Genomic DNA, 56,011 nt, shown 5'->3' on the forward strand with positions numbered 1-56,011 from the left:
CCGGTGCGACACCCGGCTCCGTCGATCTCAGACCCGGGTACCACGGCGATGAGCCCCTGGTCCGATGAGCGGATGCACGGGCCTGCGTAGCGTCGAAGCATGACGACTTCGACCACCACCCCCGACCAGACCACCTCCACCCAGACCACCGCGGTCATCCCCCTCGACGAGGCGGAGACCACCGGATCCGGCCCCACCGCCTCGGGCGCCACCGGTCACGCCGGCACGACGGGCGGCTACGCCGGTGCGACCGGCGGCTACGCCGGTGCCGGGCCGGCCACCGGGAACGGTGCGCCCGCCTTCCCCGGCCAGCCCGTCGCGGCGCAGCCGGCATCCGTTCTGCCCGCCCAGGCGCGCACCAACGTGCTGGGCATCATCACCCTCGTGCTCGGCGTGCTCGGCTTCGGCCTCGTGCCGGTGATCACCGGGCACATCGCCCTGAACCAGATCAAGCGCACCGGCGAGGACGGACGCGGACTCACGCTCGCCGGCCTCATCCTGGGCTATGTGACACTGGCCGGCTGGCTGCTCGTGGCGTTCTTCTGGGTCGCGGTCGCCGGCCTCGCCGTGATCGGTGCGGCCGCCGGCAGCGGCTACGGGTACGGGTACGGCTACTAGGCCGTCGGGTTCGGGCCGAGCCCGCGCCGCCTTAGACCGGGGCGGGGGAGCTGAGTCGGGTCAGACTCCTCCGCCCCCACCTCCTCCACCGCCGCCACCCGACGATCCACCGCCGCCCGAGAAGCCGCTCGAGCTGCTCGACGAGCTGCCCGAGTAGGCCGAGGCCGACGTGGAGCTGAGCGACGACAGGCTCGACGCGAACAGCGCCGCGTTGAAGGTGCTGCTGCCGCCGTACCAGTCGGGCTGGCTGCCGAGGCTCTCGTAGTAGGTGCCGAGCACCTTGGCCCACTCGGTCTCGAGGTTCAGCAGCACCGCGTAGGGCAGCAGCTTCTCGTAGAGCTTCACGACCTGGCCCCAGTCGGGCGCGTCGACGCCGGTGCGCAGGGCGCCCTCGGGGCTCTGCAGCACGCGGAACCGCTCCTCCTCGGCCCACTTCAGGTACATCTCGATGCCGGCGACGTAGTCGCGCAGCTCGGCGCCCTTCTGCGTGAGGGGCGTGCGGAACGCGACGATCCCGGTGAACACCATCAGCACGAACAGCAGCGCGACCAGCAGGAATGGCAGGCCGCCCCCGAGCCCCGCCTCGCCCGTGACGATGCCGGCCACGAAGCCCACCGCCGCGAGCACGATCGCTGCGATCAGCAGCAGCGAGCCGATGCCGGTCACGCTCCGGCCGAGATAGCCCTCGGTGCGGGCGCGCTTGCGGGTCTTCTGGAGCAGGGCGTAGATCGCCTTGGCGAGCTCCGCGTCCTTCTTCTTCAGCTCGCGCCAGCTGCCGGGCGCGAGACCCGGCCCGAACAGGGCAGCCGCCAGCTCGCGCTCGTGCGGGTTCAGGGGGTCGGCCGACTTCAGCTGCAGCCAGTACTGCGTCGACGGGCCGAACAGGCCCGGCTCACTCTGCTCGACGATCTGCAGCACCCGCCGCACGGCGTAGTCGACGAACGACGCGGCCGCGGCCCGGTTCGTGCGCTTGGTGACGACGGAGGCGATCAGCAGGTCCTCGCCGCGCGGCGGCGTGTACTCGGGCACGATCACCGGTCGGCCCTTCGCGTCACGGAGGCGCGTCAGCCGGTGCACCAGGGCGGCGATGGCCGTGGCGATCGCGAGCACCACCGCGACGAGCTGGATCCACCCCGACGGCGCCGAGAGGTAGCCGGTCTCGCGCTCGGTGAAGGTGTGGGGCGCGAAGGCGACGCCGATCGTGACGTTCTCACCGGCGGTGAGGTTCTGGGTGTCGGTGGTGAAGACGGCGGCGCCCTCGGCGATGGCCTCGTCGATCCCGACGGCGCCGCCGCTCCCGCTGCCGGTGTCACTACCCGTGTCGGTGCCGAACTCGGCGGTCGGGTCGCCCTGCGCCTCGACGATCTCGCACTGGGCCGTCGAGCCCTCCACCCCGACGAAGCAGCCGGTGTCGCCGGTCAGCGCGTCGACCAGCTCGGGGGCGACGACGGTCGTGGTGCGGTGCTCGGCGAAGGGCTGCTTCCACAGAGTGCCGTTGGTGTCCCAGTAGAACTCGTCGTCGTCGGTGTTCGCGAAGTAGGCCGTGACGTCGCGCTGGGTGTACGTGAGCACGTACGTCTGCTCGCCGTGCACGTAGTCGTCGCCGGCGATGGTGACAACGAGGTTCTCGTCGTCGTCCTCGGTCTCGTACTCGCGCGGGGTGCCGTCGCCGTCCGTCACCGAGACCAGCTCGAGGTCGGTCGGATGCCCCTGGTACACCCGCGGGATCGCCCGCTGGATGCCCCGGTTCTGATCGCTCTCGGGGAACTGCGCCACGAACGTCTCGGTGGTGCGCAGGGTCGAGTGGCCGGCGTCGTCCATGCCGAGGTCGTAGCGGGCGTCGAAGGAGTCGAACGTGAAGTCGTTGACGTCGCGGGGCACGGCGGCGAGCGCGGGCGCTTCCGCGGCGTCCGCCGGGGTGGCCGCCAGGATGGGGGCGGCGAGCGCCGCCACGGGCTGTGCTGCGGACAGGGAGGCGGCGGCCGCGGGGGTGGCCGCCAGGGCGGGGGCCGTGACGAGCAGGAGGGCGGCGAGCATCCGGAACCGGGCGAGCGTGCGCATGCGCCCAGCCTACCCGGGGCGAGCAATCCTCAGCGGGCGGATTCTCTGCAGGAGGAGGGCCGGTCAGGGCACCAGCGAACCGGCCAGCGGCGAACCCGACGCCGTGCTGAAGAAGCACTGGAAGACGCGGTCGCCGGCATCCCACCCCTCGGCCGTCGCGGGGTACGAGGCCTGCCAGCGCAGGTCGGCCACGTCGGGGGCGGCTGCGGTGTTCACCGCGGTGGGCGCGGTGCAGAGCAGGTTGAGCCGCGACGCCAGCGCAGCCTCGCCCGGGTAGGGCGTGCCGGCGGCCTCGGGGAAGAGCCCGCGCAGGGTGAGCTGCGCCGGATGCTCGGCGGCGCAGTCGACCACGGTGAACGTCTCGGCCCAGGGCGAGGCGTAGGCGCCGAGGCACTCTCCGCCGAAGAGCTCGGTGAACGGATGCTCGCCGGGCGCCGCCGGAGCGGTGGGCGCGGGCGGCAGCGCACCGACGGTCGGGTCGGGCCGAACATCCGGCACCCCGCTCGCGCTCGGCGCGGCCGTCTCGCTCGCGACCGCCGTCTCGCTCGGCACAGCCGTCGCGGCTTCGCCCGCTCCCACGCCGGCGCCGCTCGTCGCGCCTTCGCCCTCGTCGCCCGCCCCGCCTCCCTGCCCGCCGCCCTGCCCGGCCCGCAGCCCGAGCACGAACAGCACCACGACCACCACCGCCGCGAGCAGCACCCCACCCAGCACCATCAGGCGGGTGCGGCGGCTGCTCGTCGGCGCCATCGGCTACTCCAGCCCGAGGTCGCTCAGGCCGATCGCGTAGTGGTACGGGTAGCCGGCCTCTTCGATGCGCTCGCCGGCACCGGTATTGCGGTCGACGACCACGGCGACGCCCGCGATGATCGCGCCGGCCTTCTCAAGGGCCGTGATGGCGGCGAGGGGAGATCCGCCGGTGGTCGAGGTGTCCTCGAGCACGATCACGCGCTTGCCGGCGACGTCGGGGCCCTCGACCTGGCGGCCGCGGCCGTGGTCCTTCGGCTCCTTGCGCACGACGAAGGCGTCGTACTCGAGGCCGCGCAGGGCGCCCTGATGCAGCACGGCCGAGGCGATCGGGTCGGCGCCCATCGTCAGCCCGCCGACGGCGGCCACGTCGTGAATCGGCGCGATCAGGTCGAGCATCACCTGCCCGATCAGCGGCGCGACGCGGTGGTCGAGCGACACCTTGCGCAGGTCGACGTAGTAGCTCGCCTTCTTGCCGCTGGTGAGGGTGAAGTCGCCGTGGAACACGGCATCGGCCTTGATGTACTCGATGAGTCTGCTGCGCGCGTCGGTCACCCGCCCAGCCTACCGAGCGGGCCGCCGGCCGCGCGCCCGCCGGCCGGCCCGTGCGCTTGCCGCCGAGGCTTCGCGCACGCGAGGCGGGTGCCGAGGCCTAGACGGGGTCGGCGCCCGGCTGGGGTGCGCGGGCGCCCTCGAGGAGGGTGCGGAGGGAGAGGGGCGGGTGGCCCGTGAGGCGTTCGACGTCGGGCGTGGTACGGGCGAGTTCGCCGGTCGCGATCGCGGTGTAGGTGCTGACCCAGGCGTCGAGCTGCCACGGCGGCGCCCCGTAGGAGGCGCGGGAGGCGTAGGCCTCGTCGATCGTCTCGTCGTGGAAGACCACGGGTCCGCGTCCGCCGAGCTCCGAGACGAGGCCGGCGACCTCGGCGAGGGTCAGCGCCTCGGGGCCGGTGAGCTCGTAGACCGCATCGACGTGGGGCGAGATCGGCCCGTCCCGCAGCACGTCGCGAAGCACCGCCACCGCCGAGTCGGCCACGTCGGCCCGCGCCACCGCCGCGACCCGCCCGTCCCGCGCCGGCCCGCGGATGACACCGTCCTCCCCCGCCAGGTACGGCAGGAAGTCGGCGTAGAAGTTGTCGCGCAGCGCGGTGAAGCCGAGGCCCGACGCGCGCAGCAGCTCCTCGGTGGCGAAGTGGTCCCGCCCGAGGGTGAACACCGCGTCGGGCGCGGCCCCGAAGAACGAGGTGTAGACGAGGTGACGAACTCCGGATGCCCGTGCCGCCTCGATGAACGCGGCGTGCTCCGCGACCCGGTCCGCGCTCTCGGCGGCCGAGACCATGAAGGCCAGCTCGACCCCCTCGAGCGCACGCCGCACCGCGTCCGTGTCGCGGTAGGACGCCTCGGCGACCTCGACCGGCGCGCCGCCCTCGAAGCGCGGTGCCCGGGAGGCGTCGCGCACGACGAGGCGCAGCGGGATGCCCGCGGCGTGCAGCTGCTCGGCGACGCGTCCGCCGACGGCACCGGTCGCGCCCGTGACGGCGACGGGAGTGGAAGAGGTCATGCCCTAATCCTCCGCCCCGGGAGCCCGCCCGGGCGACAGCGCGGCCGTGGGGCGCAGAGACTCGAGCGAGCGCAGCTCCTCGAGCGCGGCGTCTCGGCGCCAGCGCGCGGCCGCCCGGCGCCACCAGCCCGCCGCGTCGAGTTCGCGCTGCGCGTCGCGCAGGCGCACCTCGGCGGCGATCAGCAGCGCCTCGTGCTCGAGGGCCGCCCTCTCGGCGGCGCTCGGCTCGTAGAGGGTGCCGCCGTGGTCCTCGGTGGCTACGGCGATCCAGGCGGCCGCGACGAGCGTGACCACGCTGGTCAGCCGGAACCAGAGCAGCAGAGCGATGAACACCACGAAGGTGGAGAGGAGGGGGTTGCGGCTCGCACCACCGAGCAGAGTGCTGCCGAGGAGCTGCAGGCCGAGCAGGGCGGCTCCGCCGAGGAGGGTGCCGCCGAGCATCCGTCGCAGTGTCAGTCGGGCGTCGGCCAGGAAGCGGAAGAGCACGCCGAGGGCCGCCGCGTCGATGAGGTAGACGACCAGCAGGCTGACCGCCGTGACGAGGGGGCGCGACCAGTCGCGGAAGCCCATGCCGAGGAAGGAGGTGAACCAGTCCAGCGCCGAGGTGCTCACGACGCTGAGGAACGCCGCCGCGAACAGCACGAGCCCGATCACGAGGGAGACGACGAGGTCGCGCGCCTTGAGCAGGAGGTAGGAGCGGGAGTCGCGGGGCATGCCGAAGATGGTGCGCACGGCGATGCGGGAGTAAGTGATCCAGCCGATGGCCGTCCAGATCAGCACGGGCAGGGCGAGCACGCCGGTGATGGTGAGGAGCGACGTGCTCGAGGTGGCGATCATCGAGAGGTCGGCGGGCGAGATGATGCCCTTCTCGCCGATCAGGCGGGGCACGTAGGTGTTGATCAGGACGACGAGGGCGTCCATCGTCTCGGGCGACTGCACCAGCCAGATGCCGGCGCCCGCGAAGACGAGGTAGACCGCGGCGAACACCGCGAACAGGGCCTGGTAGCTCATGCCCGAGGAGAGCAGGAAGCCGTTGCCCGCGAGGAAGCGGCGCCAGACCCGGGTGGGGAAGAGCGCGAGGGTCTGCTGGGTGACACTGGTGACGCGCTCGAGGGGCTGCTCGAAGCGCTGCTCGAGGCGGGTGCGGAGGGTCTCGTCGTCGCCCCGGCCCGCCATGCCGCCAGCCTACGCGCCGCCGGCCTGGTCACCGGCGGGCGGTAGCGTGGAGGCATGCGTGTTGCGACCTGGAACGTGAACTCGATCCGAGCCCGAGTGGGCCGCGTCGTCGACTGGCTGGTGCGGGAGGACGTCGACGTGCTCGCCATGCAGGAGATCAAGTGCAAGGAGTCGCAGTTCCCGTTCGAGGCCTTCCAGGAGGCGGGCTACGACGTCGTGCTGCACGGCCTGAACCAGTGGAACGGCGTCGCCTTCGCGAGCCGTCTGCCGATGGAGGACGTGGCGAACACCTTCACCGGCATGCCCGGCTTCGGCAAGGAGCTCGCCGACGGTTCGCTGCCACAGGAGGCGCGGGCGCTCGGCGTGACGGTCGACGGAGTGCGCCTGTGGAGCCTCTACGTGCCCAACGGCCGCGCCCTCGGCGACCCGCACTACGAGTACAAGCTGACCTGGCTCCGCGAGCTGGCCACGCAGACGGCCGCCTGGATGTCGGCGCACCCGACGCAGCCGCTCGCCCTGATGGGCGACTGGAACATCGCGCCCCTCGACAGCGACGTGTGGGACATCGGCGTCTTCGCCGAGTCGACCCACGTCTCCGTGCCCGAGCGCGCCGCCTTCGCCGAGTTCGAGCGCATCGGCCTCGCCGACGTCGTGCGCCCGCTGGTGCCCACCGGCTACACCTACTGGGACTACAAGCAGCTGCGCTTCCCGCGCAACGAGGGCATGCGCATCGACTTCGTGATGGGCTCGCAACCGTTCGCCGACCTGGTGACGGATGCGCGGATCGACCGCAACGAGCGGAAGGGCGATGCGCCCTCCGACCACGTGCCCGTCGTGGTCGACCTCGACCTCGACCTCTCGGCCGAGCTGGCGACCGATGACGACGACCGGCCGATGATCTTCGGCTGAAATCGCGACATAGAGTGAGCCCATGAGTTCACCCACGGTCGGCGCCGGGTCGCCGCTTGTGCCCGGGCAGCCGTGGCCCGACGCACCGCCGCCCCCGAGCCGGCTGCGGCGGTGGCTCACCGACGGTCTGCAGGACACGGCGGGCCGGCATCCGGGGCCCGGGGCGTCCAAGCCCGAGAAGACCCACTCGTGGTGGCGCGTGATGTGCCTCACCGGCGTCGACTACTTCTCGACGCTCGGCTACCAGCCCGCGATCGCCGCGCTGGCCGCCGGGCTGCTCAGCCCGATCGCCACCATCGTGCTGGTGCTGGTGACCCTGCTCGGCGCTCTGCCGGTCTACCGGCGGGTGGCCCGCGAGAGCTTCAAGGGCGAGGGCTCGATCGCCATGCTCGAACGGCTGCTGCCCTGGTGGGGCGGCAAGCTCGTGGTGCTGGTGCTGCTCGGCTTCGCCGCCACCGACTTCATGATCACGATCACCCTCTCGGCGGCGGATGCCTCGGCGCACGCCATCGAGAACCCCTTCGCCCCCTCGTGGTTCGAGGGCAACGAGGTGCTGCTCACCCTCGTGCTGGTGCTCGCCCTGGCCGTGGTGTTCCTCCGTGGCTTCAAGGAGGCGATCAACATCGCCGTGGTGCTGGTGGCGGCGTTCCTGCTGCTGAACGCCGTGGTGATCGTGGTGTCGCTCGTGCACGTCGCCGAGAACACGGTCGTGATCGGCAACTGGTGGACGGCGCTCACCGCACAGCACGGCAACCCGCTCGTCATGGTGGGCATCGCGCTGATCGCGTTCCCGAAGCTGGCTCTCGGGCTCTCGGGCTTCGAGACCGGCGTGGCCGTGATGCCGCAGATCGACGGCGCCCCAGGTGACACGCCCCAGAAGCCCGTCGCGCGCATCCGCGGGGCGAAGCGGCTGCTCACGACGGCGGCCATCACCATGTCGGCGTTCCTCATCACCTCGTCGATCGTGACGACCCTGCTCATCCCGCAGAAGGACTTCGAGTCGGGCGGGCCGGCCAACGGTCGGGCCCTCGCGTACCTCGCGCACCAGTTCCTGGGCGACGGGTTCGGCACCGCCTACGACATCGCGACGATCGCGATCCTCTGGTTCGCGGGTGCCTCGGCCCTCGCCGGCCTGCTGAACCTCGTGCCCCGCTACCTGCCGCGCTACGGCATGGCCCCGCACTGGGCCGCGGCGGTGCGCCCGCTCGTGCTCGTGTTCGCGGCGATCGCCGTCGTCATCACGCTCGTCTTCCAGGCCGACGTCGACGCGCAGGCCGGCGCCTACGCCACGGGCGTGCTGGTGCTGATCACCTCGGCCTCGGTTGCCGTGACGCTCTCGGCGGCGCGCAAGAAGCAGCGCGCGGCGGCCATCGGCTTCGGCGCGATCGCGGTCGTCTTCCTCTACACGACCGTCGCCAACATCATCGAGCGGCCCGACGGCGTGCGCATCGCGGGCCTGTTCATCCTCGGCATCATCGTGGTCTCCATCGTCTCGCGCGTGCACCGCTCGTTCCAGCTGCGGGCCACCTCGGTGACCCTGGACGCGATGGCGCTCGACTTCGTGCTGAGCGACGCCGACGAGTACGACTCGATCCGCATCATCGCGAACGAACCCGACGACGGCTCGGCCGAGGAGTACCGCCAGAAGATCAGCGAGGAGCGGCGCGACAGCGGCATCCCGATGCGCTCGCCGGTGATCTTCCTCGAGGTCTACCCCTCCGACTCCTCCGACTTCGAGGAAGACCTGCTGGTGCGCGGCGAGGCCGTGCACGGCTACCGGGTGCTCCGCGTGACGAGCGGCAACATCCCCAACACGATCGCCACGGTGCTGCTCGAGATCCGCGACCTCACGGGCGTCGTGCCCGGCATCTACTTCGAGTGGACCGAGGGCAGCCCCATCTCCAACATGTTCAAGTACCTCGTCACGGGCACGGGCGAGGTCGCTCCGGTGACCCGCGAGGTGCTGCGCCGGGCCGAGCACGACCGGCGCCATCGACCCGAGGTGCACGTCAGCTGAGGCCGGGTGGGGGTTCCGGATGCTCGGGGGGCGGGCTCGCGCATCCGGAAGCTTTAAGGCACGCCGGGTGTTGAATGGAGCATGTCCACGAAGACTCTGACCATTGACAACCACGACGAGACGGTGGCCGACGGCATCGTCCTGATCGACTTCTGGGCCGACTGGTGCGGCCCGTGCAAGCAGTTCGCGCCCGTCTTCGAGAAGGCGTCCGAGGCGAACGGCGACATCACCTTCGCGAAGGTCGACACGGAAGACCAGCAGCAGCTGGCCGCGAGCTACGGCATCACCTCGATCCCGACGCTGGTCGGCTACCGCGACGGCATCCCCATCTTCGCGCAGCCCGGCGCCCTGCCCGGCCAGGTGCTCGACGACGTGATCGCCCAGGTGCGCGCGCTCGACATGGAGGCCGTGAAGAAGGACTACGCCGAGGCCGTCGCCAAGCAGCAGGCTGGCGAGCAGCCGGTCGGCGAGCAGCCGGTCGGCGAGTAGCCGCACAGCTGGAACGACGAAGGGCCCCTACCTCGCGGTGGGGGCCCTTCGTGTGTTCAGGGTGCGCGTGGTCCGAGACCGGCGCGGTGCCGTGAGACCTACGCGGCCTGCTGCTCGGCGTCGACGGCGTCGAGCGACGCGGCGAAGGCGTTGATGAACTCCTCGAGCTGGGCGACGATCTCGGCGTCGTCCTTCGGGTGGGTCTCGGCGAAGCGCACGACCGAGTTGGGCACCGACAGCGTGGGCTCGACGACCTTGGCGCCGGCGATGCCGAGCGCCTTGCGGGCCTCGTCCTGGGCCCAGACGCCGCCGTACTGGCCGAAGGCGGTGCCGATCACGGCGACGGGCTTGCCGACGATGGCGCCGGTGCCGAAGGGGCGCGACGACCAGTCGATGGCGTTCTTGAGGTTCGCGGGCATGGTGCCGTTGTGCTCGGGGGTGACGACGAGCACGGCGTCGGCGGCGCCGACGGCCTCGCGGAACGCGACGACCGAGGCGGGGAGCTCGCCCTCGACGTCGATGTCCTCGTTGTAGAGCGGGAGGTCGCGGTGCTGGTCGGAGATGGCCAGGTCGATGCCCTCGGGGGCGAGATCGATGGCGGCTTCAGCCAGCTGACGATTGGTGGAGGCGGCACGAAGGCTGCCGACGAGGACGAGGACGGACTTCTGGGTCATGGTGTCTCCTGCGGTGAGTAGGGCGGGCCGGTGCCCGCGGACAAGTGGTTCAACCGGACTCTGGTCCGTTTATTCCCGGATGCCCCGTGCTACAGTCCGGGCATGGATCAGATCGGCGCACCGCCCGGTCCGCTGACCCCGACGGTGGGGCTCCGTGCACCCGAGCGATCGGATGCGGCCCGCAACCGGGAGCTGCTGCTCACGACGGCCCGCCGGCTGATCGACGGCGACGGCATCGAGTCGCTGACGATGGACGGGCTGGCCGCCGCGTGCGGCGTGGGCAAGGGCACGATCTTCCGCCGCTTCGGCTCTCGGGCCGGCCTGTTCCAGGCGCTGCTCGACGAGTCGGAGAAGCAGTTCCAGGCGGGGTTCCTGAGCGGCCCGCCGCCGCTCGGCCCCGGCGCGCCGCCGATCGAGCGGCTCGTCGCGTTCGGCCGGGCACAGCTCGCGACGGCGGCCCGCCAGGTGCCGCTGCTGCGTGCCGCCGAGCGGCCGGCGGCCGAGCGCCACGCGGTGCCGGCGCGGCGGCTGGCCTCGACGCACATCCGCGGGCTGCTCACGCAGGCCGGGGTCGAGGGCGACCTGCCGGCGCTGGCCTTCGATCTGCTCGCGATCCTCGACGCGGTGGTCTGGCTTCCCGACGGCGACCTCGAGCGCATGCTGCCCCGGCTCGCGGACTCGTGGGAGCACATCGTGCGCCGCCTGGCCTGAGCTCCGCCGCCGCCACCGCCACCGCCACCGCCACCGCCACCGATTGTCATGCCGCGCCTTTCGCGAGCGCGCCTCCCACTGGCCGGCCGCCCCAGGCAGCGCCGCGGGCAGCCCCCACCACCCGCGTCCGCTGCGCGGGTGCAGACTGGCCCCATGGCCTCTACCGCCTCCTCCGCCCCCACCTCGACCCTCGACGGATGGGTGCGCACCCCCTTCACGGCGGCCGGCGCGACCCACGACTGCTACCAGAAGGGTGCCGGGCCGGGCGTCGTGCTCATCCCCGAGCTCCCCGGCATGACGCCCGAGGTGCTCGGCCTCGCCCAGCACCTCGTCGACGAGGGGTTCACCGTGGTGGTGCCGTCACCGTTCGGGGTGCCGGAACGCGCATCCTCACCCGGCTACGTGCTGAGCACCGTCGCGCGGATCTGCGTCAGCGCAGAGTTCCGGGCCTTCGCGGTCGACGCCAAGCGCCCGATCACGGCCTGGCTGCGCGCAGTCGCGGCGGATCTCGCCGGCCGCACCCCCGCATCCGGAGTCGGCATGATCGGCATGTGCTTCACCGGCGGCTTCGCCCTCGCCGCGGCGGTCGACGACAGCGTGCTCGCCTCGGTCGTGAGCCAGCCGGCCGCGCCGTTCCCGCTCGGTCGGGCGCGCCAAGCCGACCCGTCGATGTCTCGAGACGAGCTGGACCGCGTCGCCGAGCGCTCGCGTGAGACCCCGTTCTGCGCGATCGGCCTGCGCTTCTCGGAGGACCGCAACGCCCCCCGCGCCCGCTTCGACACCCTGAGCGCCGCGCTCGGCGACCGCTTCGAGGTGATCGAGCTCGACTCCTCACCCGGCAACCCGGGAGGCTTCTCGACGACCGCGCACTCGGTGCTGACGAGTGAGGTGCGCGAGGTCGCCGGGCACCCGGCGCTCGAGGCCAGGGAGCGCGTGGTGCGCTTCCTGCGCGACCAGCTGACGTAGTCGATGCCCGTCGCGGCATGGTGGACTGGGAGGCATGCGCAATCGGGTCGTGTTCACCACCGGGGTCTCGGGATCGGGCAAGTCGACGATCGGCGTGCTGCTCGCCGACCGGCTCGGCTGGGCCTTCGTCGACGCCGACGACCTGCACCCGGCGGCGAACGTCGAGAAGATGGCGGCCGGCATCCCGCTCACCGACGACGACCGCTGGCCGTGGCTGCGGGCGGTCGGGGCGGCCGCGGCCTCCCGCATCGAGCACGCGGATGCGGCCGGCACCGCGGGCGCCTCGGGCGAGTCCGCCGGCGTCGTCGTCGCGTGCTCGGCACTGCGCCGCGTCTACCGCGACGTCCTGCGCGAGGCCGATCCGGGGGCGGTGTTCGTGCAGCTCGTCGGGTCGGCCGCGCTGATCGGCGACCGGCTGCGCGCCCGGCAGCACCACTTCATGCCCGCGACACTGCTCGGCTCGCAGCTGGCGACGCTCGAGCCGCTCGGCGCCGACGAGGCGGGCCTCGCAGTCGTGGTCTCGGCGGGGCCGGAGACGGTGGTGGCCGAGATCATCTCGGGGCTTGCGCTGACGTAACTAAACGAGCATCAGCTCTTTCTGATAGAATCTCAGTATGCAGACAGACGCTCAGCTCAGGAGATCGCCGACGATCTCCGGGTCGCTCTGGGCGCAGCGATCAGCGGGATGGCGGGTCTCACCGACGAGGCACTGCTCGAGGTCATGGCCGACTTCGAGGCGATCGGGCGGCTGGCCTCGGCCGGGCAGGTGTACACCGCCGGTGAGGTCGCGCTGCGGTCACGCACCGAGCTCGGCGACGAGGGCCTCAGCCGGTCGCAGAACTTCACCACCCCCGTCGCGCTCATCGCGAAGGTCACCGGCGCGTCGGCTCGGGCGTGCAAGGCGCGCCTCGAGCTCGGACGCAAACTTCGGGGTGCGGTGCTGCTGGGTGGTGGCGAAGGGCCGGCACCGTTCCCGGTGGTCGCCCGCGTGCTCGATGAAGGCGTGCTCGGCGTCGAGGCAGCGGCGACGATCGTGAAGCAGTGCACTGTGCTCGCCGACCGCGGATGCTCACCCGACGTCGTGAGCCTCGCCGAGCAGACCCTCGTCGACCAGACCATCTCGTGCCGGCTCACCGCCGATGAGACGTCCAGAGCTGCCATTCACCTGCGCGAGGTGCTCGACCCCGACGGTGCCGAACCGCGCGACGAGGTGCTGCAGATGCAGCGGTCGCTCACGATCGTGCTGGCCCCGGATGGGATGTACCGGGGGAAGTTCGCGCTCACGCCCGAGCAGGGCGGAGTGTGGTTCTCGAGCATCCAGGCGCTGCAGAGCCCCCGCATCACGGGCCCCCGGTTCGTCGATGGAGACGAATACGTGACCGCCGATGGCCGCACTCAGGCGCAGAAGAACGCCGACACCGTCACCGAGCTCATCGCCCGCGCCGCCGGAGCCGAGGACATGCCCCGCATCAACGGAGCCTCCACCGTGAATGTGCACATGACCCTCGACGACCTCCTGGCGGGGCGGGGTGTCGGGTGGATCGACGGCATCGACCAGCCCGTGCCTGCCTCCACCGTGGCTCAGCTGCGGTGCTCATCGCCGGTCGCGGCGACCCTTTTCGGCGACAAGGGCGAGGTCCTGTTCCACGGCAAGACCAAGCGCCTCTTCACGGCGGCGCAGAACCGGGCACTAGCGGCCCGTGACGGCGGCTGCGTCTGGCCCAGCTGCGACCGGCCACCCTCATACTGCGAGACACATCATGCAAACGAATGGGTCTCGGACGATCATCCGCCCGGTCGAACCGACATCGACAACGGCGTTCTGCTCTGCCACTTCCACCACTCCCACCTGCACAAATCACCATGGAAACTGACCATGCACGACGGGGTGCCCCACCTCATCCCACCCAGATGGGTAGACACGGAACAGACACCGATACCGACCACCCGTCGACGCACCATCCAACGACCCGCCGCATAGCCAGCCACCGCATCCGAGGGCAAGCGCGAAGCGCGCGGCAGCACACCCAGCTGCCGCGCGCTCACGCGCTTGCCCGAGATGGACATGGCTGGGTTGGAAAGAGAACTGCTACCGGGATTCGACCGGCAAGCGGCTGCGCGACACCCGCGGCAACACGACCCACAGCGCCAGCACGATCACCAGCACCACCGAGCCGATGACGATCCCCGCCGCGCGCCCGAGCACGAAGTCGAAGATCAGCAGCGCCGTGCCCGCGAGCGTGATCGCGACGCCGATCATCGTGAACTGCAGGATGCGGTCGGTCAGGTGCACGACTCGGTCTTTGGCGCGCATCCGGAACAGGGCGCGGTGCAGGCTCACCGGGGCGAGCCCGAAGACGGTGGTGAGGATGGAGGCGACGACCAGGCAGAGGTAGACGATGCGCTGGTAGTCGTCGAGGTCCTCGAAGCGGGACTGGAAGGCGGCCGCGAGCAGGAAACCCGTGAGGATCTGCGTGCCGGTCTGGATGACCCGCAGCTCCTGCAGCATCTCGTTCCAGTTGCGATCGAGGCGCTCGTTCTCGCTCTCGTCGCGCCCGTCACCCGGGCTCGCGTCGACATCGGTCATGGAACGTATCTACCACGCTCCGCCGGGGGCGTCATGGGCCACTCGCGCATGACCCCGTCAGAGCGCACGCCCGACCGGCACCAGTTCGACGTCGCGCAACCGGCCGTCGTCGGCCACCGCGGTCATCATCGTGCAGACGGGCTGCCGCCGCCGGTCGGTCGGCGAGCCGGGGTTCAGCAGGCGCATCCCGCCGGGCGCGGTGCTGTCCCACGGGATATGGCTGTGCCCGAACACCAGCACGTCCGTCTCGGGGAACGCCTGTTCCATCCGCACCTCGCGCCGATCCCGCGAGCCGGTCTCGTGGATCATCGCGAACCGCAGCCCCTCGAGCTCCACCCGCGCGACCTCCGGCAGCCGCGCCCGCAGTCCCGCCCCGTCGTTGTTCCCCCACACCCCGATCAGCCGCGCGGCGCGCCCCGAGAGCAGGTCGAGGGTCGCCTCGTCGACCCAGTCCCCCGCGTGGAACACCAGGTCGGCCTCGTCGACCGCCCGCCAGACCCGCTCGGGCAGCACCTTGGCGCGCTTGGGCAGATGGGTGTCGGCGAGCAGCAAGAGTCGCGTGGGCATGGGTCCATCGTGGCCCGGGTCGGACGCTGCCCGTAGGCTCGGGGGCAGGTTCGACGGCGGGAGGTCGGGTGGATCCGCTCGAGCAGGCGGCGGGGCAGCTCTACGGAGAGGCCCCCTCGGGGTTCATCGCCGCGCGCAATGCCCGGGCCGCCGAGGCCAAGGCGGCGGGTGAGCGCGAGCTGGCGGCGGGCATCCGTTCACTGGCGAAGCCCTCGGTCGCGGCCTGGGCCGTGAACGCGCTCGTGCGGCACCGGCCGGGCGACGTGCAGCCCCTGCTCGAGCTGGGCGAGCGGATGCGCGACGCCACCGACTCGGGCGACCGCGACGCCGTGCGGCAGCTCGGCCGCGAACGCCAGCAGCTGCTCGCGACGGCCGCGTCGTCGGCGCGGGCGCTCGGCGACGAGCTCGGCGTGGCCGTCTCGGACGCAGCGGCCGTCGAGGTGCAGCAGACGCTGCAGGCGGCTGTCGTCGACCCGGCGGCGACCGCGGCCGTGCGGAGCGGGCTGCTCGTTCGGACGTTCTCGAGCACCGGGGTCGACCCGGTGGAGCTCGACGGCGCGGTGGCGCTGGCCGGTGCGGGGGCGGTCGAGCCCGTCGCGGTACCGTCGGCCGCGACTCGGCCACGGGCAGTCGGGACCCGGGAGGCCGAGAAGAAGTCGAGCGATGCGCAGGCGGCTCCGAAGGAATCGCGCGAGGAGGCCCGCGAGCGCGCCGCCGCCGAGCGCGCGTCACGGGCCCTCGCCGCCGCCAAGCGCGAGGCGGAGGAGGCGCGACAGGACGCCGAAGACGCCCAGGCGGAGCTCGCGACGACGGAGCTGCGCATCCGCGAGAATCGGGCGCGGCACGAGCAGCTCGCCGAGGAGCAGCAGGAGCTGCGCGAACGTCTCGACGCGGTGCAGGGCGAGCTCACCGACACCAATGTCACGGCCGCCCGCCTCCGCAAGGAGCGTTCCTCCGCCGTGCGGGCAGCCGAAGCGGCCGAGCGCCTGGCGTCTCGCGCCCGCACCCGCCTCGCCTCGCTCACCGCCGACGACGACCTGGACGACTGACTACGCGCGCGCCATCTGACACAACGTGTGTGGCGACCCGACGCGACCTGACACAACATGTGGCAAGTCGACGCGACCCGACACAACTTGTGGCAAGTCGGCGCGACCCGACGCAACTTGTGTCAGGTGAGCACGCTCAGGCCAGCAGCGCCGCGACCGCCACGAGCAGCGGCACCGAGCCGATCGTCGTGACGAGCACCGTGTCCCGTGCCAGCACGACGCCCCGCTGATACCGCGCCGCGAAGTTGTAGATGTTCTGCGCCGTGGGCAGCGACGCCAGCGCCACGACCTCGAACACCTGGTGCGCCGGCAGGTGGAACGCGAACTGCGCCAGGAGATATGCCGTCAGTGGCATGACCACGAGCTTCACGGCGCTGGCGACCATGATCGCCGCCCGTCCCGAGCCCGGAGCGAGCGGCTTCTGCCCCACGAGCGACATCCCGAACGCGATCAGCACCAGCGGAACCGCCGCCCCGCCGATCAGCTCGAACGGCGCCAGCACCGGCGCCGGCAGCTCGACCCCGAACAGGGCGAGCAGCAGTCCGATGAGTGACGCGATGATCATCGGGTTGCGCACCGGCTGCGAGAGGATGGACCCGACCGAGGCCCTGCCCCGCGTCGCGATGTCCAGCACGGTCAGCGTCACGGGTGCCAGCACGATCAGCTGCAGGAGCAGCAGCGGTGCCACGAGCTGGGCGCTCCCGAGCACGTAGATCGCCACCGGCAGCCCGATGTTGTTCGCGTTGACGTACCCCGACGACGCCATCCCCACGGCCGTCTCGGCGACCGGCTGCCGGAACCAGATCCGCGAGGCGATCAGGTACACCGAGGCCGACACCACCACGCTGATCAGCGTCACCAGCAGCGGCGCCGAGAACACGGTGGCCGGATGCGACCGCGACAGCACGGTGAACAGCAGGGCGGGGGTCGCCACGAAGAAGGCGATCCGGTTGAGCACGAGCCGAGCATCCTGAGGCAGGATGCCCAGCCGCTGCACCCCGTAGCCCACCGCGATGACGAACCCGATGATGCCGAACCCGGTCAGGACCCCCAGCATGCCCGGCCGCCTCAGCGCGCGATCGCGTCGGCCATCGCCCGGGCGAGGAACGGCTCGAGCGTGAACGCGAAGGTGCGGGTGAGGTGGTCGACGTCGCGGTAGACGTTCGCGCCGCCGACGACGGCGGGGCACTCCTCGGCGGTGCAGTAGGTGTCACTGAAGTCGAGGAGCGTGACGTCCTGGCCGGCGGCGACGGCGCTGGATGCGGCCATCGCGATCGGGTCGAAGGCCGCGAGACCGTCCTCCCGGGGGGTCGTGCAGAGCGAGGCGTCCTCGGTGCGGAGGCACTTGTTCGGGTCGTCGTCCCACGAGGGGTTGTCGACCACGGTGACGACGGGCGTGCCGGCGTCGAGCACGGGCGTCCAGGCCTCGCCGTAGCCGGCGGCCGCGACCGTCTCGTCGTCGGAGGTGCCCGGCACGTTCCGGTCGGTGAGCGCGGCCGTGAAGATCGCGTCGAAGGGCTCGTGCGAGCTCAGTGCCGCTGTGAGGGAGGAGCGCCACGAGTCGCACGATGCCGCGAACGCGTCACGGCCGGCCAGGGGGGTCGTCGTCCACGGGCATCCGCCCTTCAGGTACGTCGTGAGGTGCCAGCCGTTCGACTCGGCCATCTGGATGAACGGGTCCATCAGGGCGTAGGCGTGGCTGTCGCCGATCAGCGCGATCTGCGGCGCGTCGGCGTCGTCACTGCCGAACCGGCAGTCGCGCACGGTGGCGTCGTTGAGGGTCGAGAGGCAGTCGGGATGCTCGGGCCGGTCGGCGTTGCCGAAGCCGGGGCTCGGGATGATCAGGCCGTCGAGCTCGGGGTTCGCGCAGACCGGCTCGATCGCCGTGAGGCCGTCGGTGGGGCCGGATGCGGCACCGAAGCACTCCGGCGGATCCGCCAGCGTCTGCGCGAGCTGCGTGGCCTCGGCGTCGTACTTCGGCTGCTGCACCGCCCAGGCGCCGGTGACGAAGAGCGTGGACACGGCCATCGCCGCCACCACGCCGATCAGCGTCGTGCGCGGGCGGCGGGTGGTGAAGAACCGCCAGCCGCGGGCCGGGTCCTCGATGAACCGCTTGGTGAGCCAGGCCAGCACGAAGCAGAACAGGAACAGCGCGATGCGGTTGTAGATGCTGAGGCCCCAGCCCGGGATGTACGGGGCGATCACGATCAGCGGCCAGTGCCAGAGGTAGAGCGAGTACGAGATGTCGCCGATGAAACTGACCGGGCGCCAGCTCAGCACGCGGCCGGCGTCCCACGGCTTCTCGCGGTGGTGCGCCACGATGATCGCCGCGGTGCCGAGCACGGGCAGCGCCGCCATGTAGCCCGGGAAGGGCGTCGCCGCCGTGAAGAGGTAACCGCAGCCGAGCACCACGGCGATGCCGCCCCAGCCCAGGATGTTCGACTGCCACGCCCGCGTCGGCCGCAGTCTCGGCAGCAGGGCGAGGGCACCGCCCACCGCGAACTCCCACACCCGCGTGTAGGTGACGAAGTAGGCGGCCGCGGGGTCGGTGGCCGTCACGAAGACCGAGAGCGCGAAACTGCCGAGGCCGACGATCGCGAGCACGGCCATCAGGCCGACCCACTTGCGCCGCTTCAGCACCTTCACCGCGAAGACCGAGGCGCCGAGCATCAGCACGGGCCAGAACAGGTAGAACTGCTCCTCGAGCGAGAGCGACCAGTAGTGCTGCACGAGGCTCGCCTCGTTCGCCGCCGCCAAGTAGTCCACAGAGTTGAGGGCCAGTACCCAGTTCTCCACATAGAACGTCGAGGCGAGGATCTCGCGCACGTTCTCGGTCAGACTCGACAGCGGCATGACGAACAGCGTCGCGAGGCTCGCGAAGACGAGCACCGTGATGGCGGCCGGAAGGAGGCGACGGGCCCGCTTGGCGTAGAACGACGGCAGGGCGATGCGATCGGTGCGCTCGAGCTGACGGGCGAGCTGCTGCGTGATGAGGAAGCCTGAGATCACGAAGAAGACGTCGACGCCGATGTAGCCGCCGGTGAGGCGGCCGGGCCAGAAGTGGTAGACCACCACGAGCAGCACGGCGATGGCGCGCAGGCCCTGGATGTGCGGGAGGAAGTGGTCGGGTCGCTCGGCCGCGGCGCGGTGTCTCGCCGGGGGCGCGGCCGTGTGCTTCTCCATCGGGTCTCATGGTACCCGGGGCGTCACGGGGTTCCTGAGCGCGCCGCGGGTGGGGCGACACGGCGTCGTTTCGTGCCTTCGGTGGTTCCTTGCGCGCATCCGCGGCTCTGGCGCAGCTAATCGCCGCCGCCGTCAAAGAAGAGCGGATGCCCTGCGCCTAGGCTCGGGAGAACGACCGATTGGAGGTTCCACCATGTCCGCACGCCCCGTCTCAGCCGTCAGCGCCGACCACCGCACAGCCGAGTCCATCATCGGAGAACCCGAGGTCGTCGAGGACGCCTCCGTCACCACCGACCTCGCTCAGCTGCCCGCCTGGCTGGACCTCAAGGCCGCCGTCGCCGCCCTGCAGCCGCTGCAGGTGAAGGACGGATCGGTTCCCGACCCGGTCGACCACTCCGCCGCCCGCTCGCACGTCGAGACGATCGTCGACGCCGTCGCCGAGCTCGCCCCGCACTTCCCGCACGACGCCGCCTACCTCGATGCCGTGCGCGAGGACTTCGCGCGCTGGGCCGCCTCCGGCTTCGCCGTGCCCGACTTCCTGGCCTCGCTGGTCGCCTTCGCGCCCGCCTCGCACCGGGCCGACGGGGTGCGCCATCTCGTGGTCTTCCCGATGTACACGCAGAACGGCAGCACCGACCGGCACGTCGAGGCGGTGCTGATCGAGGTGCTCTGGCCGTCGTTCATCGCCGAGCTCGAGGCCGGCGAGTACTCGAACGCGCTGTTCCTGCCCATCCGCTTCCTCGACTTCACGGCGGGGTACGACACGAACTCGGCCGTTCTCTTCCCGGAGTCGGTGGCCACGTCGAGCATCCCGGCGTACACCTGGGGCGGCATCTTCGCCGACCGGGAGGCCGCACGGTTCCGCCGCGTGGTGCGGGCGGCGGCCGAGGTCACCCGGCTCGAGCTGCCCGCCGACGCGGCGCGCCTGCTCGACGACCAGGAGCTCACCGAGCGCACCTTCGTGATGTGGGACCTGATCCACGACCGCACGCACATGCGCGGCGACCTGCCGTTCGACCCGTTCATGATCAAGCAGCGGATGCCCTTCTTCCTGTACTCGCTGGAGGAGCTGCGGTGCGACCTCACCGCGTTCCGCGAGGCCGTGAAGATCGAGCGGCGGCTGGCTTCGTCGACCGTCGCCCTGTCGGACGGGGACGCGACGCTGCTCGAGCACGCGAAGCTCGTGCAGTACGCGGTGCTGTTCGACCGCATCTTCCGCTTCGCCATCACCGGCTCGCGCGTGCGCAACTACGACGGGCTCGGCGGGCAGCTGCTGTTCGCCTGGCTGCACCAGCGCGGCGTATTGCATTGGACAGACACCCGCCTCACCATCGACTGGCCCGAGGTCGCCGACGCGGTCACCGCGCTCGGCGACGCGATCGACGAGCTCTACTGGCGCTCGATCGACCGGCCGAAGACGGCCCACTGGCTGGCGGCCTACGAACTGATCACCGCGACCGTCACCCCGAACCCGGCCTCGGTCTGGGCCGAGGGGCCGAAGGCGCTGCCGCTCGACGGGCCGCCGCGCGGGCTCACCGACGCCGTGCTCGACGACGAGTTCCCCCTCTCGATGTTCTACGAGGCTCTCGAGAAGAAGATGCGCGACGTCATCTCCTCGACGGCCGGCCTCACGGGCCGGGACCGGTGACCGCGGCGGGCGGGCCCGGGGTGGCCGGGCGCCGCGTGGTCGTGACGGGCGCGACGAGCGAGTCGGGCGTCGCGGTCTGCGCGGCGCTCGTCGCCGCCGGCGCCGGCGTGGTGGCCGTGGGCTCGAACGCCGAGCGCGTGGCGGCGGTGGCCGGCCGCGTACCGGGCGTGGCCACCGAGGTCTGCGACCTCAGCGACAGCGCCGCGGTCGACGCGTTCGCCCTCCGCCTGCTCGCGACGGAGGCGATCGCGGGTGACACCCCGGTGGCCGCCGGCGGGGTGAGCGAGGCCGGTGGGGCCCGCGGGGTCGACGGGCTGATCCACCTCGTGGGCGGCTGGGTCGGCGGCGCGGGCATCCCGGGGCAGAGCGACGAGGGCTGGGCGGCGATGGAGCGGTCGTTCCGCACCCTGCGCAACACCCTGCGCTCGTTCTACCCGGCACTCGCGGAGTCGCCGGCCGGGCGCACCGCCTTCGTGTCCTCGGTGTCGGTCGCCGCGCCCACCGCATCCGGCGCCGACTACACCGCGGCGAAGGCCGCTTCCGAGTCGTGGATGCGCTCGGTCGCCCAGGGCTTCGCGAAGAGCGCCCCCGACGCCGCGGCGGTCATCTTCGCCGTGCGATCGCTGGTCGACGAGCGGATGCGCGCCGCATCGCCCGAGAAGACCTTCGCCGGGGCGACCGACGTGGGCACCCTCGCCGAGGCGGTCGTCGAGCTGTGGAACGCCCCCGCGGCCGAACTGAACGGGGCACGGCTGGTGCTGCAGTAGCAGCAGCCGTGCATCCGCTCGGCTCGTTCTTCGGGTGGAGCTACTTCTTCTTGACGTTGGTCACGGCGTCGGCCGAGTGGTCGGCCTTGTCGCTCTTGGCCTTCTTGTCGGCGCGCTTCTCTTTGAGGGATCGGGCGGCCGGTTTGGCCACCGCCTTGCGCTGGGTCTTCTCGGCCATGTTCGTTACCTCCATCGCGGGCCACGGGCGGCTCGGTACCCGAAGGGTAGTGCCCCGGGCGGCCCGCCCAGCCCGCCCAGGCGTATTGCCAGCAACCGCCCCGTCGCTCTCATGGGGCTGAGTCGCGCCGAACTGCTGCCGTAGCGGCTGAGTCGCGCCAGAATGCGACGCATTGGCGCGACTCACCGCACGCGCTACTCGCGCGGCTCCAGGACTACTGGGCCGCGTAGCCGCCGTCGACGAGGTGGTAGCTGCCCGAGACGAACGACGCGGCGTCGCTGACGAGGAAGGTCACGAGGGCCGCGACCTCCTCTGAGGTGCCCAGGCGGCCGAGCGCGTGCTTCGCGGCGAGCGCCTGCTGCGCCTCGGCCGAGAGATTCGCGTCGACGAGCGGCGTGTGGATGAACCCGGGGCCGACCGCGTTGACGCGCACGTTCTGCGCGCCGTACTCCAGGGCTGCGTTCTTCGTCAGGCCGACCAGGCCGTGCTTCGCGGTGACGTAGGCCGACGACATCGGGATGCCCACCGAACCGAGCACCGACGCCATGTTCACGACCGCGCCACCGCCGTTCTTCGCCATCGCGGGCAGCTGCGCCTTGAGGCCGTAGAAGACAGCGTTGAGGTTGATCTCGATCACCTTGCGCCAGCTGTCGAGCGAGTAGTCGCCGATGGTGGCGGCTTCCCCGCCGATGCCGGCGTTGTTCACCGCGATGCCGAGCGGAGCGAGCTTCTCGGCGGCCACGACGCTCGCCTCGGCGAACTCGGGGTCGCTGACGTCGCCCACCAGAACCTCGGCGGTGCCGCCCGCAGCGCGGATCTCGTCGACGACCTTCTGGGCCGGCTCCTCGCGCACGTCGCTGACGAGCACCGCGGCTCCGTTCTTCGCGAGTTCGAGCGCGACCGCACGCCCGATGCCCGAGCCGGCTCCCGTCACGATCGCGGATCGTCCGGCGACGTCATATGCAGCCATGATTCTCTTCTTCCTCTGTCTGTGGTGTCGTTATATCCAACGTTTGTCGGATAATTCTATTCCCTTAGGCTTCGAACGGAGGATCCATGGATGCACGTCACAGACGCAGCCGCGCCAAGCTGGCGGATGCGGTGCTGCGCCTGGCCTCGGAGCGGCCGATCGACGAGGTCACGGCGTCCGAGATCGCTGCCGCGGCCGGGGTGAACCGCTCGACGTTCTACGCCCACGCCGCCTCGCCGCTCGCGCTGCTGGAGAGCGTGCTGCGCGATGAGCTCGACGCCCTGCGCGACCGGTATCTCGCCTCGATCCCCGATTCCTCGGTGCCGCGCGCTGCCGCCGCGGAGGCCGTGACCGCGGTGACGCTCGCGGTGCTGGAGAACATCGAGTCGCACGCGGCGATCTACGAGCGCGGGCTGCTGGCCGACGCCGGGGGCGGTCACCGCGGCGAGACGAGTCTGCGGCCGATGCTCGCGGCGCACTTCGAGGAGTCGAGCCGGCAGCTGCTCGCCCAGCACGCGCTCTTCCCCAGCGACGAGGAGGAGGCCGCCGACCCGCTGCTCGCCGCCATGGTCGGCCCCTTCGTCGCCAACGGCAGCGTGGGCGCGATCGCGGCCTGGCTCGCGCAGCCCGAGCCGCGCGACGCGGAGGCCTTCCTCCGCAGCTACCGCCGCCTCGTCCCGCCGTGGTTCCCCCTCGCCCCCCCACTGAGCGCCGCCGGATCGCGTAAAGGCTCCTGCACCTCCTGCTCGTCGTACCCTGCTCTCCACATCCGCCGCGCGAGGGATGGGCGCGGTGCCGCCGCTCGCTAGCGTGGAGGCATGAGTTCAGCATCCGACGACTGGCAGCGGCCCCGCCCCGGCGCGGCCGGCTACCGGCGCGACGCGATCGCTGCAGCGGCGCTGGCTGGGGCGACCTTCCTCAGCTGGCTGCTGTTCTCGAGCGCCATGACCGCCCAGTCGCACGCGCCCTGGTGGGGCGGCGCGATCTTCTCGGTGCTCGTCGCGGGCTCGCTGGCGTTCCGGCGGCGGTGGCCCGAGATTGTGGCGCTCGTGGTCGCCGTCACCTTCGTGGTGGGGCAGTACTCGGGCATCTGGGAGCAGCTGTTCAACAACATCTGCCTGTTCATCGCGCTGTACACGGTGGGCGCCTGGGGGCGCAACCGAACGCTGGCCACGGCGCTGCGCATCCTGATCAGCGTCGGCATGCTGCTCTGGCTGGCCGGCGTGCTGATCTTCCAGGCGCTGAACCCCGACATCGCTCCCGAGGTCTCGCGCGACGGGCCGCTGTCGCAGTTCGCCGCGATCGGGTTGATCCAGATCGTCACGAACCTGCTGTACTTCGGCGGCGCCTACGTCTTCGGCAACGCCGCCTGGGCCTCGGCCCGGCAGCGCGAGGCCCTCGAACAGCGCACCCTCGAGCTCGAGCGTGAGCGCGAGGTCAGCAGCCGCCAGGCGGTCGAGCTCGAGCGCTCGCGCATCGCCCGCGAGCTGCACGACGTCGTGGCGCACCACGTCTCGGTGATGGGGCTGCAGGCGGGGGCCGCGCGCCGCGTGCTCGAACGCGGCCCGGCGGGTGCCGCCGTCGACCCTAGGGCGGTGCAGGCGCTGTCGGTGATCGAGGAGAACGGCCGTGAGGCGGTCGACGAACTGCAGCGGATGCTCGGTGCCCTCCGCGAGCGCGGCGACGACCCCTCGACCACCGCCTCCACCCGCGGCATCGCGCAGCTCGACGAGCTCGTCGACGAGGCCCGCGCGGCGGGGCTGCCCGTGACCTTCTCCACCGTCGGAGCCGAGCGACCCGTGCCCACGGCCATCGGTCTCACCGTCTACCGCCTGGCTCAGGAGTCGCTCACCAACGTGCGGAAGCACGCCGGCCCCCGCGCCACGGCCGACGTGCGCCTGCGGTTCCTGGCCGACGCGGTCGAGCTGGAGGTCAGCGACACGGGAGCCGGTGCCGGGGCGTCGTCGCCGGGCGGGCCCGCCGGAGGCACAGGGGGTGCCCACCTCGGTCAGATCGGCATGCGCGAGCGCGTGGCAGCCGCCGGTGGTGAGCTCGAGCTCGGCCCGAAGCCCCGCGGCGGCTACCGGGTGCGCGCCCGTCTGCCGCTCAGCCCCAGCGCGCCCGGCCCTGCCGCCGGCACCGAGGCCCGCGCCGGCTCCGAGGCCCCCGCCGGCTTCGAGGCCCCCGCCGGAACCGGCGCCACCGCGGGCACCGGCGCCCCTGCGGGCACCGGCGCCACCGCCGGTGCCGACACGCCGAAGGAGACCGCATGACCACCCCGATCCGCGTGCTGCTCGCCGACGACCAGGATCTGGTGCGCGTCGGCCTCCGCATCATCCTCGAGTCCGAGGACGGCATCGAGGTCGTCGGCGAGGCCCGCAACGGCCGCGAGGCCGTGGCCCTCGGCCTCGAGCTCGCCCCCGACGTCATCTGCATGGACGTGCAGATGCCCGAGCTGGACGGGTTGGAGGCCACGAGGCAGCTGATCGCCCACGGCACGGCGGCAGGCATCCTGATCCTCACCACCTTCGACCGCGACGACTACCTGTTCGCCGCCCTCGAGGCCGGTGCCAGCGGGTTCGTGCTGAAGAACTCCTCGCCCGAGAGCCTCGTCGACGCGGTGCAGGTGGTGGCGCGCGGCGACGCCCTCCTCTCGCCTGACGTCACCCGCCGCGTGATCGAGAGCTTCGCCCGCCGCCGCGGAGCGCCCACGCCCGCGCCGGCGGGCGCCGGACACGCAGCACGCACCGGAGAGACAAAGCCCGCCGAAGAAACAGCGACCACGCCGACCCTCACTCCCGCCCCCGAGCTCGACGCCCTCACCGACCGCGAGCGCGAGGTGCTCGGCCTCCTCGCCGCCGGCCGCTCGAACGCCGAGATCGCCCGCGAGCTCTACCTCGGCGAGGCCACCGTGAAGACCCACGTCTCCAAGATCCTGCAGAAGCTGGGCCTCCGCGACCGCATCCAGGCCGTCGTCTTCGCCTACGAGACGGGGGTCGCGGTACCCGGCCGGCCCTGACAACAGCGGCGCAGAACGGAAAACAGTGCGCAAACTGCAACTCCGGCGTACGTTCTGTCTCGCCGCCGGCGTCGCTCGCATCCGCATCCGCATCCGCCCGCAGAACGTCCGGCCTGACGGAGGTGAACTGTGGCTGCGAAGACAGATGCTGCGGGAGGAACGCCCGCATCGAAGGCCGTGAGGAGCCTGGTCCCGGCCAGGATGGACCGCCTGCCCTGGACGAGGTTCCACTGGATGGTCGTGTTCGGCCTGGGGGTCTCGTGGATCCTCGACGGCCTCGAGATCCAGATCATCGCCTCGAACGGCTTCCAGGAGACGCTCGGCATGGACTCCTCGCAGGTGGGCCTGGCCGGCACCATCTACCTCGTGGGCCAGGTGGTCGGAGCGCTCGTGTTCGGGCGATTGAGTGACAAATGGGGCCGCAAGAAGCTCTTCATCATCACCCTCGCGATCTACCTCGTCGGATCGGCGCTCGCCGGCCTGAGCCCGAACATGGAGTTCCTGTTCGCGATGCGCTTCGTCGCCGGTCTCGGCATCGGCGGCGAGTACGCGGCGATCAACTCGGCGATCGACGAGCTCATCCCGAGCCACTACCGCGGCCGCGTCGACATCGCGATCAACGGCACCTACTGGGGCGGTGCCGCCCTCGGTTCGGTGGCCAACCTGTTCTTCCTGAACCCCGACAACTTCGCCGAGAACATCGGCTGGCGGCTGGCGTTCTTCATCGGCCCGGTGGTCGGTCTGATCATGATCTACATGCGCCGGCACATCCCCGAGAGCCCGCGCTGGCTGATGACCCACGGCAAGGAGGACGTCGCCGAGAAGACCGTCGACGACATCGAGGCCCAGGTCGAGAAGTCGACGGGCAAGAAGCTCGACCCGGTGCCCGAGGACCAGTCCATCGAGGTCACGCCGCTCGACCGCATCCCGTTCAAGAAGATCGCCAGCGTGCTCATCCGCGACTACCCGAACCGCACGGTCGTGGGCCTGACCATGATGATCACGCAGTCGTTCCTCTACAACGCGATCTTCTTCACCTACGCCCTGGCGCTGCAGAACTTCTACGGCGTCGAGAACGACGCGGTGCAGTACTTCTTCTTCCCGTTCGCCATCGGCAACCTGCTCGGCCCGCTCGTGCTCGGGCACCTGTTCGACACCTGGGGCCGGCGCAAGATGATCCTGCTCACCTACGGGCTGGCCGGCATCATCCTGACGATCTCGGGTTTCCTGTTCCAGGCCGACGTGCTGAACGCCACCACGCAGACGATCTTCTGGTGCGTGTCGTTCTTCTTCGCCAGTGCCGGAGCCTCGTCGGCCTACCTGACCGTCAGCGAGCTGTTCCCGCTCGAGATGCGCTCGCAGGTGATCTCGTACTTCTTCTCGATCGGCCAGATCGTCGGCGCCGTCGCCCCCGTGCTCTTCGGCACCCTGATCGGTGACGGCTCCGACCGCGGCCCCATCTCGATCGGCTACATCGGAGCCGGCATCGTGATGATCGCCGGCGGCATCGTGGCCTTCGTCTTCGGGGTGAACGCCGAACGCAAACCGCTCGAGGCGATCACGAGTCCGCTCTCCGCCGTCAACCCCGGCAAGGTGAAGGTCGAGGGCGAGCGCACGACCCGCGAGCGCGCCGCCCGAAAGTAGCGCGCGACGACACGAGGGCGGGGTGGGTTCAGGATGCCCGCCCCGCCCTCCGCCGTGCGGCGGACCCCTCCGCGCCGAGACCCGTCTCGCGGCTGATCCGCCGCCGCGCATCCGCTCGTTAGCGTGAGAGCAGCGCGGCACCTCGCGGCGCGGGAGCGGAGGGCAGCATGCTCGAGATCGAGAACGTGAGCCGGTCGTTCGGCCAGAACCGTGTGCTCGACGGCGTGAGCTTCACGGTCGGCGACGGGCGCATGACCGGCTTCGTCGGCGGCAACGGAGCCGGCAAGACCACGACGATGCGCATCATCCTCGGGGTGCTCGCGAGCGACACGGGCACCATCACCCTCGACGGCACGCGGCTCACGCCCGCCGATCGCGCCCTGTTCGGCTACATGCCCGAGGAGCGCGGCCTCTACCCCAAGATGAAGGTCGCCGAGCAGATCGTGTACCTCGGAAGGCTGCACGGCATGACATCCGCCGCGGCCGCCGCCAGCACCGCCGACCTGCTCGACCGCCTCGGCCTCGGCGACCGCGCGAACGCCACCGTCGAGAGCCTCTCGCTCGGCAACCAGCAGCGCGCCCAGATCGCCGCCGCCCTCGTGCACGACCCCAGCGTGCTCGTGCTCGACGAGCCCTTCTCGGGCCTCGACCCGATGGCCGTCGAGACCGTGCAGACCGTGCTCACCGAGCACGCGGCGACCGGGGTGCCCGTGCTGTTCTCCTCGCACCAGCTCGACATCGTGGAGCGCATCTGCGACGACCTCGTGGTGATCGCGAACGGCACCATCCGCGCGCAGGGTTCTCGGGAGGAGCTGCGGTCGCAGCACTCCGAGGCCCGCTACGAGATCGACCTGACGCACGACGCCGGCTGGGTGCGCGAGATGCCGGGCGTGCGCGTGGTCGAGCTCGACGGCGACTACGCCGTGTTCGAGGTCGAGCGCGGGGGGCAGGGCCAGGATGCGGCCCAGGCCGTGCTGCGGCGCGCCCTCGAGACCGGCCCGGTGCGCCGCTTCGCCCCCGTTCTGCCCACCCTGTCCCAGATCTTCAAGGAGGTCGTGCGATGAGCGCCGACGCCCGCACCGCTCGCCCCGCCCGCACCTCGCGCCCCACCCGCCCCGCCGCCCTCTCGGCCGTGCAGGGCACCCGCCTCGTCGCCGCCCGCGAGATCTCGATGCGGCTGCGCAGCAAGGCGTTCCTGATCTCCACGGGCATCCTGCTCGTCGTCGTGCTCGGCTCGATCGTCGCGAGCGGCATCTTCGCAGCGAACGCCGGAGCGCCGAAGGTCGCCGTCGTGCCACAGACCGCCCCACTCGTGTCCGGCCTCGACGACCGCCTCGACATCACCCAGGCCGCCACGGTCGCGGATGCCGAGCAGCTCGTGCGCGACGGCGACGTCGAGGCGGCGATCGTGCTGCCCGGCACGGTCGAGGGAGCGACCCCGGCGCCCACGGCGACCGGCACCACCGGCACGCCCGGAGGCCCCGAGGCCGCCTACGAGGTGCTCGCCCTGAGCGACACCCCCACCAGCGTGGTCTCGCTGCTCAGCCTCGCACCCCCCGTGCAGCTCCTCGAACCGGGCGATTCCGACGGCTTCCTCGCCTACGTCGTCGGCATCGCGTTCGGCATCGTGTTCTTCATGGCCGCCGTCACCTTCGGCTCGACGATCGCGCAGAGCGTCGTCGAGGAGAAGCAGACCCGGGTCGTCGAGATCCTGCTCTCGACGATCAACGCCCGCGAACTGCTGGCCGGCAAGGTGATCGGCAACAGCGTGCTCGCCTTCGGCCAGACCGCCCTGATCGGTCTCGCGGCCGTGCTCGGACTCGCGATAACCGGCCAGTCGGGGCTGCTCGGCCTCCTCGGCCCCGCGATCGCGTGGTTCGTGGTTTTCTTCGTCTTCGGCTTCGTGCTGATCGCCGCGATGTACTCGGCGAGCGCCGCGCTCGTCTCCCGCCAGGAGGACGTCGGTTCGGTCACCTCGCCCGTCACCACTCTGGTGATGCTGCCGTACTTCCTCGTCATCTTCTTCAACTCGAACGAGGCGGTCATGGCCGTGATGTCGTACGTGCCCTTCTCGGCACCGATCGGCATGCCGCTGCGGCTGTTCCTCGGCGACGCCGAGTGGTGGGAGCCGCTCGTCTCGCTCGTCATCCTGCTGGCCACCACCGCGGTCGTCGTGGTGATCGGCTCGCGCATCTACGCGAACTCGCTGCTCCGCACGGGCCCCCGCGTGAAGCTCGCCGACGCCCTCAAGGGCTGACGCCGGGGCCGGTGGGCGGCGACGCCAGGCGCGCCTCCCGCGCCTCCACCGCCGCCAGCACCAGCTCCTCCTCGCCGAGGAGCGGAGCGAAGCCCAGCAGCTCGCGCGCCCGGGCGTTCGAGGTGCGGTAGCTCGGAGCGCTGACGGGGAGCGTCACGTCGACGGTGCGCAGGCCCGCCGCCACCGCCAGGCGCCGGGCGAACGCGCCGAGGTCGGTCGGCGCATCCGGACCGAGCCCGATCACCTCGTGCCCCGTCGTCGACGCTTCAAGCGCCAGCACCACCCCGCGGGCGAGGTCGGCCGTGGCCAGGATGCCCATCTGCACCGGCTCGCCGTCGGCGCGCGAAGCCACCAGGAGCGTGGAGTCGTCACCGGCGAACGGCTCGAGCGCATCGGCGACCTCGTGATGACCGGCTGCGCGCTCCCTCGTGAGGCGCCGGCTGGCGAAGAACCGCGGGCCCGAGAAGAACGAGTCGGGGTCGAGCAGCTCCGCCGGATCCTGCGTGTGCGAGAACCGCAGCACCACCGTCGCCCAGCCGCTCGCCCGGCCAGCGAAAGCGGTGATCTCCTCGGCCAGCACCTTGCTCAAGCCGTACCAGGTGGTGGGGCGCCGCGGATGGTGCTCGTCGAGGGGCTGATACACCGGCGCGTTCTCGGGATACACCTCCCCGGTGCTGGCGAGCACGAATCGGCGGACGGACGACCGGTCCAGCGCCCGGACGAGACGCTGCGTCGCGGTCGCGTTCGCGTCGTACACGCGCGACGCGTCCTCCGGTCGCCATGACATGAACGCCCCGAGATGGGCGACCGCCTCGAGGCCGGCCAGACGCGGATCCTGCGGGGGCAGCTCGGCGAGGTCGCCGACTAGGTAGTCGACCCCGGGCACGGGGGTCGCGGGTGCCACGAGGTCGAGGCCGAGCACGTGATGCCCGCGTTCGACGAGCAGCGCAGCCACAGCCCGTCCGACACGACCCGAGGCCCCCGTCACGGCGATCCTGCTCATCATGCCTCCGATCGCAGCGGCAGCTTCGCGGTCTCCCGGGCGCGAAGCACCACCACGAGGCTGATGGCCGCAGCCGCCATCACGTAGAAGGCGGGCGCGAACGAGTTGCCGGTCGCGCCGATCAGGAAGGTGGCGAGCAGGGGCGTGATGCCGCCGAACACCGCCACCGAGAGGTTGTAGGCGATCGCCATCGAGCCGTAGCGGATGTTCGTGGGGAACAATTCGGCCATGGCCGCGCTCGACGCGCCGTCGTAGGCGGCCATGAATATGCCGAGCAGAATCATCGCGACCGTCGCTCCGAGGAAGTTGCCCCCGCTCATCAGCATGAGTGCCGGGTAGGTGAGCAGGATGAAGCCCACGCAGCCAGCGATCATCACCGGCTTCCGGCCGATGCGGTCGCTGAGGAGCCCCATGAACGGCACGAGCACGGCGATCACGAGCAGACCGATCACGGTCGCCGCGTAGCTCAGCGGCTGAGAGAACCCGAGGGTGGTCTGCAGGTACGACGGCATGAACGTCTGCAGGATCCAGTGGCCCACCGCCTTGATCACGACGAAGCCCACACAGAACAGCAGCGCGCGCCACGAGGTGCGCAACGACGTGCGCAGGGGCGACTTGGCCACCTCGCCCTTCTGCTTCACGGCCTGGAACTCCGGGGTGTCCTCGAGTTTCAGCCGCAGGTAGACCCCGACCAGGCCGAGCGGCAGGGCGAGCAGGAACAGCACACGCCAGCCCCACTCGTTCAATGCGTCGGATCCGAGGGTGGCGGTGAAGAGCAGCACGAGCCCCGCCCCCACCACGAACGCGGCGAAGCCGAACACGTCGACGAAGCTCGTCACGAAGCCACGTCGGTTCGAGGGCGCGTACTCGGCGAGCAGAGTGGTGGCACCCGAGCTCTCGCCGCCGGCGGCGAAGCCCTGCACGAGTCGCACGAGCACCAGCAGGAGCGGCGCCCAGATGCCGATCATGCCGTAGGTCGGCAGGATGCCCATCACCACGGTCGCTCCCGAGGTGACGAGGATGACCGTCGCCAGAGTGGACTTGCGGCCGACTCGATCTCCGAGCGAGCCCCAGAACAGGCCCCCCAGCGGGCGCATCACGAAGCCGGCGCCGAACACCGCGAAGGCGGAGAGAAGAGCCGCTTGAGGATCGCCCTGCTGGAAGAAGTTGAGGCTGATCACCGTCGCGAGCGTGCCGTAGAGGCCGAAGTCGAACCACTCGACGAAGTGGCCGGTGCCGGCGGCGAGGATGACCTTGCGGACCCGGCGAGCCCGAGAGGCGTCGTCGAGCGGTGCCGGGTCGGCGACCGCGACCGGGCTTGAGGAATCTGTCATGCGTGTCTCCCACGTCATTGTCGGGGTTGGAGCGGCTGATCACCACTGATTGCGAGCACGTTACCACTGAGCGGTATATAAGCACCACTGGGTGATACAGTCGCTCTCACCATGCAGAAGCGAACCATCTCTAGCGACATCGTCGTCGTGGGCGGAGGACTGGCCGGTGTATCGGCCGCCGTCGCCGCGGCACGGCTGGGCGCATCCGTCTCCCTGATCAGCAACAGGCCCGTCCTCGGCGGCAACTCCTCGAGCGAGGTGCGCGTGTGGGTGGTCGGCGCCACCGCACACGGACACCAGCGCTTCGCCCGCGAGACGGGCATCATGGGTGAGCTCTTCCTCGAGAACCAGTACCGCAACCCCGAGGGCAACCCCTACTACTGGGATCAGGTGGTGCTCGATCTCGTGCGCGCGGAACCGAACCTCACCCTGCACCTGAACACCGACGTGCGTGAGATCCGGATGCACGAACCCGCCGGCACCGAGGAGCCCGCCGCCATCGCGTCCGTCACAGGCTGGACCATGGGCAGCGAGATCGAGACCACCTTCGAGGCCCCGATCTTCCTCGACTGCACCGGCGACGGACTCGTGGGCCACCTCGCCGGTGCGCCGTACCGCATCGGCCGTGAAGCCCGCCACGAGCACGGCGAGAGCTGGGCGCCCGAGGAGGCAGACGGCGAGCTGCTCGGCAATTCGATCTTCTTCTACACGAAGGACACCGGGCGGCCGTCGAAGTACGTCGCGCCCAGCATCGCGAAGGACATCGCGGCCACACCGATCCTGCGCAACCGAGTCATCCGCACGGGTGACAACGGCTGCGACTACTGGTGGATCGAATGGGGCGGCGAGCTCGACACCGTCTCCGACAACGAACGGATCCGCGACGAACTGTGGTCGGTGGTCTTCGGCATCTGGGACCACGTGAAGAACTCGGGCGACTTCGACGCCGACACGCTCAGCCTGGAGTGGGTGGGTTCGGTGCCCGGCAAGCGCGAGTACCGACGGTTCGTGGGTGACTACACCCTCACTCAGAACGACATCGTCGAGCAGCGGGAGTTCGACGACGCGGTGGCGTTCGGCGGCTGGTCGATCGACCTGCACCCGGTGCAGGGCGTGTACTCCGAGACGGCGGGTGCCGAGCAGCGCCACCCGGCCGGCACCTACGGCATCCCGTACCGCTCGCTCTACTCCGCCACGGTGCCGAACCTGCTGTTCGCCGGCCGCGACATCTCGGCCTCGCACATCGCCTTCGGGTCGACACGGGTGATGGCCACGTGCTCCACGCTCGGCCAGGCGGCCGGCACCGCGGCGGCGCTCGCGGTGTCCCTCGGCGTGACGCCCCGCGAACTCGGCGCGCACCACCTCGACCGTCTGCGGCAGACCCTGGCCCGGGAGGACGCCCCGGTCGTGGGTCTTCGCGCCGACGACCCCGACGACCTCGCACCGTCGGCGACGATCACCGCCTCGAACGCCCTGACCACGCTCGGCGCCTCGTCGGAAGCGGGCTTCGAGCCCTACCCCCTCACGCGGGACGTGGGACTGCTGCTGCCCGTCGACCCCGCCCTCGACTCCGTGACCTTCGAGCTCGACAGCGAGCACGACACCGAGGTGACCATGGAACTCTGGGGAACCGGGCGACCGCAGAACTACGTCCCCCTCGACCACGTGCTCACCCGCACCGTGCCGGTCGCCGCGGGGTCGGGCACGGCTACCGCCCGATTCGACTGGCACCCCTCGACACCGCAGAACGCGGTGATCGTGCTGCGCGCAGCACCCGGCGTCTCGGCCCGACTGGTCGGCGAGCGCCCCTACGGCGTGCTCGCCCTCGAGCACCGGCTCGCCGGCGACCTGCCTTTCGACGAGCACATCCCGGAGGCGGCGGGCGACCCCGTGCTCGACTGGGTCGCCCGTGGGCTCCGCCACCGCGGCTTCGCGTTCTCAGCGACTCCGGCCACGCACGCGTATCGGCCGGAACGGATCACCGACGGCCTGCAACGCCCCTACGGTGGGCCCCACCTCTGGGCGACGCCGTCGACGGCCCCCGGACTGGCGTCGCCGGAGCACGTGCAGCTCACGTGGGCGCATCCGGTGACCATCGCCTCGGTGCGGCTCGTGTTCAACGACGACGTCGACGAGGACCTGATCAACCTGCACCACCACCGCACCGACTTCGACGTGGTCCCCGAGCTCGTCACCGACTACCGGCTCGAGGCCTGCATCGACGGCGCCTGGCAGACGCTCGCCGAGGTGACGGGCAACCGGCAGCGTCACCGGGTGCACCACGTCGGCCCGGTGACGACGGATGCGCTGCGACTCGTCTGCCTTGCGACGGGAGGAGCGGCGTACGCCTCGGTGAGCGCCGTGAAGGCCTACCCGGTCGCCGTCGGCCGGGAGCGATAGAGTTCCCGACATGGCCGGAGAGGTGCAGCAGGGGATCGGACGGGCCGCCGCCGTGCTGACCGCCCTCGGCGACGCGAAGTCGGGGGCGCTCCGAGCGAGCGACATCGCACGCGCCATCGGCCTCGGGGCGTCGACCACCGCCCGGCTGCTGGCCTCGCTCGAGGAGCTCGGCTACGTGAGGCGCGAACGGGACACCCAGCTCTATGCGATCGGCACGGCCATCCTGTCGCTGGGATCACAGGCCCTGAACCACAACCCGGTGCACCGGGAGTCGCGAGCGGCAGCCGAAGCGCTCGCCCAGCGCACGGGTCTCAGCGTGAACGTCGGAGTCCTCGACGGAACGAGCCTGGTCTACCTGTGCCACTTCGAGGGAGCGCTCGCACCCAAGTCGCACACCATGGTGGGCATGCGGCAGCCGCTGCACGCCTCGGGGCTCGGGAAGTGCCTGCTGTTCGATCTCGACGAGGCCGGGCGACGGGCCCTGCTCGGCGACGAACTCGAGCGGTACACCGTGCACACGCTCGTCGACCACGCCGCATTGACCGCCGCTCTCGCCGAGTCGGCCGAACGCGGATACTGCACCGAGAACCAGGAGCTCGCCCTCGGACGGCTGTCGATCGCGGCGCCGGTTCGAGACGCCGACGGGCGGGTCGTCGCGGGCATCTCGGTCTCGGGCCGGCTGTCGGTGGTGCGCGAACTCGACCACGAGCAATTGGCCGAGCAGCTGATCGAGACAGCCGACCGCATCAGCGTCGGACTCGGCATGATCTCGGCTGTGCCCACCGCCGCGCGCTGAGCGCTCAGGGCCGGATGCGCGGCGGCACGCTCCCGAGGGGCGGCGGCCGCGCATCCGCTCGGCTAGCGCTGCCCGCGGTACAGGCGAAGCAGCACGATCACCGAGACCCACACGATCGCGAGGGTCGCGAGGCCCAGCAGGCCGATGTAGAACATCTCGAGCCAGAAGTACGGGTCCGGCGCCGTCTCGGTCATCATCATGCTCGCGAACCTACGCCTCGGCGGCTCGGCCGACACCCCCTTGCGCCGACCCGTCTGCGCCGACCCCTCGTTTCCGGATGGCAGAATCGTCAGGTGACCGAGACTCTGCACGATCTGGACTACCGCGGCTTCGCATCCGACAACTACGCCGGCGCCCACCCCGAGGTGCTCGAGGCCATCGCCCGCGCCAACGGCGGGCACCAGGTGGCCTACGGCGAGGACGTCTACACCGCCGAGCTGCAGAAGGTCATCAAGGGCCACTTCGGAGGCCAGGCCGAGGCGTTCCCCGTGTTCAACGGCACCGGCGCGAATGTCGTCGGCCTGCAGTCGATGCTGCCCCGCTGGGGTGCGGTGGTGTGCTCGACGACCGCGCACATCCACACCGACGAGAACGCCGCCCCCGAGCGCGTCGCCGGCCTGAAGCTGCTCACCGTTCCGACGCCCGACGGCAAGCTCACACCCGAGCTGATCGACGTCGAGGCCTGGGGCTGGGGCGACGAGCACCGCGCGCAGCCGCTCACCGTCTCGATCACGCAGACCACCGAGCTCGGCACCGCCTACACGCCCGATGAGATCGCCGCGATCAGTTCGCACGCTCATTCGCTGGGCATGACCGTTCACCTCGACGGCTCGCGCATCTCGAACGCGGCCGCGTCGCTGGGCGTGCCCCTCCGCGAGTTCACGACGGATGCCGGGGTCGACGTTCTGTCGCTCGGCGGCACCAAGAACGGACTGCTGTACGGCGAGGCGGTGGTGGTGCTGAATCCGGATGCGGTGGCTGGCATCCCCTTCCTCCGCAAGCTCGACATGCAGCTCACCTCGAAGATGCGCTTCGTGTCGGCGCAGCTGATCGCGCTCTACGGCTCAGACCTCTGGCTGCGCTCGGCCTCGCACGCCAACGCGATGGCGGCGCGACTGCGGGCGGCCGTCGTCGACCTGCCCGGCGTGACCCTCACGCAGGAGACGCAGTCGAACGCCGTGTTCGCCATCGTGCCGCCCGGGGTGGCCGACGCGGTGCGCTCGTCGTATCGGTTCTACGACTGGAACGCCGCCGCCGGCGAGGTGCGATGGATGTGCGCCTTCGACACCACCGAGGCCGACGTCGACGGGTTCGCGGCGGCGCTGCGGTCAGCGCTGGCGGCTCAGTCGTCGTAGACCGAGTCGGGCGTGCATCCGGGCGGCTCGGAGTTGCCGCTGAGGGTGAACTCACCGCAGGTCATGAACCGTGCCTGGTTCGCGCCCAGCAGGAACGACGCCACCGCGACGAAGGCGACCACGCCGATCACCACGAGACGGCGGCGCGGCGACACCTCCTCGCCGAACTCGGGCCAGATGATGCGGGCGAGCACCCACACGGTCGTCGGCACCGCGAGCACCGCCACCAGGGCGCCCAGCACCGCCACCACGAGCGTCGCCACGTCGGACGCATCGGGCTGCACGACGAAGTTCGCCGCCAGGTAGAGGCTCGGCGCGAGCAGCGCCGCCGCCCGCCACCACCGCCGCCGACTGCGGCCGAAGAACACCACCACGAAGAACGCGCCGGTCGCGGCCGCCCAGATCGTCAGCAGCTGGTCGAAGAAGAAGTCGCCCCAGGCGCCGAGCGTGAAAGCCGGCCACCAGACGGCGGCGCACATGCCCACGACGATCACGCCGGCGATGCGGGCGGCCTTGGCGTCATCGCGGTCGTGGCTCTTGTCCACGGGGGTTCCGGATGCTCGTGCCTCACTCACGCGCTCACGGTACCATCGCGCCCCACCGCGTGGTGCCCACCTTGCGGGGTACCCCCCAGGGGTATAGCGTGGATGCCATGCCCGAGCACCAGCACTCCTCCGCGCCCCAGCACGACACGCATGACCTCGCCTCCCACGACCCCGCCGGGCACGACCACGGCGGGCACGACCACGGCGGCCACGCGGGCAACGCGGGCAACGACCACGCGGGTCACGCCGGGCACGACCACGGCGACCACGGCGGCCACGGCGGCCACGACCACTCCGGCCACGTCGCGATGTTCCGCCGCCTGTTCTGGGTGATGCTCGTCGTCGCCGTGCCGGTGGTCGCCTTCAGCAGCATGTTCGCGATGATCCTCGGCTACGAGCTGCCGGCCGACGGCCCCACGACCTTCATCTCCCCGATCCTCGGCACCGTCATGTTCGTCATCGGCGGCCGCCCCTTCCTCACCGGCGGCGTCGACGAACTGCGCGCCAAGCAGCCCGGCATGATGCTGCTGATCGCCCTCGCGATCACCGTCGCCTTCCTCGCCAGCTGGGGCGCCACCCTCGGCCTGCTCGACCACCAGCTCGACTTCTGGTGGGAGCTCGCGCTGCTGATCGTGATCATGCTCCTCGGCCACTGGATCGAGATGCGCTCCCTCGCCCAGACCACCTCCGCCCTCGACTCCCTGGCCGCCCTCCTCCCCGACGAGGCCGAGCGCGTCGACACCGACGGCTCCACCACGACCGTCGCCCCCGCCGACCTCGTCGTCGGCGACCTGGTGATCGTGCGCCCCGGCGGCCGCGTCCCCGCCGACGGCGAGATCACCGAGGGCACCGCGGATCTCGACGAGTCCATGATCACCGGCGAGTCCAAGCCCGTCACCCGCGGCCCCGGCGCCCACGTCGTCGCCGGAACCGTCGCCACCGACACCGCCCTGCGCATCCGCGTCACCGCCGTCGGCGACGACACCGCCCTGGCCGGCATCCAGCGCCTGGTCACCGAGGCGCAGAACTCGAGTTCGCGCGCCCAGCGCATCGCCGACGTCGCCGCCGGCTGGCTGTTCTGGTTCGCCCTCGGATCCGCGATCATCACGGCCATCGTCTGGACGCTCGTCGGCAGCCCCGACGACGCCGTCATCCGCACCATCACCGTGCTCGTCATCGCCTGCCCGCACGCCCTCGGCCTCGCCATTCCGCTGGTCGTCTCGATCGCCACCGAACGCGCCGCGAAGGCGGGCATCCTGGTCAAGGACCGCCTCGCCCTCGAGACCATGCGCACCGTCGACACCGTGCTCTTCGACAAGACCGGCACCCTCACCAAGGGCGCCCCCGTCGTCACCTCCATCACCCCGGCCCCCGGCGTCGACGAGTCCGACGTCCTGGCCCTGGCGGCCGCCGCCGAATCCGACAGCGAGCACCCCCTCGCCCGAGCGATCGTCGAGGCGGGCCGGATGCGCGGCCTCACCCTCCCGCCCGCCACCGCCTTCTCCTCCTCCCCAGCGGTCGGCGTCTCGGCCCGCATCACCGACACCGCGGGCCACACCGCGACCGTGCACGTGGGCGGCCCCCGCCTGCTCGAGGAGCACGCCGCGCATCCGCTCGCATCGCCCTCCTGGGGCGTCGAGGCCACCAGCGACACCGTGCTGCACGTGCTGCGTGACCACGAGGTGATCGGCCGGATCACGCTCGCCGACGAGATCCGCCCCGAGTCGCGCGCCGCGGTCGACGAGCTGCGCCGGCAGGGCGTCGAGGTCGTCATGATCACGGGTGACGCGGAGCCCGTGGCCCAGGCGGTGGCCGCAGAGCTCGGCATCACCCGTGTGTTCGCCGGCGTGCGCCCCGAGGACAAGGCGGCCAAGGTCGCCGAGCTGCAGGCCGAGGGCCGCAAGGTCGCGATGGTCGGCGACGGCGTGAACGACGCGCCCGCCCTCGCCCGCGCCGACGTCGGCATCGCGATCGGCGCCGGAACCGACGTCGCCATCGCCTCCGCCGGGGTCATCCTGGCGAGCGACGACCCGCGATCGGTGCTGTCGGTCATCCGCCTCTCGAAGGCGGGCTACCGCAAGATGACCCAGAACCTCTGGTGGGCCGCCGGCTACAACCTGCTGTCGGTGCCGTTGGCTGCCGGAGTGCTGGCGCCCGTCGGCTTCATCCTGCCGATGTCGGTCGGCGCGATCCTGATGTCGCTGTCGACGATCATCGTGGCCCTCAACGCGCAGCTCCTCCGCCGCCTCGACCTCCGGCCCGCGCCCCTGCCCGTGACCAGCGCCTCCTCCAGGGCGACCGTGGACCGGACTTCGACGAGAATCGACGCATGAGCATGTCGGAACCAGCACCCGCCTCAACGACCGGCGACACCGTCGCCGCCGACGAGGGCATGCACGCCCATCACGGCTACATCGCCGACAAGACCGCCTACCTCAAGCGCCTCAAGCGCATCGAGGGCCAGGCGCGCGGCCTGCAGAACATGGTGGACGACGAGAAGTACTGCATCGACATCCTCACCCAGATCTCGGCGATGACGAGCGCCCTCGAGTCGGTGGCGCTCGGCCTCCTCAATGACCACCTGAACCACTGCGTCGTCGAGGCCGTCGCCGAGGGCGGCCCGGTCGCCGAGCAGAAGCTCAAGGAGGCCACCGACGCCATCGCGCGCCTCGTGCGCTCCTGACCCCTCCGCGCCGACACGGAGGTGGTCGCGTGGGGCGCGCACGTGCATCCGCTCGCTCACTTCAGGCTGGCTTCAGCCGCCGTCAATAGAGTGAAGTCATGAGCCTGGCGCACGCCGACCCACTGACCCTCACCTCGAACCTCACCGCCGCCGACTCCGGCAGCGCGAGTCTCGGACCGATCGGCGACTGGGTGGTGGGCCTGATGGAGACGCTGGGCGCCCCCGGGGCCGGCCTCGCCGTGGCGATCGAGAATCTGTTCCCGCCGATCCCGAGCGAGGTCATCCTGCCGCTGGCGGGCTTCGCGGCCAGCCGGGGCGACCTGAACGTCGTGGCGGCGATCGTCTTCACCACCATCGGCTCGCTCGTCGGCGCCCTCGCGCTCTACGGCCTCGGCGCCTGGCTCGGGCGCGACCGCATGCGCACGATCGCGCGGCACATCCCCCTCGTGGACGTCGACGACGTCGACCGCACCGAGGCCTGGTTCCAGCGCCACGGCCCGAAGGCGGTGTTCTTCGGGCGGATGCTGCCGCTGTTCCGCAGCTTCATCTCGATCCCGGCGGGCATCGAGCGGATGCACCTGCTCAAGTTCGCCCTGCTCACCACCGCCGGCTCGCTGATCTGGAACACCGTGTTCATCCTCGCGGGGTTCTGGCTGGGCGAGCAGTGGCACGTGGTGGAGCAGTATGCCGAGATCCTGCAGTACGTGGTGATCGCGGTCGTCGTGGGCGCCGTGTTCTGGTTCGTGGTGAAGCGGGTGCGCAAGCACCGCGCGGGCCGCACCGACGGCCCGATCTAGCGCCGGTCTGACGCTCGATCCGGCCCGCCCTCTCGCCACCTTGCAGCGGGAATAGGGCGAGCGGATGCCGCGTTCCACCCCTCATCCGGACTGAAGTCCGGTTACGACCGCACGACGAGGTGCGGCACTCCCCACCTCGACGAACGGACACCACCATGACCCTCACCGACAGCGACACCGACACCGCCCCCCGCCCCGCCTTCGACCGCGCCGCTTCGACCAGCGCGCCGATCCTTGCGACGCTCGCCGAGCGCTGGAGCCCCCGCTCCTTCGACGCCGCGAAGCCGATCGACGAGACCGTGCTGACCGCCGCCCTCGAAGCCGCCCGCTGGGCCCCCTCGGCCGCGAACTCGCAGCCGGCCCGCTTCATCGTCGCCCGCCGGGGCACCCCCGAGTTCGACACCGTCGCCTCGAGCCTGCTCGGCTTCAACTCCGTCTGGGCCGGCTCGGCCGCCGTGCTGATCGTCGCGGTCGCGGAGGTCGTCGACGCCGAGGGCAAGCCGCGCCGCTGGGCCGAGTACGACCTCGGCCAGGCCATGGCGCACCTCTCGGTGCAGGCCCACCACGACGGCCTGCACGTGCACCAGATGGGCGGCTTCCACGTCGCGGCCCTCACCGAGGCCTTCAGCCTCCCCGCCGCCCTCGTCCCGCTCACCATCACGGCCCTCGGCCACCTCGCCCCGGCCGACGCCCTCCCCGACGACGCCCTCCGCGCCCGCGAAACGGCCCCCCGCACCCGCCTCCCCCTCGCAGCCCTCCTCCTCACCAACGTCTGACCCGCGAACCACTCTCGCTCATCTGCAGGAAGTAAGTCTCTCGACCTCAGCGCTCAGCGCCACGAGCCCACCCAGAACCGTGACGCTAGGCGCGCGGTTGATGACGAATGCGTCAACCGCAGCCGCCGGGATGCAGGACTTCTGGGAGAGGTAGATCGGGCGATGCTGGGCGCCCGCCACCGCGCCACCGGCAAGAGCGTCCGGGAATGAAATTCCGCTCGCAACGTACGCCGGTTGTCCGGAGACCCATCCTTTGTTGAGCGCGGACGAGACTTCGAATCGATCACTACCGTTGTACCGGTAGGTCAGCTTGTAGGTCGAGCGCAGCTGATTCTCAATAGCTGTGGACACCGCATTCGGCCCTCCCACGATTTGCGGGACCCCGTACATGGGCGACAGCTGTGTTGCAATGGCACGCATCTCGTCACCGGAGAGTGCGGTGCTCTTCCCGTCGACGAGAAGCACCACTGATCCGGCGTGAGCGGCGACGGGAGCGGCCGACAGCGCGTCGGGAAAATCACGACCGGTAGAAATGAAGACCTTCTCTGATCCTCGCGGCGCTAGATCGGAGTTGAGGAGGGCCCTCGACACCGCGAACCGGTCGCTGCCCCCGATGCGTTGCACTGCCGCCCTAGGAAGCGCCTCCTGAATGGACGCCAAGACACCGTCGGAGAGTGCCGCCGGGCCTCCTATCAGGACTACGCGGCCCGGATTCAGCCGCAGCAATTCTGCCCGCGCGGCTGACGAAAGTACCCCTTTCGTAGACAGCAGCACCGGAGCTTCATTGTGTGCCGCGATTGGTCCTGCGCTGAGGGCGTCGGCGAAGGTCTCGCCACTCGTCACGAAGGCGATACTTGCCCCCGCCGGGTAGGCACCCTTCGCGATCGCGGCGGCCGTCGCGTAGCGATCGGTTCCACTCAAGCGGTCTGGAGGTATTGTAGCGGCGACGTCCAATCGGGCGAGCTTCCCCGTCACCTTTTCCGCTGACCAAAGATATCGATCGCCGGTTGCTGCAATGCCAGACAAACCAACATTCGCTGTCGGCATCGCGAACTCTAATTGTGATCCGTCGATCCGGGTTCCGAAGACGTTGTCCCCCGCGTCCGCGAACCAGAGTTGGAAGCTCCTCGTCCGAATCTCGGTCACACCGGTGATCTCACGACGATTTACTTCGAGCACTTTCGCGAAAGCATCGGTTGCGTTCACCGTGCTGATCTCGTGGCTGGTATAGCCCGTCGAGACAGTATCCTCAAAGTCAGTTAGGTCCCCGAAGAGGTCCGTGCCGGCCGCGGGTGCGAAGGTGCCCTGATCCTCCCCATTCAGGTACCGCTTCCAGACCGTGCCCGATCCGGTGTCCGTTATGTACAGGCTGCCGGTGTTCTGGTCACCTCGGACGTCCCAGGGCGTCACCGAGCCGAGGATGGGGTACTCGTCGAGGGCGCCGTTGGCCGGGTTGTAGCGGCCGAGTTTCTGGGTGTTCGACTCGGTGAAGTAGACGTAGCCCTTGAAGACGTCGATGTTGGCGGGGAACGAGTTGGGGGTCGGGATCGAGTGCTCGGTGACGGCGGCGGACGCGTCGACGTGGGCGATGGCGTTCGAGGCGTATTCCGTGGCCCAGACGCCGCCGGCGTCGTCGGTCGTGAGGCTGGTCGGGCCGCCGGTGAGCTGCGCGGTCGCGAGGACGGCGCCGTCGTGGCTGACGCGGAGGATCTGCTTGTCGTTGAAGACCGAGACCCAGACGGAGCCGTCGGGGCCCGCGACGACGTCGTTCGGCGCTCCGTGAGGGTTGGGCAGCGCGAACTCGACGAGATGCGGACCCGGGTCGATCGGGCCCGTCGGGAGGAGATCGGTCGAAGCCGGGGCGGGATCGGGTTCGACCTCGGCGTGGGCCGCCAGCGTCGGAGCGGCAGACAGGAGACCGGCGGTGACGGCGGCCGCGAGCAATGCGGAGGCTCCTCGCGTGAGGGATCGATGGTTCGACAGCCGAGACATGAGAGGGCCCTCCCGCGGGCCGGGGGTCGGCCCATCCCATCAAGAGTGGGTGCGGGAGGGCTCGGTGGGCCCCGAGTAGTTTCTACTCAGCCATGCGGTCGAGGCGGGCTACTCCGCGGAGTCCGCGAGGTCGGCGGGATCCAGGTCCGCGAGCGGGACGGGCTCGACCGTGAGGGCGTCGCCCGAGGGGGCGACGTCGACGCGCACCGTGTCGCCGTCCCGCACCGCGCCCGAGAGCAGCGCCCGCGCGAGGCGGTCGTCGATCTCGTGCTGCATCAGCCGCCGAAGCGGCCGGGCGCCGTAGATCGGGTCGTAGCCGTGCGAGGCCAGCCAGGTACGGGCATCCGGAGTCACCGCCAGCGACAGCCGCCGCGACGACAGCCGGCGCGAGAGCCGGTCGACGTAGAGCGAGACGATCTGGGCCAGGTCGTCGGCCGAGAGGGCCGAGAACACGACGATGTCGTCGAGCCGGTTGACGAACTCGGGCTTGAACGTGGCGCGCACCGCGTCCAGCACCAGCGAGCGGGCCGAGGACGGCGAGAGCGACGGGTCGACGAGGTACTGCGAGCCCAGGTTCGACGTGAGGATGAGGATCGTGTTGCGGAAGTCGACCGTGCGGCCCTGACCATCCGTCAAGCGGCCGTCGTCGAGCACCTGCAGCAGCACGTCGAAGACCTCGGGGTGGGCCTTCTCGACCTCGTCCATCAGGATGACCGAGTAGGGCCGGCGGCGCACCGCCTCGGTCAGCTGACCGCCCTGCTCGTAGCCGATGTAGCCGGGAGGGGCGCCGAGCAGCCGGGCGACCGAGTGCTTCTCGCCGTACTCCGACATGTCGATGCGCACGAGCGCCTTCTCGTCGTCGAATAGGAACTCGGCGAGCGCCTTGGCGAGCTCGGTCTTGCCGACGCCGGTGGGGCCGAGGAAGAGGAACGAGCCGGTGGGGCGGTCTTCGTCGGCGATGCCCGCGCGGGAGCGGCGCACCGCATCCGCCACCGCACCCACGGCCTCGCGCTGGCCGATCAGCCGGCGGCCGAGCTCGGTCTCGAGCTTCAGCAGGCGCTCGGTCTCGCCCTGGGTGAGGCGGTCGACCGGGATGCCCGTCCACGCCGCGATGACCGCGGCGATGTCGTCGGAGCCGACCTGGTCGTTCACCATGCGCTCGGCACCGTCGACGCCGAAGCCCGCCGTCTCGGCGTCCTCCGCCGAGGCCAGCGAGCGCTCGAGCACCGGGATCTCGCCGTAGAGCAGCCGCGACGCGCGCTCGAGGTCGCCCTCGCGCTGCGCCCGCTCGGCGCGCATGCGGGCGGCGTCGAGCTTCTCCTTCAGCTCGCCGACCCGGTTGAGGGCGGCGCGCTCCCGGTCCCAGCGCTCCTGCAGCCCGGCGAGCTCGGCCGAGCGGCTGGCGAGGGTGGCGCGCAGGGCGGCGAGGCGCTCCTGGGAGGCCTCGTCCTTCTCCTTCTTCAACGCGAGCTCTTCGAGGCGGAGCCGGTCGACCGAGCGGCGCAGCTCGTCGATCTCGACGGGAGCCGAGTCGATCTCCATGCGCAGCCGCGAGGCGGCCTCGTCGATCAGGTCGATGGCCTTGTCGGGCAGCTGGCGGCCCGGGATGTAGCGGTTCGACAGCGCGGCCGCCGCGACCAGCGCGGAGTCAGCGATCGAGACCTTGTGGTGCGCCTCGTAGCGCTCCTTGAGCCCGCGGAGGATCGCGATCGTGTCCTCCACCGACGGCTCGCCCACGAAGACCTGCTGGAAGCGGCGCTCCATGGCCGCGTCCTTCTCGACGAACTCGCGGTACTCGTCGAGCGTGGTGGCGCCGATCAGGCGCAGCTCGCCGCGCGCGAGCATCGGCTTCAGCATGTTCGAGGCCGCGACCGAGCCCTCTCCGCCGCCGGCGCCCATGAGGGTGTGCAGCTCGTCGATGAAGGTGATGATCTGGCCGTCGGCGTCGTTGATCTCCTTCAGCACGGCCTTGAGGCGCTCCTCGAACTCGCCGCGGTACTTCGCGCCCGCGACGAGCGCCGCGAGGTCGAGTGAGACGAGCTGCTTGCCCTTCAGCGAGTCGGCGACGTCGCCGGCCACGATGCGCTGGGCGAGCCCCTCGACGACGGCGGTCTTGCCGACGCCGGGCTCGCCGATGAGCACGGGGTTGTTCTTGGTGCGGCGGGTCAGCACCTGGCTGACACGGCGGATCTCGGCGTCACGGCCGATCACGGGGTCGAGCTTGCCGCTCGCGGCGATCTCGGTCAGGTTGACGCCGTACTGCTCGAGTGCGCTCTGGCGCTCGTCGCCGTTCGGGGTTCCCTGGTTGGTTGCCATCTGGTGTGTTTCTCCTGGTGTGGATCAAAGACTTGAGTCAAGTAGGCTCAACTTACCAGAACGCATCCGGCGCCACCAGCATTCCCGCGGAGTTCGGCTGTTGTCCATTCCGCCGTGGTAAGAACAGGAACGTGCGCGTACTCTCCCCCTCGGTGCGATTCCTGCTCGGCCTCGCCGGGTCGATCGCCATCGCCCTCGGCTCGTTCGGGGTGGGCTGGATCGGCCCCGACTCGACGCTGCACGACTGGGCCGCGCTCGAGTTCATCCGCAACTCGCGCGGGGGCGTCACCATCGCCGGGCTCCTGGTGGTGCTCGGCGCGCTGATGCTGCTGGTGGCCTGGATCGCGCTCGGCCTCTCCCTGCTCGAGCGGAGGAACGGCAGCGGCAGCGGCAACGGCAGCAGCAGCACCAGCAACAGCACCGCCGCCCGCCGCACCTCGCTCAACGAGGTCGTGGCCTCCGCCGCCGCCTGGGGCGCGCCGCTGCTCGTCTCGCTCCCCCTGTTCAGCCGCGACATGTTCGCCTACGTCGGCCAGGGCCGCCTGATGGCCGCGGGCCTGAACCCGTACACCTCCGGCATGGCCGCGCTGCCCGGCTGGTACGGCATCGGCGTCGACCCGCTCTGGGCCGACACGAGCACCCCCTACGGCCCCGTCTTCGTCTGGCTCGAGCGCGTGGTCGTGCAGTCGACGGATGCGCTTCCCACCGAACTGGCCGTGTTCGCCTTCCGCCTGCTGGCCGCTGCCGGCCTCGCGATGCTGGCGTACTACGCCTGGCGGATCGCGCGCCTCCGCGGCCTGAACGAGGCCGGCGTGCTGTGGATCGTGGCGGCCAGCCCCCTCGTCATCATGAACTTCGTGGCGGCCGGCCACAACGACTCGATCATGCTCGCCTTCATCGTCGGCGGCGTCTACTACGCCCTCCGCGACCGCCCGCTGCTCGGTACGGTCTTCGTCGCCGTGGCCATCGGGGTGAAGCCGATCGCGCTGATCGCGCTGCCGATCATCGGCCTGATCTGGGCCGGTTCGGCCGCGGGGTGGGGCGCCATCGTCCGCCGCTGGGCCGCGGTCGCCGGCATCGCGCTGGGCGGCCTGGCACTGGTCGGCTGGAGCATGGGCATCGGCATGGGCTGGCTGGGAGCGCTGGCCACGCCCGTGAGCATCTCGTCGTGGTACGCCCCCGCGAGCATCCTGGGCATCGGTGTCGGCGGTCTGTTCCAAGGCATCGGTCTCGACGGCGGTCTCGCGCAGGAGATCGTGAAGCTCGCCCTGCTGGGGGCCGGATGCACGCTGGCCGCGTACCTCGTGATCGCCCGGCGCCGCCTCGAGCCGCTCACGCTGCTGCTCGGCGTGTTCGCGGCGATCGTGCTCGCGTCGCCGGTGATCCACCCCTGGTACGGGCTGTGGCTGCTGACGCTGCTCGCCCTGACCGGCGCCGAGCGCCTCTGGAGCATGCGCACCGTCGTCTACTCGACCGTGTTCTTCATGCTGATCGGGCTGACCGAGCCGCTCGACCTCATCCCGCGGCTCGAGACCGACACGCGCATCCCGGTGATCATCATCGGCGTGGCGCTCGTGGGGGCCACCGCGGTGCTGATCGGCAGCGAGCTGCTCGTGCGGCGACGCCGCGCGGTGCTCGGGTTCCGGATGCCCGAGCTGGCCTAGCCCGGTCGGCCGCCCCGCGCGGCCCTTCGTGTCGCTGCCGTGCCCGTGATAAGACGTACTGTGCTCTCCGCCCACCATCTCCTGCGTCTCGTGATCGGGCTCGTGGGGTCGCTGATGATCCTCGCGGGCTCGGTGGTGGGAGGCTGGCTGGCCCCGGGGTCGGGGCTCTGGGACGTCGAGCTCATGGCCGTGCTGCGCAACAGCCGCGGGGCCGTGTACGTCGCCGCGATGCTCGTGGTCGGCGGGGTGCTGCTGCTGATGTTCGCCTGGCTGTCGCTGGGGCTGTCGCTGCGGCGCCGCGACGGGCAGGCGGCCGCCGCCGGCCCCCTGCGCCGCGTCGTCACCGCGATCTGCGTCTGGACCGCCCCGCTGCTGTTCGCGCTGCCGCTGTTCAGCCGGGACAGCTACGCCTACGTCGGCCAGGGCCGCCTGCTCGCCTCGGGCCTCGACCCCTACGCGCACGTGATGGCCGAGCTGCCGAACTGGTACGAGACCGGCGTCGACTACAAGTGGTCGACCACGGTCACGCCCTACGGCCCCGTCTTCGTGTGGTTGCAGAACATCGTGGTGCGCGCCACGGACTCGCTGCCGCTCGAAGTGACACTGTTCGCGACCCGGCTCGTGGCCGTCGGAGGCCTCGCCCTGCTCATCTACTACGCCTGGCGCATCGCCCGCCTGCGCGGCTACGACGAGGCCGCCGTGGTCTGGGCCGTCGGTGCGAGCCCGCTCGTGCTGATGGACTTCGTCGTCTCCGCCCACAACGACGCCCTGATGATCGGGCTGATCGTAGCGGGCACGTATCACGCGCTGCGCGGCCGGCCCCTGCTCGCGGCGGTGCTCGTGGGGCTCGCCATCGGGGTGAAGCCGATCGCGGTGGTGGCGCTGCCGGTGATCGGCATCATCTGGGCGGGCCGGCGCATCCGCTCGTCGCGGGAGGCCGGCGTCGACACCGCCGCCACACCGTCCGCACCGAAGCCCTTCGGCTGGCCCCGCCTGATCGCCTGCTGGGCCGCCGTCTCGGCCGTCGCCGTCGGCGGGGTCGTCGCGTTCGGCGTCGGCATCGGCTCGGGCCTCGGCTGGGCGATCGGCCTCGGCACCCCGCTCGAACTCGGCTCGTTCTACTCGCCCTCGCGCATCCTCTCGCTCGCCGCCCGCGACCTGGCGAACGGCGCCGGCCTCGACGGGGCGCTCGCGCATCGGGTGGTGGTGTGGGCGTTCCTCGCGGCCGGATGCGCGATCGTGGCGTTCCTCGTCACCGTGAAGCGCCGCGCCGATCCGCTCTGGCTGCTCGTCGGCAGCTTCGCCGCGATCGCCCTCTGCGCACCGCTGCTGCACCCCTGGTACGCCCTCTGGGTGCTCAGTCTGCTGGGGGTGGCGGGCATCCGCCGCGTCTGGCAGCTGCGCGTTCTCGTCTACGCCACCGCGTTCTTCGCGATGGTCGGCATCTACGGCGAGCAGCTCGACATGATCGACCGCATCCGCGCCGATCCTGGCATCCCGACCCTCTACGGCTGGGTGGGCGTGATCGGCTCGTTGGTGCTGCTGGCGACCTTCGAGCTGGCCCTGCGCCGGGCACGGCGACGGATGCCCGCCAGCACGCCGCCCGAGGTGCCGATGCTCGCGACCCTCCCGGCCCGCGCCTCGGCCACCGGCCCCATCCGACCTGCCGACGCCCCCGTCAGCGCCTCGTCGACACCATCACCGTGAACTTGGCGTTGCGCGCCACCTGACGGGTCTCGCCGACGGCGCGCTGCAGGGCGGCGCGGTAGGAGAGGTGGGAGTTGAAGACCGTCCACAGCTCGCCGCCCGGGGCGAGCACTCGGCCCGCCGCCTGGAACAGCTTCAGCGCGATGCCCGCGTGCACGGTCGAGCCCTGGTGGAACGGCGGGTTCAGCAGCACGAGCTCGGCGCTTCCGTCGTCGAAGGTGCTGAGGGCGTCGTCGCGCACGACCTCCACGTTCTCGACGTCGTTGGCCGCCATCGTGGCGCGGGCCGATTCGACGGCGGCCGCCGACTGGTCGGTCGCGATCACGGTGAGCTCGGGGCGGGCGCGCGCGAGATAGGCGCTCAGCACCCCGGTGCCGCAGCCGAGATCGACGGCGGTGCGCGCATCCGCTCGCATCTCGTCGAGGTGCTCGAGCAGGAAGCGGGTGCCGATGTCGATCTTCGTGCCGGCGAAGGCCCCGCCGGTGGCGCAGACCCAGAGGCCGGGGGCGGGCTCGGCGTGGAACTCGCGGCGCATCGCCACCGGCTCGGCGTGCGGATGCGGCTCCGACGCCACGAGCACCCGCGACTTCTGCCGGGCGAGCGTCGCGGTGACGCGTCCGAACGAGCGCTCGAGCACCTCGTTCATCGCGGGGGTCATGTGCTTGAGGCGGCCGCCGGCGTAGACGACGACCTCGGGGTCGGCCCAGGCCGCGATCGCGTGCGCCAGCTCGTCGAGCTCGGCGAGCGAGCGCGGCAGCTGCATCAGCACCACCCGGGCGCCCGCGAGCAGCTCGGGGCCGAGGGGCAGGTTCTCGAAGCGGTCGCCGAGGTCGCGATCGGATGCGCGGCGCGCGTTCTCGGCGAGGGCAAGCTCCCCGGCCCGCGAGTCCTGGTGCACGCGGATGCCGCGCAGATCGAGCACCGCCGCCGCCCCCAGCGTGAGGGCGCCGTAGGAGTCGCCGATCACGACGACCCGGCCGGGCGCACCGGGCTTCGCGGCCTTCGCCTCGACCTCCAGCGCTCCGAGCGCCTCGTCGAGGATCAACCGGTCGCTCGCGTCGGCGGCGAACAGGTTGTCGGCCTCGACGTCAGGATGGCGGCGGAGGGCGTCGAACGAGAACTCTGGCACGCCCCAACGTTACGCGGTGCGCCCCTCCACCCCCGAACCCTCCGTCGGCTCTTCGTTCGCGAACGCGACCGCGAACAGCACGGAGATCGCCGTCGACAGCAGCACCCCCGCCGCCGAGACGAGCACCACCGCCGTCACCGCGATGTCGTCGACGTAGTCGCCCGACCAGATCACCAGCGCGGAGAACACCCCGATCATCACCGCCACCCACCCGGCGACCACCGTCAGCACCGCCACGAGCACGGTCGACAGCGCGAGCGACCACGACACGATCGAGCGGGCCCGCCGCAGCCCTCGCCGCCGCAGCAGCGCCGCGCCGGCGAACCACGCCCCGCTCAGCACCACGACGGCGAGCGCCAGCACGAGCCAGCCGCCCACGCTCTGCTCGGCCTCGTCCCACCCGCCGATGCTCCACCAGCTGAAGCCCGCGACCAGCACGGCGAGCGCGCCCCCGTCGACGAGCCCCGCGAGCGCGGCAGCACCCACCTGCGCCCGGTCGACCGACCGTCGCCGGCCCGTCCGCTGAGGTGAAGACGTCGTCATCCCCTTAGCCTCGGGCCCCCGGCCTGACTGGTCAATGAGTAATCGTCAGAGCAGTACCACTCCCGAAGTCTCGACGACCGGCGGGTGTCGGAGCACCCGAGCGAACAGCCGGCTCAGCAGGACGGTGGCGGTCAGGACGAACAGCACCGCGAGGGCCGTGAACACAGCGACCACGATCACCGTCGCGACCAGGCGCGCATCGGCGAAGGACATCACCGCCGCCACGAGCACCATCGCGGCGATCTGCCCGAGGATCCCGACCACGATCACCCACACGACGACAGCGCCCGCCAGCGTGCAGGAGGTGACGAGCACCGGCCGATCCACACCGGCCTTCCGGGCGGTGAGGAGTCCGGCGGCCCAGGCGACCGCGACCACCGCTGCGGCCTCCACGACGAGTGTCAGCGGACCGAGGTAAAAGGACGACTCGAACAGGGTCAGGTGCACGGCGACGAGGACGACCCCGGCGCCGAGGGGCAGCGCGACGCCCGACGCGCAGAGCGTTGCGGCGTGAGAACGACCGCGCGCGGTGACGGTCGTCAGGGCCGAACTCATCTCCCCAGCTTCCAGGCACCGCGACCGCTCGTCAATGAGTAATCATCAGCGGGGGGTCAGAGGTCGACGTCGGGGCGCGGGGTCCAGACGACGAGCTCGGTGCGGCGCTGGGTGCGAGTGCCGTGCTTGAGCGAGATGACCTCGCCCTCGACGCCGGCCGCGAAGACGCGGCGGCCGGGGCGGTTGAGCAGCTCGTCGGCGAGGGCGCCCTCCAGCTCGCGCACGCGGGCTCCGAGCTGGGCGACCTGGTTCTCGAGCTGCAGGATGCGCGCGATGCCCTCGAGGGAGACGCCCTCCGACGACAGCCGGGCGATCTCCCGCAGCTGCACGACGTCACGCATCGAGTAGCGGCGGGACTTGCCCGCCGTGCGGGTGGGGCGAACGAGCCCCAGGCGGTCGTACTGGCGCAGCGTCTGCGGGTGCATGCCCGCGAGCTCGGCCGCGACCGCGATGGCGAACAGCGGCGAGTTCTCGTCGACCCCGTCCATCTCGCCCTCCGTCCTGTGGTGATCGTGAATGAAGACGCGAAAGCGGCCCCGGCCGGTTTCAGGGAACCGGGCCGGGGCCGTTCGCTACTCCCGCGCCTTCTCGAGCAGCTCGACGCGCGGGTTCTCGGGCGGCTCCACCGCGTGGAACGCCTCGAGCGCCTCGCGCTGGGCCGGCGACAGGTGCGACGGCACCGCCACCTGCACCACCGCGAGGAGGTCGCCGGTGCCCTTCGAGGTCGAGACCCCGCGGCCCTTCACCCGCAGCACGCGCCCCGAGGGGGTGCCCGCCGCGACCTTGAGCTTCACGGGGGCGCCGCCGAGAGTCGGCACCTCGATGGTGGCGCCGAGCGTCGCCTCGACGAACGTGACCGGCACGTTCACCCTGAGGTTCAGCCCGTCGCGCTCGAAGACCGGGTGCTTCCGCACCGAGACCGTGAGCACGATGTCGCCGGGCTCCCCACCGTCGGGCGAGGGCTCGCCCTTGCCGCGGAGCTTGATCTTCTGCTGGTCGGACACGCCCGCCGGGATCTTCACCGTGATCGGCTTGCCATCGGCCGTCTGCAGCTTGATGGTGTCGCCCTTGACCGCGGTGACGAAGTCGATGGTCGTGCGCGCCGTGACGTCGCGACCCCGGGTGGGGCCGTAGGCGCCGCCGAAGCCGGCACGCCCGCCACCCCGCCCGAACATGCCGCCGAGGATGTCGTCGAAGCCGCCCGGAGCCTGCTGGTAGCTGTAGCTCTGCCCGCGGGCACCGCCACCGCCCTGACCGAACATGCCGCCGAAGACGTCTTCGAAGCCTCCGGCCTGGCCGCCGCCGCCCGCCGTGAAGCGGGCGCCGGAGCCCATGGCCCGGATCTGGTCGTACTCCTTGCGCTGCTCCGCGTCGGAGAGCACCGAGTAGGCCTCGCTGATCTCCTTGAACCGGGACTCGGCCGCGGCGTCGCCCTGGTTCGAGTCGGGGTGGTACTGCCGGGCCAGCTTGCGATAGGCCTTCTTCAGTTCGGCGTCACTGATGTCTTTCGACACCCCGAGCGTCTTGTAGAAGTCCTTGTCGAACCAGTCCTGGCTAGCCATTGGGCACCGCCACCACGACCTTGGCGGCGCGCAGCAGCGTTGACCCGAGGTAGTAGCCCGACTCCACCACGTCGGCGACGGTGGGAGCCGTCACGCCGTCGGTGGGCTGCTGGAAGATCGCCTCGTGGATCTGAGGGTCGAACTCCTCGCCGGCGGTCGCGAAGGGCTTGAGGCCCACGCGCTCGACGGCCGAGCGGAGCTTGCTGGCGATCGCGGTGAACGGACCGCCCTCCTCGAGGTCGCCGTGCTTGGCGGCACGGTCGAGGTCGTCGAGGACGGGCAGCAGCACCTTCACGACGTCACCGACGGCACGCTCGCGATCGGTGTCGCGGTTCGCCTCGGTGCGCTTGCGGTAGTTGGCGTACTCCGCGGTCACCCGCTGCAGGTCGGCCAGCCGCTCGGCGGCCAGCTCGTCAGCCGAGCTCTGCCCCGAGAGGAACGAGAGGTCGGCGTCGGAGAGCGAGGTCTCCACATCTGGTCCTTCAGCCTGGATGGGTCCTTCTCCCTGGGGGAAGGCCGAGCCGGGGGTCTCCTCCTCGGAGGCCCCCGACTCGTCAGCAGGCTGACGACCGTTCTGGTTGTCGTCAGTCATGGATTACTTGCCCTTCGGCTCGTCTTCGTCTTCGACGACCTCGGCGTCGACCACGTCGTCGTCGTTGTTCGACGTCGACTCGGTCGGCTCCCCCTGCTCGCCGGCAGGCGCCGAGGCGTCGGCCTGTGCAGAAGCATAGATGGCCTGGCCGAGCTTCTGCTGGCTCTCGGAGAGCTTGTCGAACGCGGTCTTGACGGCCCCGTCGTCCTCACCCGCGAGCGCGGTCTTCAGGGCGTCGACGTCGGCCTGCACGTCGTTCTTGACGTCGTCGGGCAGCTTGTCGGCGTTGTCCTTGATGAGCTTGTCGGTCGAGTACGCGAGCGTCTCGGCCTGGTTGCGCACCTCGGCGGCCTCGCGGCGCGCCTTGTCCTCCGCGGCGTGCTCCTCGGCCTCGCGCACCATGCGCTCGATGTCCTCCTTGGGCAGCGACGAGCCGCCCGTGATGGTCATCGACTGCTCCTTGCCGGTGCCCTTGTCCTTCGCCGAGACGTGCACGATGCCGTTCGCGTCGATGTCGAAGGTGACCTCCACCTGCGGGATGCCGCGGGGGGCCGGGGCGATGCCGGTGAGCTCGAAGGTGCCCAGGTTCTTGTTGTCGCGGGTGAACTCGCGCTCGCCCTGGAAGACCTGGATGGCGACCGACGGCTGGTTGTCGTCGGCGGTCGTGAAGGTCTCGCTGCGCTTGGTCGGGATGGCCGTGTTGCGCTCGATGAGCTTGGTCATGATGCCGCCCTTGGTCTCGATGCCGAGCGACAGGGGGGTGACGTCGATGAGCAGGACGTCCTTGCGCTCACCCTTCAGCACGCCGGCCTGGAGAGCGGCGCCGACGGCGACGACCTCATCGGGGTTGACGCCCTTGTTGGGGTCCTTGCCACCGGTGAGCTTCTTCACGAGCTCCACCACGGCGGGCATACGGGTCGATCCACCGACGAGCACCACGTGGGCGATGTCGTTGACCGACACACCGGCCTCGGCGATCACGTCGCGGAAGGGCTTCTCGGTGCGGGCGAGCAGGTCGCTCGTCAGCTCCTCGAACTTCGCACGGGTGAGGGTGGCGTCGAGGTTGGCGGGGCCGTTCTCGGTGAGCGAGAGGTAGGGCAGCGTGATGCTGGCCGACATGCCCGAGGAGAGCTCCTTCTTGGCCTGCTCAGCGGCCTCCTTGAGGCGCTGCAGGGCGATCTTGTCCTTCGAGACGTCGACGCCCGTGGTGTCCTTGAACTGCTTGATCAGGTACTCGACGACCCGCTGGTCCCAGTCGTCGCCGCCGAGGCGGTTGTCGCCCGAGGTGGAGCGCACCTGGATGGTCGAGAAGTCGTCGTCCTTGCCCACTTCGAGCAGCGAGACGTCGAACGTTCCGCCACCGAGGTCGAAGACGAGGATGAGCTCGTCCTCCTTGCCCTTGTCGAGGCCGTAGGCCAGCGCGGCCGCGGTGGGCTCGTTGATGATGCGCAGCACGTTCAGGCCCGCGATCTCGCCGGCCTCCTTCGTGGCCTGGCGCTCCGAGTCGTTGAAGTACGCGGGCACGGTGATGACGGCGTCGGTGACGGTGTCACCGAGGTACGACTCGGCGTCGCGCTTGAGCTTGCCCAGGATGCGGGCCGAGATCTCCTGCGGCGTGAGCTTCTTGCCGTCGATGTCGGCCTTCCAGTCGGTGCCGATGTGGCGCTTCACGCTGGAGATGGTGCGGTCGACGTTGGTGACGGCCTGGCGCTTCGCGGTCTCACCGACGAGCACCTCCCCGTCCTTGGCGAACGCGACGACGGAGGGCGTGGTGCGGAAGCCCTCCGCGTTGGCGATGACGGTGGGCTCTCCACCTTCGAGCACGGCGACCACCGAGTTGGTGGTACCGAGGTCGATTCCTACTGCACGAGCCATGTGGCTGTTCTCCTTCTGTCGGTAGTGCTGAGTACTGAAAGCCTGTGAGGCTTGAGCCTCGTGTGCTCAAGTTTTCCACCCGCGCCATCCGGCGTCAAGTCCGGGTGTCAAAACTTGAGTGCATACGACTCAACTCTCAGTGGTCCTTCAGTATTCCCCGGCGTCAGGCTGCCGGGCCGGCGATCAGGGTGACGTCCACGGTGCCGCTGGTTCCGGATGCGGTGGTCACCGCGAGCGTCACCGTCTCGCCGGGCTCCATGCCGCCGAGCACCGAGGTCAGCTCCTCGGCCGAGGCCACCGCCGTGCCGTTCACCGCGGTGATCACGTCGCCGGCAACGAGTCCCGCGGTCGCCGCGGGGGTGCCCTCGATCACCGAGGCGACGCCGGCTCCGGCGCCCGTGTCGGCCACGCCGATGCCGAGGAAGCCCGGGTAGCCGATCTCGATGGTGGCGGTGTCGGCACCGGCCTCGATCTGGGCGACGATGTCGAGCGCATCCTCGATCGGGATCGCGAAGCCGGTGATGTCGGCCGTGCCCGAGGAGGCGGCGGTGTCGATGCCCACGACCTCGCCGTCGGCGTCGAGCAGCGGGCCGCC

52 protein-coding genes (1 of these 52 cut by a window edge) are annotated in these 56,011 nt (G+C 70.9%); 26 read left to right on the forward strand and 26 right to left on the reverse strand.

What is annotated here, in order from left to right:
- Positions 1-99: 99 nt before the first annotated feature.
- Entirely contained in the window at positions 100-618 is a 519-nt protein-coding gene (locus BJ984_RS03180) for a DUF4190 domain-containing protein (RefSeq protein ID WP_179546802.1), read from the forward strand.
- A gap of 60 nt (positions 619-678) precedes the next feature.
- Here the strand turns inward: BJ984_RS03180 and BJ984_RS03185 are convergent, their stop codons facing one another.
- The 5 genes from BJ984_RS03185 to BJ984_RS03205 form a co-directional block, all read right to left on the reverse strand.
- A complete protein-coding gene (locus BJ984_RS03185) occupies positions 679-2,679 on the reverse strand; it encodes a DUF2207 family protein (RefSeq protein WP_179546803.1) in 2,001 nt (666 codons plus the stop codon).
- Between the two features lie 63 nt (positions 2,680-2,742).
- Entirely contained in the window at positions 2,743-3,426 is a 684-nt protein-coding gene (locus BJ984_RS03190) for a septum formation family protein (RefSeq protein WP_179546804.1), read from the reverse strand.
- A gap of 3 nt (positions 3,427-3,429) precedes the next feature.
- Positions 3,430-3,978, reverse strand: a complete 549-nt coding sequence (gene pyrE, locus BJ984_RS03195) for an orotate phosphoribosyltransferase (protein WP_173182209.1) — start codon at positions 3,976-3,978, stop codon at positions 3,430-3,432.
- Between the two features lie 97 nt (positions 3,979-4,075).
- On the reverse strand, positions 4,076-4,981 hold the full coding sequence (locus BJ984_RS03200) for an SDR family oxidoreductase (RefSeq protein WP_179546805.1): 906 nt from the start codon (positions 4,979-4,981) through the stop codon (positions 4,076-4,078).
- Positions 4,982-4,984: 3 nt separating this feature from the next.
- Entirely contained in the window at positions 4,985-6,157 is a 1,173-nt protein-coding gene (locus BJ984_RS03205; protein ID WP_179546806.1) for a YihY/virulence factor BrkB family protein, read from the reverse strand.
- A gap of 54 nt (positions 6,158-6,211) precedes the next feature.
- Here BJ984_RS03205 and BJ984_RS03210 point away from each other — a divergent pair, with 54 nt between their 5' ends.
- The 3 genes from BJ984_RS03210 (at position 6,212) to trxA (ending at position 9,572) form a co-directional block, all read left to right on the forward strand.
- Positions 6,212-7,066 (forward strand): exodeoxyribonuclease III, encoded by an 855-nt coding sequence (locus tag BJ984_RS03210; RefSeq protein ID WP_179546807.1) that lies wholly within the window; start codon positions 6,212-6,214, stop codon positions 7,064-7,066.
- 22 nt (positions 7,067-7,088) lie between these two features.
- Entirely contained in the window at positions 7,089-9,083 is a 1,995-nt protein-coding gene (locus BJ984_RS03215; protein ID WP_373877385.1) for an APC family permease, read from the forward strand.
- 81 nt (positions 9,084-9,164) lie between these two features.
- The gene (gene trxA, locus BJ984_RS03220; RefSeq protein ID WP_179546808.1) at positions 9,165-9,572 is read left to right on the forward strand and encodes a thioredoxin; all 408 of its coding nucleotides are present in this window, start codon (positions 9,165-9,167) and stop codon (positions 9,570-9,572) included.
- 98 nt (positions 9,573-9,670) lie between these two features.
- Here trxA and BJ984_RS03225 read toward each other — a convergent pair whose 3' ends face one another.
- The gene (locus tag BJ984_RS03225) at positions 9,671-10,246 is read right to left on the reverse strand and encodes an NADPH-dependent FMN reductase (RefSeq protein ID WP_179546809.1); all 576 of its coding nucleotides are present in this window, start codon (positions 10,244-10,246) and stop codon (positions 9,671-9,673) included.
- A gap of 102 nt (positions 10,247-10,348) precedes the next feature.
- Here BJ984_RS03225 and BJ984_RS03230 point away from each other — a divergent pair, with 102 nt between their 5' ends.
- The 4 genes from BJ984_RS03230 (at position 10,349) to BJ984_RS03245 (ending at position 13,904) form a co-directional block, all read left to right on the forward strand.
- A complete protein-coding gene (locus tag BJ984_RS03230; protein WP_179546810.1) occupies positions 10,349-10,957 on the forward strand; it encodes a TetR/AcrR family transcriptional regulator in 609 nt (202 codons plus the stop codon).
- Between the two features lie 153 nt (positions 10,958-11,110).
- Complete coding sequence (locus BJ984_RS03235) at positions 11,111-11,923, forward strand: dienelactone hydrolase family protein (RefSeq protein WP_179546811.1); 813 nt, start codon at positions 11,111-11,113, stop codon at positions 11,921-11,923.
- Positions 11,924-11,957: 34 nt separating this feature from the next.
- On the forward strand, positions 11,958-12,500 hold the full coding sequence (locus BJ984_RS03240; RefSeq protein ID WP_179546812.1) for a gluconokinase: 543 nt from the start codon (positions 11,958-11,960) through the stop codon (positions 12,498-12,500).
- A 108-nt stretch (positions 12,501-12,608) separates the two neighbouring features.
- On the forward strand, positions 12,609-13,904 hold the full coding sequence (locus BJ984_RS03245) for an HNH endonuclease signature motif containing protein (RefSeq protein ID WP_179546813.1): 1,296 nt from the start codon (positions 12,609-12,611) through the stop codon (positions 13,902-13,904).
- 108 nt (positions 13,905-14,012) lie between these two features.
- Here BJ984_RS03245 and BJ984_RS03250 read toward each other — a convergent pair whose 3' ends face one another.
- Together BJ984_RS03250 and BJ984_RS03255 are read right to left on the reverse strand one after the other, a co-directional pair.
- Positions 14,013-14,510, reverse strand: coding sequence for a DUF6328 family protein (locus BJ984_RS03250; RefSeq protein ID WP_179546814.1), 498 nt, complete (start codon positions 14,508-14,510; stop codon positions 14,013-14,015).
- Between the two features lie 57 nt (positions 14,511-14,567).
- Positions 14,568-15,077 (reverse strand): metallophosphoesterase family protein, encoded by a 510-nt coding sequence (locus tag BJ984_RS03255; RefSeq protein ID WP_179546815.1) that lies wholly within the window; start codon positions 15,075-15,077, stop codon positions 14,568-14,570.
- Between the two features lie 68 nt (positions 15,078-15,145).
- On the opposite strand from BJ984_RS03255, the gene BJ984_RS03260 reads away from it, so the two are divergent.
- On the forward strand, positions 15,146-16,126 hold the full coding sequence (locus tag BJ984_RS03260; protein ID WP_179546816.1) for a hypothetical protein: 981 nt from the start codon (positions 15,146-15,148) through the stop codon (positions 16,124-16,126).
- A gap of 136 nt (positions 16,127-16,262) precedes the next feature.
- On the opposite strand, the gene BJ984_RS03265 is transcribed toward BJ984_RS03260, so the two are convergent.
- Positions 16,263-17,183 carry an AEC family transporter gene (locus BJ984_RS03265; RefSeq protein WP_179546817.1) on the reverse strand — a complete coding sequence of 307 codons (921 nt, stop codon included), beginning with the start codon at positions 17,181-17,183 and terminating at the stop codon, positions 16,263-16,265.
- Positions 17,184-17,194: 11 nt separating this feature from the next.
- The gene (locus BJ984_RS03270; protein WP_179546818.1) at positions 17,195-19,309 is read right to left on the reverse strand and encodes an acyltransferase family protein; all 2,115 of its coding nucleotides are present in this window, start codon (positions 19,307-19,309) and stop codon (positions 17,195-17,197) included.
- A gap of 193 nt (positions 19,310-19,502) precedes the next feature.
- Between BJ984_RS03270 and BJ984_RS03275 the strand changes: the two genes are divergently transcribed.
- Positions 19,503-20,957, forward strand: a complete 1,455-nt coding sequence (locus tag BJ984_RS03275) for a DUF6421 family protein (RefSeq protein WP_179546819.1) — start codon at positions 19,503-19,505, stop codon at positions 20,955-20,957.
- Positions 20,954-21,724 (forward strand): SDR family NAD(P)-dependent oxidoreductase, encoded by a 771-nt coding sequence (locus tag BJ984_RS03280; RefSeq protein ID WP_271206378.1) that lies wholly within the window; start codon positions 20,954-20,956, stop codon positions 21,722-21,724. The genes BJ984_RS03275 and BJ984_RS03280 overlap by 4 nt, the downstream gene beginning before the upstream one ends.
- 40 nt (positions 21,725-21,764) lie before the next feature.
- Here the strand turns inward: BJ984_RS03280 and BJ984_RS03285 are convergent, their stop codons facing one another.
- On the reverse strand, positions 21,765-21,902 hold the full coding sequence (locus tag BJ984_RS03285; RefSeq protein ID WP_173182186.1) for a hypothetical protein: 138 nt from the start codon (positions 21,900-21,902) through the stop codon (positions 21,765-21,767).
- Between the two features lie 214 nt (positions 21,903-22,116).
- Complete coding sequence (locus BJ984_RS03290) at positions 22,117-22,872, reverse strand: SDR family NAD(P)-dependent oxidoreductase (protein WP_179546820.1); 756 nt, start codon at positions 22,870-22,872, stop codon at positions 22,117-22,119.
- Between the two features lie 86 nt (positions 22,873-22,958).
- On the opposite strand from BJ984_RS03290, the gene BJ984_RS03295 reads away from it, so the two are divergent.
- From BJ984_RS03295 to BJ984_RS03320, 6 genes are all read left to right on the forward strand, one after another.
- Complete coding sequence (locus BJ984_RS03295; protein WP_179546821.1) at positions 22,959-23,681, forward strand: TetR/AcrR family transcriptional regulator; 723 nt, start codon at positions 22,959-22,961, stop codon at positions 23,679-23,681.
- Between the two features lie 9 nt (positions 23,682-23,690).
- Entirely contained in the window at positions 23,691-25,145 is a 1,455-nt protein-coding gene (locus BJ984_RS03300) for a sensor histidine kinase (RefSeq protein ID WP_179546822.1), read from the forward strand.
- Positions 25,142-25,891, forward strand: a complete 750-nt coding sequence (locus BJ984_RS03305; protein ID WP_179546823.1) for a response regulator — start codon at positions 25,142-25,144, stop codon at positions 25,889-25,891. Before BJ984_RS03300 ends, BJ984_RS03305 begins: the two co-directional genes overlap by 4 nt.
- A gap of 201 nt (positions 25,892-26,092) precedes the next feature.
- Positions 26,093-27,535: an MFS transporter gene (locus BJ984_RS03310; RefSeq protein WP_179546824.1), complete on the forward strand. Its 1,443-nt coding sequence runs from the start codon at positions 26,093-26,095 to the stop codon at positions 27,533-27,535.
- 167 nt (positions 27,536-27,702) lie between these two features.
- A complete protein-coding gene (locus BJ984_RS03315; protein ID WP_179546825.1) occupies positions 27,703-28,599 on the forward strand; it encodes an ABC transporter ATP-binding protein in 897 nt (298 codons plus the stop codon).
- On the forward strand, positions 28,596-29,792 hold the full coding sequence (locus BJ984_RS03320; RefSeq protein ID WP_179546826.1) for an ABC transporter permease: 1,197 nt from the start codon (positions 28,596-28,598) through the stop codon (positions 29,790-29,792). The genes BJ984_RS03315 and BJ984_RS03320 overlap by 4 nt, the downstream gene beginning before the upstream one ends.
- Here the strand turns inward: BJ984_RS03320 and BJ984_RS03325 are convergent.
- A complete protein-coding gene (locus BJ984_RS03325; protein ID WP_179546827.1) occupies positions 29,782-30,795 on the reverse strand; it encodes an NAD-dependent epimerase/dehydratase family protein in 1,014 nt (337 codons plus the stop codon). The two genes, BJ984_RS03320 and BJ984_RS03325, sit on opposite strands and share 11 nt — an antisense overlap.
- On the reverse strand, positions 30,795-32,129 hold the full coding sequence (locus tag BJ984_RS03330; protein ID WP_179546828.1) for an MFS transporter: 1,335 nt from the start codon (positions 32,127-32,129) through the stop codon (positions 30,795-30,797). Before BJ984_RS03330 ends, BJ984_RS03325 begins: the two co-directional genes overlap by 1 nt.
- 111 nt (positions 32,130-32,240) lie before the next feature.
- Between BJ984_RS03330 and BJ984_RS03335 the strand changes: the two genes are divergently transcribed.
- Together BJ984_RS03335 and BJ984_RS03340 are read left to right on the forward strand one after the other, a co-directional pair.
- On the forward strand, positions 32,241-34,529 hold the full coding sequence (locus BJ984_RS03335) for an FAD-dependent oxidoreductase (RefSeq protein ID WP_179546829.1): 2,289 nt from the start codon (positions 32,241-32,243) through the stop codon (positions 34,527-34,529).
- A gap of 10 nt (positions 34,530-34,539) precedes the next feature.
- Positions 34,540-35,325, forward strand: coding sequence for an IclR family transcriptional regulator (locus BJ984_RS03340; protein ID WP_179546830.1), 786 nt, complete (start codon positions 34,540-34,542; stop codon positions 35,323-35,325).
- Positions 35,326-35,387: 62 nt separating this feature from the next.
- On the opposite strand, the gene BJ984_RS03345 is transcribed toward BJ984_RS03340, so the two are convergent.
- Entirely contained in the window at positions 35,388-35,525 is a 138-nt protein-coding gene (locus BJ984_RS03345) for a hypothetical protein (RefSeq protein WP_179546278.1), read from the reverse strand.
- 93 nt (positions 35,526-35,618) lie between these two features.
- On the opposite strand from BJ984_RS03345, the gene BJ984_RS03350 reads away from it, so the two are divergent.
- Positions 35,619-36,680 carry a threonine aldolase family protein gene (locus BJ984_RS03350; RefSeq protein WP_179546831.1) on the forward strand — a complete coding sequence of 354 codons (1,062 nt, stop codon included), beginning with the start codon at positions 35,619-35,621 and terminating at the stop codon, positions 36,678-36,680.
- On the opposite strand, the gene BJ984_RS03355 is transcribed toward BJ984_RS03350, so the two are convergent.
- Positions 36,668-37,255 (reverse strand): hypothetical protein, encoded by a 588-nt coding sequence (locus BJ984_RS03355; RefSeq protein ID WP_271206379.1) that lies wholly within the window; start codon positions 37,253-37,255, stop codon positions 36,668-36,670. The two genes, BJ984_RS03350 and BJ984_RS03355, sit on opposite strands and share 13 nt — an antisense overlap.
- Positions 37,256-37,332: 77 nt before the next feature.
- Between BJ984_RS03355 and BJ984_RS03360 the strand changes: the two genes are divergently transcribed.
- The 4 genes from BJ984_RS03360 (at position 37,333) to BJ984_RS03375 (ending at position 41,481) form a co-directional block, all read left to right on the forward strand.
- Positions 37,333-39,558, forward strand: coding sequence for a heavy metal translocating P-type ATPase (locus BJ984_RS03360; RefSeq protein WP_179546832.1), 2,226 nt, complete (start codon positions 37,333-37,335; stop codon positions 39,556-39,558).
- Complete coding sequence (locus BJ984_RS03365; RefSeq protein ID WP_218869967.1) at positions 39,555-39,908, forward strand: metal-sensitive transcriptional regulator; 354 nt, start codon at positions 39,555-39,557, stop codon at positions 39,906-39,908. The genes BJ984_RS03360 and BJ984_RS03365 overlap by 4 nt, the downstream gene beginning before the upstream one ends.
- Before the next feature lie 98 nt (positions 39,909-40,006).
- Positions 40,007-40,705, forward strand: a complete 699-nt coding sequence (locus BJ984_RS03370; protein ID WP_246306424.1) for a DedA family protein — start codon at positions 40,007-40,009, stop codon at positions 40,703-40,705.
- A gap of 155 nt (positions 40,706-40,860) precedes the next feature.
- A complete protein-coding gene (locus BJ984_RS03375) occupies positions 40,861-41,481 on the forward strand; it encodes a nitroreductase family protein (RefSeq protein WP_179546833.1) in 621 nt (206 codons plus the stop codon).
- Positions 41,482-41,499: 18 nt separating this feature from the next.
- Here BJ984_RS03375 and BJ984_RS03380 read toward each other — a convergent pair whose 3' ends face one another.
- Together BJ984_RS03380 and BJ984_RS03385 are read right to left on the reverse strand one after the other, a co-directional pair.
- On the reverse strand, positions 41,500-43,425 hold the full coding sequence (locus BJ984_RS03380) for a cell wall-binding repeat-containing protein (RefSeq protein WP_179546834.1): 1,926 nt from the start codon (positions 43,423-43,425) through the stop codon (positions 41,500-41,502).
- Between the two features lie 156 nt (positions 43,426-43,581).
- Positions 43,582-45,789 (reverse strand): ATP-dependent Clp protease ATP-binding subunit, encoded by a 2,208-nt coding sequence (locus tag BJ984_RS03385; protein WP_179546835.1) that lies wholly within the window; start codon positions 45,787-45,789, stop codon positions 43,582-43,584.
- Between the two features lie 131 nt (positions 45,790-45,920).
- Here BJ984_RS03385 and mptB (BJ984_RS03390) point away from each other — a divergent pair, with 131 nt between their 5' ends.
- On the forward strand, positions 45,921-47,453 hold the full coding sequence (gene mptB, locus BJ984_RS03390; protein WP_179546836.1) for a polyprenol phosphomannose-dependent alpha 1,6 mannosyltransferase MptB: 1,533 nt from the start codon (positions 45,921-45,923) through the stop codon (positions 47,451-47,453).
- A gap of 60 nt (positions 47,454-47,513) precedes the next feature.
- Positions 47,514-49,160, forward strand: coding sequence for a polyprenol phosphomannose-dependent alpha 1,6 mannosyltransferase MptB (mptB, locus tag BJ984_RS03395; RefSeq protein ID WP_179546837.1), 1,647 nt, complete (start codon positions 47,514-47,516; stop codon positions 49,158-49,160).
- Here the strand turns inward: mptB (BJ984_RS03395) and BJ984_RS03400 are convergent.
- The 8 genes from BJ984_RS03400 to BJ984_RS03435 form a co-directional block, all read right to left on the reverse strand.
- Positions 49,132-50,289: a class I SAM-dependent methyltransferase gene (locus tag BJ984_RS03400; RefSeq protein WP_179546838.1), complete on the reverse strand. Its 1,158-nt coding sequence runs from the start codon at positions 50,287-50,289 to the stop codon at positions 49,132-49,134. The genes mptB (BJ984_RS03395) and BJ984_RS03400 overlap by 29 nt on opposite strands.
- A 9-nt stretch (positions 50,290-50,298) precedes the next feature.
- Positions 50,299-50,832 (reverse strand): hypothetical protein, encoded by a 534-nt coding sequence (locus tag BJ984_RS03405; protein WP_179546839.1) that lies wholly within the window; start codon positions 50,830-50,832, stop codon positions 50,299-50,301.
- A 45-nt stretch (positions 50,833-50,877) separates the two neighbouring features.
- Positions 50,878-51,387 (reverse strand): hypothetical protein, encoded by a 510-nt coding sequence (locus BJ984_RS03410; RefSeq protein WP_179546840.1) that lies wholly within the window; start codon positions 51,385-51,387, stop codon positions 50,878-50,880.
- A gap of 56 nt (positions 51,388-51,443) precedes the next feature.
- A complete protein-coding gene (locus tag BJ984_RS03415) occupies positions 51,444-51,875 on the reverse strand; it encodes a heat shock protein transcriptional repressor HspR (RefSeq protein ID WP_179546841.1) in 432 nt (143 codons plus the stop codon).
- 84 nt (positions 51,876-51,959) lie between these two features.
- A complete protein-coding gene (locus BJ984_RS03420) occupies positions 51,960-52,949 on the reverse strand; it encodes a DnaJ C-terminal domain-containing protein (protein ID WP_179546842.1) in 990 nt (329 codons plus the stop codon).
- Entirely contained in the window at positions 52,942-53,541 is a 600-nt protein-coding gene (locus BJ984_RS03425; RefSeq protein ID WP_179546843.1) for a nucleotide exchange factor GrpE, read from the reverse strand. The genes BJ984_RS03420 and BJ984_RS03425 overlap by 8 nt, the downstream gene beginning before the upstream one ends.
- Positions 53,542-53,544: 3 nt before the next feature.
- Positions 53,545-55,416, reverse strand: a complete 1,872-nt coding sequence (gene dnaK / locus BJ984_RS03430) for a molecular chaperone DnaK (protein WP_179546844.1) — start codon at positions 55,414-55,416, stop codon at positions 53,545-53,547.
- 163 nt (positions 55,417-55,579) lie between these two features.
- Positions 55,580-56,011: the final stretch of a S1C family serine protease gene (locus BJ984_RS03435; RefSeq protein ID WP_179546845.1), read on the reverse strand. The gene runs 855 nt beyond the window's last position; the window shows 432 of its 1,287 coding nt (coding positions 856-1,287); the start codon falls outside the window, past its right edge; it ends in the stop codon at positions 55,580-55,582.

Origin of the sequence: Herbiconiux flava (genome assembly GCF_013409865.1) — a bacterium.
Taxonomy (GTDB): Bacteria; Actinomycetota; Actinomycetes; order Actinomycetales; family Microbacteriaceae; genus Herbiconiux; species Herbiconiux flava.

Excerpts from the sequence above, each read along its gene's own strand:
- BJ984_RS03180 (WP_179546802.1), top strand. The coding sequence starts at position 100 with ATGACGACTTCGACCACCACCCCCGACCAGACCACCTCCACCCAGACC.
- BJ984_RS03185 (WP_179546803.1), bottom strand. The coding sequence starts at position 2,679 with ATGCGCACGCTCGCCCGGTTCCGGATGCTCGCCGCCCTCCTGCTCGTC.
- BJ984_RS03190 (WP_179546804.1), bottom strand. The coding sequence starts at position 3,426 with ATGGCGCCGACGAGCAGCCGCCGCACCCGCCTGATGGTGCTGGGTGGG.
- BJ984_RS03200 (WP_179546805.1), bottom strand. The coding sequence starts at position 4,981 with ATGACCTCTTCCACTCCCGTCGCCGTCACGGGCGCGACCGGTGCCGTC.
- BJ984_RS03205 (WP_179546806.1), bottom strand. The coding sequence starts at position 6,157 with ATGGCGGGCCGGGGCGACGACGAGACCCTCCGCACCCGCCTCGAGCAG.
- BJ984_RS03210 (WP_179546807.1), top strand. The coding sequence starts at position 6,212 with ATGCGTGTTGCGACCTGGAACGTGAACTCGATCCGAGCCCGAGTGGGC.
- BJ984_RS03215 (WP_373877385.1), top strand. The coding sequence starts at position 7,089 with ATGAGTTCACCCACGGTCGGCGCCGGGTCGCCGCTTGTGCCCGGGCAG.
- trxA (WP_179546808.1), top strand. The coding sequence starts at position 9,165 with ATGTCCACGAAGACTCTGACCATTGACAACCACGACGAGACGGTGGCC.
- BJ984_RS03225 (WP_179546809.1), bottom strand. The coding sequence starts at position 10,246 with ATGACCCAGAAGTCCGTCCTCGTCCTCGTCGGCAGCCTTCGTGCCGCC.
- BJ984_RS03230 (WP_179546810.1), top strand. The coding sequence starts at position 10,349 with ATGGATCAGATCGGCGCACCGCCCGGTCCGCTGACCCCGACGGTGGGG.
- BJ984_RS03235 (WP_179546811.1), top strand. The coding sequence starts at position 11,111 with ATGGCCTCTACCGCCTCCTCCGCCCCCACCTCGACCCTCGACGGATGG.
- BJ984_RS03240 (WP_179546812.1), top strand. The coding sequence starts at position 11,958 with ATGCGCAATCGGGTCGTGTTCACCACCGGGGTCTCGGGATCGGGCAAG.
- BJ984_RS03245 (WP_179546813.1), top strand. The coding sequence starts at position 12,609 with ATGGCGGGTCTCACCGACGAGGCACTGCTCGAGGTCATGGCCGACTTC.
- BJ984_RS03250 (WP_179546814.1), bottom strand. The coding sequence starts at position 14,510 with ATGACCGATGTCGACGCGAGCCCGGGTGACGGGCGCGACGAGAGCGAG.
- BJ984_RS03255 (WP_179546815.1), bottom strand. The coding sequence starts at position 15,077 with ATGCCCACGCGACTCTTGCTGCTCGCCGACACCCATCTGCCCAAGCGC.
- BJ984_RS03265 (WP_179546817.1), bottom strand. The coding sequence starts at position 17,183 with ATGCTGGGGGTCCTGACCGGGTTCGGCATCATCGGGTTCGTCATCGCG.
- BJ984_RS03270 (WP_179546818.1), bottom strand. The coding sequence starts at position 19,309 with ATGGAGAAGCACACGGCCGCGCCCCCGGCGAGACACCGCGCCGCGGCC.
- BJ984_RS03275 (WP_179546819.1), top strand. The coding sequence starts at position 19,503 with ATGTCCGCACGCCCCGTCTCAGCCGTCAGCGCCGACCACCGCACAGCC.
- BJ984_RS03285 (WP_173182186.1), bottom strand. The coding sequence starts at position 21,902 with ATGGCCGAGAAGACCCAGCGCAAGGCGGTGGCCAAACCGGCCGCCCGA.
- BJ984_RS03290 (WP_179546820.1), bottom strand. The coding sequence starts at position 22,872 with ATGGCTGCATATGACGTCGCCGGACGATCCGCGATCGTGACGGGAGCC.
- BJ984_RS03295 (WP_179546821.1), top strand. The coding sequence starts at position 22,959 with ATGGATGCACGTCACAGACGCAGCCGCGCCAAGCTGGCGGATGCGGTG.
- BJ984_RS03300 (WP_179546822.1), top strand. The coding sequence starts at position 23,691 with ATGAGTTCAGCATCCGACGACTGGCAGCGGCCCCGCCCCGGCGCGGCC.
- BJ984_RS03305 (WP_179546823.1), top strand. The coding sequence starts at position 25,142 with ATGACCACCCCGATCCGCGTGCTGCTCGCCGACGACCAGGATCTGGTG.
- BJ984_RS03310 (WP_179546824.1), top strand. The coding sequence starts at position 26,093 with ATGGACCGCCTGCCCTGGACGAGGTTCCACTGGATGGTCGTGTTCGGC.
- BJ984_RS03315 (WP_179546825.1), top strand. The coding sequence starts at position 27,703 with ATGCTCGAGATCGAGAACGTGAGCCGGTCGTTCGGCCAGAACCGTGTG.
- BJ984_RS03320 (WP_179546826.1), top strand. The coding sequence starts at position 28,596 with ATGAGCGCCGACGCCCGCACCGCTCGCCCCGCCCGCACCTCGCGCCCC.
- BJ984_RS03325 (WP_179546827.1), bottom strand. The coding sequence starts at position 30,795 with ATGAGCAGGATCGCCGTGACGGGGGCCTCGGGTCGTGTCGGACGGGCT.
- BJ984_RS03330 (WP_179546828.1), bottom strand. The coding sequence starts at position 32,129 with ATGACAGATTCCTCAAGCCCGGTCGCGGTCGCCGACCCGGCACCGCTC.
- BJ984_RS03335 (WP_179546829.1), top strand. The coding sequence starts at position 32,241 with ATGCAGAAGCGAACCATCTCTAGCGACATCGTCGTCGTGGGCGGAGGA.
- BJ984_RS03340 (WP_179546830.1), top strand. The coding sequence starts at position 34,540 with ATGGCCGGAGAGGTGCAGCAGGGGATCGGACGGGCCGCCGCCGTGCTG.
- BJ984_RS03345 (WP_179546278.1), bottom strand. The coding sequence starts at position 35,525 with ATGATGATGACCGAGACGGCGCCGGACCCGTACTTCTGGCTCGAGATG.
- BJ984_RS03360 (WP_179546832.1), top strand. The coding sequence starts at position 37,333 with ATGCCCGAGCACCAGCACTCCTCCGCGCCCCAGCACGACACGCATGAC.
- BJ984_RS03365 (WP_218869967.1), top strand. The coding sequence starts at position 39,555 with ATGAGCATGTCGGAACCAGCACCCGCCTCAACGACCGGCGACACCGTC.
- BJ984_RS03370 (WP_246306424.1), top strand. The coding sequence starts at position 40,007 with ATGAGCCTGGCGCACGCCGACCCACTGACCCTCACCTCGAACCTCACC.
- BJ984_RS03375 (WP_179546833.1), top strand. The coding sequence starts at position 40,861 with ATGACCCTCACCGACAGCGACACCGACACCGCCCCCCGCCCCGCCTTC.
- BJ984_RS03385 (WP_179546835.1), bottom strand. The coding sequence starts at position 45,789 with ATGGCAACCAACCAGGGAACCCCGAACGGCGACGAGCGCCAGAGCGCA.
- BJ984_RS03405 (WP_179546839.1), bottom strand. The coding sequence starts at position 50,832 with ATGACGACGTCTTCACCTCAGCGGACGGGCCGGCGACGGTCGGTCGAC.
- BJ984_RS03410 (WP_179546840.1), bottom strand. The coding sequence starts at position 51,387 with ATGAGTTCGGCCCTGACGACCGTCACCGCGCGCGGTCGTTCTCACGCC.
- BJ984_RS03415 (WP_179546841.1), bottom strand. The coding sequence starts at position 51,875 with ATGGACGGGGTCGACGAGAACTCGCCGCTGTTCGCCATCGCGGTCGCG.
- BJ984_RS03420 (WP_179546842.1), bottom strand. The coding sequence starts at position 52,949 with ATGGCTAGCCAGGACTGGTTCGACAAGGACTTCTACAAGACGCTCGGG.
- BJ984_RS03425 (WP_179546843.1), bottom strand. The coding sequence starts at position 53,541 with ATGACTGACGACAACCAGAACGGTCGTCAGCCTGCTGACGAGTCGGGG.
- dnaK (WP_179546844.1), bottom strand. The coding sequence starts at position 55,416 with ATGGCTCGTGCAGTAGGAATCGACCTCGGTACCACCAACTCGGTGGTC.